The 57671-nt window shown below is 64.7% G+C and carries 31 protein-coding genes (1 of these 31 only partly in view); 18 read left to right on the forward strand and 13 right to left on the reverse strand.

Annotated elements, in window-relative coordinates:
• The first annotated feature begins 438 nt into the window (after positions 1-438).
• Positions 439-1005, forward strand: a complete 567-nt coding sequence (locus tag ABZ293_RS20345; RefSeq protein ID WP_355182717.1) for a hypothetical protein — start codon at positions 439-441, stop codon at positions 1003-1005.
• Between the two features lie 337 nt (positions 1006-1342).
• On the opposite strand, the gene ABZ293_RS20350 is transcribed toward ABZ293_RS20345, so the two are convergent.
• Entirely contained in the window at positions 1343-1633 is a 291-nt protein-coding gene (locus ABZ293_RS20350) for a hypothetical protein (protein ID WP_355182719.1), read from the reverse strand.
• A 715-nt stretch (positions 1634-2348) separates the two neighbouring features.
• Between ABZ293_RS20350 and ABZ293_RS20355 the strand changes: the two genes are divergently transcribed.
• From ABZ293_RS20355 to ABZ293_RS20365, 3 genes are read left to right on the forward strand one after another with little or no spacing between them, the layout of a single operon-like run.
• A complete protein-coding gene (locus ABZ293_RS20355; protein WP_355182721.1) occupies positions 2349-2774 on the forward strand; it encodes a cupin domain-containing protein in 426 nt (141 codons plus the stop codon).
• On the forward strand, positions 2771-3949 hold the full coding sequence (locus ABZ293_RS20360) for a PLP-dependent aminotransferase family protein (RefSeq protein ID WP_355182723.1): 1179 nt from the start codon (positions 2771-2773) through the stop codon (positions 3947-3949). Before ABZ293_RS20355 ends, ABZ293_RS20360 begins: the two co-directional genes overlap by 4 nt.
• Complete coding sequence (locus ABZ293_RS20365; RefSeq protein WP_355182725.1) at positions 3946-4341, forward strand: hypothetical protein; 396 nt, start codon at positions 3946-3948, stop codon at positions 4339-4341. Before ABZ293_RS20360 ends, ABZ293_RS20365 begins: the two co-directional genes overlap by 4 nt.
• Here ABZ293_RS20365 and ABZ293_RS20370 read toward each other — a convergent pair.
• The 3 genes from ABZ293_RS20370 to ABZ293_RS20380 are packed head-to-tail and all read right to left on the reverse strand — an operon-like array spanning position 4330 to position 6568.
• Positions 4330-4752 (reverse strand): threonyl-tRNA synthetase editing domain-containing protein, encoded by a 423-nt coding sequence (locus tag ABZ293_RS20370; RefSeq protein WP_355182727.1) that lies wholly within the window; start codon positions 4750-4752, stop codon positions 4330-4332. The genes ABZ293_RS20365 and ABZ293_RS20370 overlap by 12 nt on opposite strands.
• Positions 4753-4767: 15 nt before the next feature.
• On the reverse strand, positions 4768-5343 hold the full coding sequence (locus ABZ293_RS20375; protein WP_355182729.1) for a threonyl-tRNA synthetase editing domain-containing protein: 576 nt from the start codon (positions 5341-5343) through the stop codon (positions 4768-4770).
• Between the two features lie 19 nt (positions 5344-5362).
• Positions 5363-6568, reverse strand: coding sequence for a phosphotransferase (locus ABZ293_RS20380; protein WP_355182731.1), 1206 nt, complete (start codon positions 6566-6568; stop codon positions 5363-5365).
• A 214-nt stretch (positions 6569-6782) separates the two neighbouring features.
• Between ABZ293_RS20380 and ABZ293_RS20385 the strand changes: the two genes are divergently transcribed.
• Together ABZ293_RS20385 and ABZ293_RS20390 are read left to right on the forward strand one after the other, a co-directional pair.
• A complete protein-coding gene (locus tag ABZ293_RS20385) occupies positions 6783-9560 on the forward strand; it encodes an AAA family ATPase (protein WP_355182733.1) in 2778 nt (925 codons plus the stop codon).
• A gap of 279 nt (positions 9561-9839) precedes the next feature.
• Positions 9840-10742 carry a class I SAM-dependent methyltransferase gene (locus tag ABZ293_RS20390; protein WP_355182735.1) on the forward strand — a complete coding sequence of 301 codons (903 nt, stop codon included), beginning with the start codon at positions 9840-9842 and terminating at the stop codon, positions 10740-10742.
• A gap of 58 nt (positions 10743-10800) precedes the next feature.
• On the opposite strand, the gene ABZ293_RS20395 is transcribed toward ABZ293_RS20390, so the two are convergent.
• Together ABZ293_RS20395 and ABZ293_RS20400 are read right to left on the reverse strand one after the other, a co-directional pair.
• The gene (locus tag ABZ293_RS20395) at positions 10801-10941 is read right to left on the reverse strand and encodes a hypothetical protein (RefSeq protein ID WP_355182737.1); all 141 of its coding nucleotides are present in this window, start codon (positions 10939-10941) and stop codon (positions 10801-10803) included.
• Positions 10942-11019: 78 nt separating this feature from the next.
• Positions 11020-11967, reverse strand: a complete 948-nt coding sequence (locus tag ABZ293_RS20400; RefSeq protein WP_355182739.1) for an MBL fold metallo-hydrolase — start codon at positions 11965-11967, stop codon at positions 11020-11022.
• A 109-nt stretch (positions 11968-12076) separates the two neighbouring features.
• Here ABZ293_RS20400 and ABZ293_RS20405 point away from each other — a divergent pair, with 109 nt between their 5' ends.
• Entirely contained in the window at positions 12077-12439 is a 363-nt protein-coding gene (locus ABZ293_RS20405) for a hypothetical protein (protein ID WP_355182741.1), read from the forward strand.
• 198 nt (positions 12440-12637) lie between these two features.
• Here ABZ293_RS20405 and ABZ293_RS20410 read toward each other — a convergent pair whose 3' ends face one another.
• From ABZ293_RS20410 to ABZ293_RS20420, 3 genes are all read right to left on the reverse strand, one after another.
• The gene (locus ABZ293_RS20410) at positions 12638-13129 is read right to left on the reverse strand and encodes a hypothetical protein (protein WP_355182743.1); all 492 of its coding nucleotides are present in this window, start codon (positions 13127-13129) and stop codon (positions 12638-12640) included.
• Positions 13130-13197: 68 nt separating this feature from the next.
• Entirely contained in the window at positions 13198-13446 is a 249-nt protein-coding gene (locus ABZ293_RS20415; protein WP_355182745.1) for a hypothetical protein, read from the reverse strand.
• Positions 13447-14209: 763 nt separating this feature from the next.
• Positions 14210-15474, reverse strand: a protein-coding gene (locus tag ABZ293_RS20420; RefSeq protein ID WP_355182747.1) for an IS3 family transposase whose coding sequence is annotated in 2 segments (ribosomal slippage) — positions 14210-15195 and positions 15195-15474 — 1266 coding nt in all. Because the reading frame shifts where the segments join, the coding sequence is not laid out codon by codon here.
• Positions 15475-15554: 80 nt separating this feature from the next.
• On the opposite strand from ABZ293_RS20420, the gene ABZ293_RS20425 reads away from it, so the two are divergent.
• The 6 genes from ABZ293_RS20425 (at position 15555) to ABZ293_RS20450 (ending at position 21688) form a co-directional block, all read left to right on the forward strand.
• Positions 15555-16388 (forward strand): helix-turn-helix transcriptional regulator, encoded by an 834-nt coding sequence (locus ABZ293_RS20425; protein ID WP_355182996.1) that lies wholly within the window; start codon positions 15555-15557, stop codon positions 16386-16388.
• Entirely contained in the window at positions 16385-16591 is a 207-nt protein-coding gene (locus ABZ293_RS20430; protein ID WP_355182749.1) for a DUF397 domain-containing protein, read from the forward strand. The genes ABZ293_RS20425 and ABZ293_RS20430 overlap by 4 nt, the downstream gene beginning before the upstream one ends.
• 143 nt (positions 16592-16734) lie before the next feature.
• Positions 16735-16941 carry a DUF397 domain-containing protein gene (locus ABZ293_RS20435; RefSeq protein WP_355182751.1) on the forward strand — a complete coding sequence of 69 codons (207 nt, stop codon included), beginning with the start codon at positions 16735-16737 and terminating at the stop codon, positions 16939-16941.
• Between the two features lie 512 nt (positions 16942-17453).
• Positions 17454-18854 (forward strand): DHA2 family efflux MFS transporter permease subunit, encoded by a 1401-nt coding sequence (locus ABZ293_RS20440; RefSeq protein WP_355182753.1) that lies wholly within the window; start codon positions 17454-17456, stop codon positions 18852-18854.
• Between the two features lie 509 nt (positions 18855-19363).
• Entirely contained in the window at positions 19364-20437 is a 1074-nt protein-coding gene (locus ABZ293_RS20445) for a hypothetical protein (RefSeq protein WP_355182755.1), read from the forward strand.
• A gap of 18 nt (positions 20438-20455) precedes the next feature.
• The gene (locus ABZ293_RS20450; RefSeq protein WP_355182757.1) at positions 20456-21688 is read left to right on the forward strand and encodes an MFS transporter; all 1233 of its coding nucleotides are present in this window, start codon (positions 20456-20458) and stop codon (positions 21686-21688) included.
• Between the two features lie 370 nt (positions 21689-22058).
• On the opposite strand, the gene ABZ293_RS20455 is transcribed toward ABZ293_RS20450, so the two are convergent.
• Positions 22059-22619 (reverse strand): helix-turn-helix domain-containing protein, encoded by a 561-nt coding sequence (locus tag ABZ293_RS20455; RefSeq protein WP_355182759.1) that lies wholly within the window; start codon positions 22617-22619, stop codon positions 22059-22061.
• 37 nt (positions 22620-22656) lie between these two features.
• Between ABZ293_RS20455 and ABZ293_RS20460 the strand changes: the two genes are divergently transcribed.
• The gene (locus tag ABZ293_RS20460) at positions 22657-23697 is read left to right on the forward strand and encodes an epoxide hydrolase family protein (protein WP_355182761.1); all 1041 of its coding nucleotides are present in this window, start codon (positions 22657-22659) and stop codon (positions 23695-23697) included.
• A 50-nt stretch (positions 23698-23747) separates the two neighbouring features.
• Here ABZ293_RS20460 and ABZ293_RS20465 read toward each other — a convergent pair whose 3' ends face one another.
• Entirely contained in the window at positions 23748-24479 is a 732-nt protein-coding gene (locus tag ABZ293_RS20465) for a response regulator transcription factor (RefSeq protein ID WP_355182763.1), read from the reverse strand.
• Positions 24480-24787: 308 nt separating this feature from the next.
• Here ABZ293_RS20465 and ABZ293_RS20470 point away from each other — a divergent pair, with 308 nt between their 5' ends.
• The 4 genes from ABZ293_RS20470 (at position 24788) to ABZ293_RS20485 (ending at position 28903) form a co-directional block, all read left to right on the forward strand.
• On the forward strand, positions 24788-25831 hold the full coding sequence (locus tag ABZ293_RS20470) for a GNAT family N-acetyltransferase (RefSeq protein WP_355182765.1): 1044 nt from the start codon (positions 24788-24790) through the stop codon (positions 25829-25831).
• Positions 25819-27072, forward strand: coding sequence for an MFS transporter (locus ABZ293_RS20475; protein WP_355182767.1), 1254 nt, complete (start codon positions 25819-25821; stop codon positions 27070-27072). Before ABZ293_RS20470 ends, ABZ293_RS20475 begins: the two co-directional genes overlap by 13 nt.
• Positions 27069-28352: a lysine 2,3-aminomutase gene (locus ABZ293_RS20480; protein WP_355182769.1), complete on the forward strand. Its 1284-nt coding sequence runs from the start codon at positions 27069-27071 to the stop codon at positions 28350-28352. The genes ABZ293_RS20475 and ABZ293_RS20480 overlap by 4 nt, the downstream gene beginning before the upstream one ends.
• Positions 28353-28525: 173 nt before the next feature.
• Positions 28526-28903 (forward strand): hypothetical protein, encoded by a 378-nt coding sequence (locus tag ABZ293_RS20485; RefSeq protein ID WP_355182771.1) that lies wholly within the window; start codon positions 28526-28528, stop codon positions 28901-28903.
• A gap of 86 nt (positions 28904-28989) precedes the next feature.
• Here ABZ293_RS20485 and ABZ293_RS20490 read toward each other — a convergent pair whose 3' ends face one another.
• Both ABZ293_RS20490 and ABZ293_RS20495 read right to left on the reverse strand, forming a co-directional pair.
• Entirely contained in the window at positions 28990-29643 is a 654-nt protein-coding gene (locus ABZ293_RS20490; RefSeq protein WP_355182773.1) for a Uma2 family endonuclease, read from the reverse strand.
• Positions 29644-29822: 179 nt separating this feature from the next.
• Positions 29823-57671 carry the 3' portion of an MFS transporter gene (locus ABZ293_RS20495; RefSeq protein ID WP_355182775.1) on the reverse strand. Its footprint extends 14667 nt past the window's final position, so the window shows 27849 of its 42516 coding nt (coding positions 14668-42516); its start codon lies beyond the right edge, outside the window — the gene reads right to left on this strand; it ends in the stop codon at positions 29823-29825.

Here is a 57671-nt window from a genome sequence, read left to right on the forward strand (position 1 = left end):
GCCGTGTCGTGTTGATCTGTGCCGTGTCGTGTTGATCTGTGCCGTGTCGTGTTGATCTGTGCCGTGTCGTGTTGATCTGTGCCGTGTCGTGTTGATCTGTGCCGTGTCGTGTTGATCCGTGCCGTGTCGTGTAGATCCACGCCGTGTCGTGTAGATCCACGCCGTGTCGTGTAGCGCCGTGTCCTGTAGATCCTTCCGCGACCCGTAGTTCCATTCCGTGATCTGTATGCAGATCCAGGGGCGCGATCTGTAGGTCCAGGGGCGTGACCATCGCTTTTCGTGCTCGGCTCCGACTTCTCGTCGCTCAACGTTCCCACGTGTGGTGATACTTGGCCTAACGTGCCGTTGATTAGCGTTACATTATTCAGCGGGATCAGCACCTCCCCTCGGCCCGTATCGACGTCGGCCGACGGGGCGACAATGATTAAGGAGACGTCGATGGTCAACCTCAACGGATGGCGCACTGCGCCGCGAGTTTCGGAATGTAATGCCAAGGGTGGCAGCAAGATTCGAGCGCTCACCCTGCTCACCGCGATCGCGGCGGCGGCCAGCGGCTTCGGTCTGGGCGCCGCGACCCCCGCGGCAAACGCCGATATCGGCGTGCGCTGCCTGTGGGCGGGCGTCGGTCATCCGCAGGGTGTGGCGATCGCCGCGGGTGGCTGGATGTACCGGTGCCAATCGGACTTCTTCGGCTTCGCGCGCTGGTCCCGTGAAGGATTGGCCCCGGGCCGCAGCAGCGTGTACAACCCCGGCACCAATGGCAACCCCGCAGGCCAGTTCAGCCCGGGGGCGCAGCAGCCCGGCACGGACTACATGGACTCCTGCGTCGGCAGCCAGTTGATCGAGGGCCGGGAGGACATCTACGAGGCGGTCGCGGATGGCCGCGGCGGGCTGTACTGGCGTGCGGCCGGGCCGGTCTCGCAGTGGACCTTCGATATGGCCGCGAACCGGCCGGGACCGTCGTGGCGGTCGTCGAGCCTGTGCGTCGATGGCAGCCTGACCTGAGTCGTCCATCGCGAATCTTCCTATCGCCGATGCCCTTTCGGACGGTCGCGCAATTTTATGCGTGCCGTCCGGGAGGGCATCGAGCTGTGTCGAGGGGCAACTGTGCGCTGGCAAAGTAGTCAATTGTGTACCAGCGGAGCGTCATTGGCTGCTGTGTAGGACTTGTGCTTTTGTGGATGCGAGGTCCAGCGGCTGGGTGTATCCACGGTTGAATCTCGGCTGGGTGGGGACGCGCGAAGTTGAGGCGCCATGTCAATTCGGTGCACAGACAAATGCGACCGTCGCCCTTTCGGGGCGACGGTCGCATTCGGAATATGAAGAGCCGCAGGGGAATAGGTCAGCGGCCACCGTCGGAGGGAACCCAGACCCAGCGACCACCGTCGTTGGTGTTCTCGTAGGAGCCTCGGCTCGAGTTGTTGTTGCCGGAGGCGGCGTGATCCTGATCGGCGACGCGGCGGCTGCCGTTCGAGCCGTTGTTGTAGCCGCCGCCGCGGGCACCGCCGCCGTTGCTGTTGCTGTGGCTCCCTGGGGCCGCGAGGGTCGACTGAATCGCCATGGCGGCCGGCGTGATGACCAGCGCACCGGCGACCGCACCGGCAATGACGACCTTCTTCGACTTGAGGTTCATGGTTACCGATATCTCCTTAGTCCTGTGGGTCCCGGACTTGGTCGGTAGGTGTGTGCCGGGTATGCAGGTTGTCTGCTCTCTATTGTGCCGTCAAACAGCGGCACAATCAATAGTGAACCGATAGGAAATTTTCCAACCTACCAACTCTGGCGGTGCGGTTGAGGCTTCCGCTCACCGTGATTCGGATGGCGCACACAGCGTCGCGCGGGTGGCCAGGCCGACTTCGGAGGCAGCTATCAGCACCGACGTCGCCTTTGGTGTGGCATCGGCGACGAACGGTCAGCGCGTCCGTTCGCGTCTCCATATGGGCCGCTGCCCGGCCGCGGCTCGGATCGGGGATGTTCGACCGCCAGCTCGTTCGAGCCGTCGGACATACGATCCTCCTTGTCCAGATGCCTGCGCGCTCGGGGCGGGCCGCACACCGGGCGACACCACGTTGCCACGAGTTCCGGCCCAGGCTTCCCCGTGGTTGGGGATATTCGGCCCAAAGCCCGTATGGTCGATCAGGATTCACTCACTGGCCACGCTCGGGGCGCTTGGGCATCGTCTTATCGTGCGCCGCGATCACCCGAGGTCGAACCACGGATATTCCGGCCCGGTGTGACGGATGTTTCTGGTGTGAGCATGTCCTAGCGTTCTCGACGCTCGGCATTGCCGCATGCTCATTCTCAACTATCTGGGATGTCCGATGGAAAGTGTCTCGAAGACTGTACGAGTGGTTGCCGCTGCCGATGTAGCGGAGGTTGTGGGACCTCAGGAGCAGCACCTGCTGCCGTGTATCACCCAGGAAACCTGTGGGGCCGGCGGTATTTCGGCGGCAATGGTGAATATGGCGCCGGGGAAGGTGGCGCGGGCGCACTATCACGCGCACAGTGAAACAGTCGTGGCGTGTCTGACCGGGCGGGCGGTGACCTTGATCGGCCCCGAATTGACGCCGTACTTCCACGGACCGCGCGAACTTCTGTATATCCCGGAGGGTGTCGTGCATGTCGCGGTGAATCTCAGCGACACCGACGGCCTGACTGCCCTCGACATCCGTACCGATCCGCTCTTCAGCAACGACCTGATATTGACACCGGAATTCGATGCGGCGGCACTGGAGGTCGCCGCGCGCCTGCGGCGCGAACTCGCTCGCGCATGAGCCGCACCAGCATCGCATTCGGCCGGGACACGGCGCCGCGTAGCGGTCCGATCGACGATGCGTTCACCACGCTGGTGCGCCGCCCGGATGTGATCTCCTTCGCGGTCGGCGCGCCGGATCCGGCCCTGTTGCCGGGTGAGCTGATCGCATCGCTGGCGGCCGCGGCGATTGCGAAGTACGGGAACACCGCCGTGCAGTACGGACTCACGCAGGGCTTTCCGCCGCTGCTGGAACAGGCGCGAATGCTATTGTCCGGCCGCGGGATCGGATGTGCGACGAGCCGCTTGCACATCGCGACGGGCGGATCCGGCGCATTGCACAACGTTTGTATGGCACTGCTCGGCCCCGGCAGCGTGGTGCTGGTGGAAACCCCGACCTACGGCCCGGCGGTGAAGGTGTTCCGCAGCCACGGCGCGACGGTCGTCCAGGTCGAATGCGATGCCGATGGCGTCATCCCGGAAGCGTTGGATATCGCACTGGCGCAGTATGACGCGGCGTTCGTCTATCTCCTGCCGACCTTCCAGAACCCGACCGGGCGGACCATGTCCACCGCCCGGCGCGCACGGGTCGCCGAGGTGATCACCTGGCACCGGGCCCTGGTCGTGGAGGACGATGTGTACACCGACCTGCGGTATCGGGGAGAGCCGCTGCCCGCGCTATGGTCCTTCGCCCCGGACAACACCGTCTACATCACCTCGCTGTCGAAAACCCTTGCGCCTGCGCTGCGGATCGGTATCGCGGTATTGCCGGTCGACCTGCTCGAGCCGGTGCTCGCACTCAAACAGGGCATCGATATGCAGACCTCGGCGTTCAGCCAGGCCATTGCCGCCGAATTCCTCGGCACCCCGGCGGGCGACGCGCATCTCGGCCGGCTCGTGGCATCGTATGCGGTCAAGCTGAATACCGTGACGAACGCGCTGGGAAAGTACTTTCCGACCGGATTCAGCTGGTCGGAGCCGGACGGTGGCATGTTCGTATGGGTCGAGGGCCCAACCGATTTCGACGCGGACGCGGTATTGCCTCGGGCGCTGGCAGCGGGCATGGCCTATCTGCCCGGGTCCGCATTCTTCGCCGCACCCGACGCACCGCGCAATGCGATACGGCTGAGCTTTGCCGGTGTGCCGGAGCACCGCATCGACCGCGGTATCGAACTGCTGGCAGGACTGTGCGCATGAGTGTCGTCGGCGTCTGGGAAGTGGTGGCCGATGGCGCGCCGTTCGGATACCACGTGATGACCTTCCACGCGGATGGCACCATGCTCCAGTCGAATCCGGACCACGGCAACCGGGCCACCAGCGACAGCAACGGCATGGGTACCTGGCGGGCCGACGGGTCGAATGTATCGGGCGCCTTCCTGGAATTCACTGTGGACCGTGCGGATCCGTGGCTGGTGCAGAAGGGGATCGTGCGGTTCGACCTGACCGTGCACGGTGACGGATTCACCGGATCGGCGAGCGCGACGTTCTACGATCTCGCGGGCAGACCGTGCCGCGGCCCACTCGCCGCCGACCTGACCGGTCGTAGATTCGGCCCTCCGATGTCGTGCGACGAGGTGTCATCCCGGTAGGTGGACCACTCGCTGTTCCCATTCGCCGTCGAGCACATCGGCCTGCCAGCGCTTGTTCCAGCCGAACGGCATGAGGTGGACGAGGACACCGCGGGCTTCCAGGGATTCGGCGAGACTCGCCAGCACGGTGAGCGCGGTCGGCACATCCGACCGTTCGCCGGGGGTGGCCAGATGGGAGAAGCCGTTGATGACGATATGCGACGCATCGGTTTTGGACGCGATGCGCCGCACGATCTTGATGGCGGCTTTCGACGGGGGTGAATCGCCGCGCTCCACCCCGACCATCAACAGCAGACAGTCGGAAAACGAGTTCGTCACCCCGATCGCCGCCGGTTCGAGCGAGACGGCGACCGGGCTGGCCGTGGTGACGGTGTATTCGAAGGTACGGCAGCGGCTACTGAGGATTTTCATGCTCTGGTTCCGGAATCAGCGTCGGCCACGATCAGGTGATACGCATACGGGCCTGGCGCGAGCGGCCAGTGCCGTATGCGGCAGGGTGTGACAGCGTGATCCGTGCCAACGCATTCCCGGTTCGCACTGTCGGGCGTCGTTGGCCGACATGTGGATGATGTGTTGTGTCCCGGACCCGCCGAGCGGGTCGACGCGACACATCTTGTACCAGCCGAACGGCATGAGATGAACCTGCTCACCGCGTTCCTCTAGCCGTTCGGCCACTTCGGTCAGCACGTCCAGGGCCTCGGCCAGTTCCGCGAGCACATCGAATCCCACTGGAGTGCTGTCTCTTTCACCGGGTCCGGGCAGACACGCGAAGCCGTCGACGACGATCGGCCCCGCATCGGATTCGGTGACAATGCGCTGGACGAGCTGTACGGCGGTGCCCGCCAATGCCCGGTCGCCGCGGTCCACACCGACTGCCAACAGCAGGCAGTCGTGGAAGCGTCTGCGCGCTCCGATTGCCGACGGCTCGAGAGTAGTGGCGCAGGGGCTCGCCGTCGTCACGGTGTATTCCACGGTGCGGCACCGGTTGCTGACAATGCGCATCAACTACCTCCGGGGCCGCTCATCCGGACGCCTCGACGGCGCCGGCGGCATCGAGGTCGAGCACGGCCGTCGCGGTGCGCTCGATAATGCCGAGGCAGACCTCGTCGGGCTGGTACTTGGGCTGGATGGCGCTGTGACCTATGGTCGACAGCCAGATGAAGTACGGATACAGCGCCTGCTGCCGGTAGGCCAGCCAGGCCGTATCGAAATCGGGCGCCGGAGCGCCACAGGCCGCCAGCTGCCCCAGGTAGACGCCGAGCAGGTCGTATTCCCAGGCCCGCCGATCGGCCACCGTCAGACCGGAGCCGACCACATAGGCGAAGTCGTAGGCCCAACTGCCGCGCAGCACGACCTGCCAGTCGGTGAAACCCATCCGGCCGTTGGCGGTGACGTAGGTATTGCCGATATGGCTGTCACCGTGCAGGAAGGTCTGTGGGCCGGTGCTGGCGATCTCGAGTGCGCGTTCCAGTGCGCGGTAGAGCCGATCATGGTGGGCGGGAAGCACTTCGGGCAGTACCGAGGCGGCGCGCCGAGCCCCGACCCGAGCCCGTTTGGACATGCCGATCAAACTGTCGAGATTGGCGAAATGCGCCCTCGGCGGCTTCAGCCACCGATGGTGCAGCAGTTGCTCGGCATCCCAGTAGCGGGCGTGCCAAGTCGCCATGGTGCGCAGCAGATCCTCGATCTGTTCGCGCCCGATCGGCCTTCCCGGCGTGCAGAAGCTGGCGCCCTTGGTGTGGACTATGTCCTCGAGCAGCGAGATCGACCGCCCCGATCGGCTGTCGACCGCGCTGTGATATCCGCGCGGCGCCTCGATATCGAGGTGGGGGCGTAGGTGTTTGAAGAATCCCGGTTCACCGCGCAGAAGTCCGGCCAGGTCGAGGGTGAGCCGCTGTTTGAAACCCGCGGTCGTCTTGGCGAACAGATTTTCCGGTAGGCCCGCCACCTGCCCGGCCTCGTTGTAGGTGACAGTCAATTTCCACCGGGTCGAGGTGCCGCTGGACGGCTTCCCGATATCGAACCCCTTGACCTTGGTGCCCGGATGGCCGTAGCACAGCACAGCGGTCAGCCAATTGGTGGTCAGTTCTCGACCGATCACCGGCACATCGGCCACACGTAGGGCCTGTGGGCGGGTGATCGCTTCCCGCGCGATATGACCACCGATGCGTGTGATTCCGCGCACCACCGCGAGTGCGGGGTGCCGAGTGGGGGCCTCGGACTGCAACGGTTCTCCTCGGCTCTCGTGGCAATTCGAATAGCGTTGTGCCCGGCCGGTTTCGCTGCTGGCGAGCCGCCGTAATCGGCGACACTATGGCAGGCGCGCACCGGGAACATCCGTCATAGCTGGTCGGAACATCCGCATCCCCGGATGCGAATACCGCGCTCACCTGGCGATCGACAGCGGGCATATCTGCATGCGGACGCATAAGATCCCTCGCGTGCCGGACTCCCTCACCTCCGTATTCGTCGGTCGCGATGCCGAGGTCGAGCGTGCGGTGTCGCTGGGTAGGCGCGCCGCCGCCGGGCAGGGGACGGTGCTGCTCGTCGAGGGTGAGCCCGGTATCGGCAAGACCGCGCTGCTCGACGCGGCCGGTGCCCGATATGCCGCTGACGGGTTGTTCGTGCGCCGAGGCGCCGCGAAGGAACTGCAGCGGCAGGTGCCCTTCGCGGCGGTCTGCTCATGGCTGGATGCCGACCGCGGCGCCTCGGATCCGGTGCGTGCGCTGCTGCGCAGCGGGGATCGTGCGGGCGACGGTGCGGCGACGCACGAATTCGCGATCACCGAGGCAATCCTCGATTTGGTCGATACCTGGTGTGCCGCCGGTCCGGTCGCGTTGCTCATCGACGATGTGCACTGGGCGGACCGGCAGAGTCTCACGGTGCTGCACCGGCTCTGTGGTGTCCTCGGTGATTTGCCACTGCTGCTGGTGCTGGCGGCGCGTCCGCTGCCCCGCGACGCCGGATTCGTCGCGTTGACGGCCGAACTCGTGGAACGTCGTGCCCCGATGATCCGGCTCGGCGCGCTTGCTGAACTGGCTGCGGCGGAGCTGGTTCGGCATATGGTCGGTGCGACTCCGGGGCCCGGCCTGATGCGACAGGTGGTCGGAGCGGGCGGAAATCCGCTCTACATAACGGAATTGGTGGCCTCGCTATTGCGCGACGCGGCGATCACGGTGGTCGCGGATACCGCAGATCCAACCGAACTGGTCGATGGTCCATCCGCGTCGCTGGCGGGCGCGATTGCGCAGCGGCTGGAATTCCTGTCGCGGTCGGCGAGGCAAGTACTTCCGATGGCCGCGGCGCTCGGACCGACCGTGTACGTCCCGGAACTGGCCGCGGTGCTGGACAGTCCGATCATGGAAATCTGGAAGGTGGTCACCGAGGCGACCGACGGTGGGCTGCTTACCCGTGCCGACTCCGAGCTGGTCTTCCGGCACGATCTGATCCGCCAGGTCCTCGCCGATCAGTTGCCCGATTCGCTGCGCGCCGGATTGCTGCGGCGGGCCGGACAGATCCTGTTGGCGACCGACGCACCAATCGAGCGGATCGCCTACTACCTGTCCGCAGGGGGGAACGAACTCGATACGCGGACACTCGACTGGCTGGTCGCGGTGGCCGACAAGTTGATCGTGCGCGCGCCCGAAATCGCGGTGCAGCTATTGCGGCGCGCGGCAGCCACGGCGGAGCTCGGCACGCGTTCGATACTGCTGCGACTGCACGCCCAAGCGCTGCTGTGGAACGGTCGCGCGGCCGAGGCCGAAGCCCTGGTGCGCACGGCCCTGCTGAACCGGCCGGAGGACGATATCGAACTGCGGTGGTTGCTGATGCAGGCCTGCCATGCGCGCGGCGATCTGCGTGAAGTCGTTGCCGTTGCCGAAAAGACCCTGGCCACACCGAACCTTACGGACGAGGACGCGGGCCGGTTCCACGGGATGAGCGGTTTGAACAATTTCTACCTCGGCCGGTTCGACGCGGCGGAGGCGGCCGGTGCACAGGCGTTGGCGATCGGGGATGCCACCGAGAACCCCCTCGTGACCGGATATGGGCTGTTGACGGTGGGGGCCGTGCGTTACGTCCAGGGATATCTCGACGAGGCATTGGAACTGAGCAGCCGCATTCTGGCCGTCTTCGAGAACGGATTCGGTTCCGACCAGTTCGATCCCTATGTGCTCTACGCACACTGCTTGATCGAACTCGATCGGTTCGCCGATGCGGAAGTGGTGCTACACAAGGCGATCGGACACAGTCGCCGGATCCACGGCGTCTATCTCAGTGCGAGTGCGGCCGCCAAGGCGCGGCTCTACGTACTGAACGGACGTTGGGACGATGCAATCATCGAATGCACTTCGGGTCGGTCGGTGCCCGATGCCCTCGGCTACACGCCGATCCTGCAGAGCCTGTCCGCGCTGATCGGCATCCACCGCGGCACCTTTCTGCCGGATCCGGACGATATCCCCGCACCGAACGACCAACTCGGCAGCAGTAGTTACGGCCAGTTCTATCCGTGGATCAATGCGCTGCTGCTCGAGACGCGCGGGGATCCGCGTGGCGCACTTGACCTGCTCGTCGACGCGCAGCTACGCCTCGCCGACGGATTGACCTCGCCCACGCTGTATTACATCTACCCAGATATCGCCCGCCTTGCCGCCGATGTCGGTGACGAGAAGGCGGCTCGTTCGGTGGTCATGGCATCCGCCGAGTCCGCTCGGCGCCAACCGACCGCGGCCAGAACCGGCACCGCCATGCTGTGCCGCGGTGTCGCCGAGCGCGATCCCGCCGTGCTGCGCACGGCCGCCGCCGAGTTCCGCCGGGCGGGGCGCCCGTTCTACGAGGCGCAGGCATACGAGAACGCGGCCGTATTGTTCGCCGCGGACGGGGCCGGCTCGGACGCTCGCAGCGCCTTGGATGCTGCTGTCGAGCTCTACAGTGGCCTCGGTGCGTCTTGGGATATCGCTCGTGCGGTCGCGCGCATGCGCCCGTACGGAATTCGCCGCGGCGTCCGCGGACCCCGCAACCGCCCCAAATCCGGACGCGCTGCCTTGACCGATACCGAACGCAAGGTAGCCGCCTTGGTGGCCGAGGGCTTCTCCAACGCCGACATTGCCGCCCAGATGTTCCTGTCGCGCAGGACAATTCAGTCCCACGTATCCAACATCCTGGCCAAACTCGGGGTGGGTTCGCGCCGGGAGATCGCGCCCGAGATCTCAGGTTACTGACGCCATCGGGTACCGCCAACGGGCCGTCCCGGCACTCGCGTGACCAAGGTTTGGCGTGCCGTTCGGAGGCGGGCACAGGGGCAGTGCACAACATTCGCGCAACGCCCGATATCGCCGCGTGCGTGGCACTCGACCGCCGCTGGACAGTGTCACCGGCGGACGCGGGTACGGGCGTTGCCCGGATGTTCTACCCGGGAGGAAAATCGATGGCGTAGATGCGGGGCGTTAACTCCGCTTCAGCAGAGCTCTGATGATCGCTGACACCATGGGGTGATATCTATGCGAATGGACGGAGACAGCTGGGACATCGTGACGAGCGTTGGTCTGACCGCCCTGGGCGTCGCCACGTTTCGCGCACTCGAGACGCTCGATCCCGAGCCGATGATCCACGACGACTATGCGGCGTGGTTCGTCCAGGCGGCGGGTGAACCGCATTTTCTGCGGATGCTGGACGACCCGGCGTCGGTGGGCGCGGTCGGTTTGTTCGGGCGGTTCATGGGGGTCCGGACAAAGTTCTTCGACGAGTTCTTCGCCGCGGCGTGGCAGCGCGGTGTGCGGCAGGCAGTGATCCTGGCATCCGGTCTGGACGCGCGGGCGTATCGGTTGGACTGGCCCGCGGGCACGGTCGTCTTCGAGATCGATCAGCCCCGTGTGCTGGAGTTCAAGAATCGCGTGCTCGCCGATCACGGTGCCGTGGCCAGGGCCGATCTGCGCGCGCTGGCGGTCGATCTGCGCGACGACTGGCCCGCCGCGCTCACCACCGCGGATTTCGATCCGAGGCTCCCGGCGGCGTGGTCGGCCGAGGGGCTGTTGCCGTTCCTTCCGGGTTCGGCACACGACGCCTTGTTCGAACGCATCGACGCCCTGTCCGCGGTCGGCAGCAGCCTGGCCACCGACGACTTCGGCCGCGGGCTGGACCAGCGCCATTTCGATATGGAGGAAAGGTTCTTCGGCGACAACCCGTTCGGCAGCCTGAACGTGCGCGACCTGTGGTACGACGACGACCGCGCCGATCCCGGGGACTGGCTGTCTCAGCACGGCTGGTCGGTCCACCGCGCCACGCCCTTCGACCTGGCCGCCGGCTACGGCCGCCCGATCACCGACCTGCCCGCCGACTTGCCCGTCGAACTGATCGACCGCATGCGGGAGGCGCGCTACATATCCGCCGAGAAGCGCGGGTGAACCCACAGGTCGTCGGGCGGCTGCTCGGCCTCGGCCGGGCGACCGAGCCGGTCGCCGGTCAGCCGGTGGCGACCAGAGCCATGGCCGAATAGCGCGGAAGGCTGCGCGCCCAGTGCCAGTCCTCGTCGAGGGTCATCGCGCCGAGGAAAAGTTCGGATACGCGCAGCCCGATCCGGCGGAGCGGTCGCGACCGCGTCACAGGCTTCGGTCGAAATGGGCTACGGCGCGGTCGATGGCGGGTAGCACGTAAACCGTTCACCTTGTTCGACTTTCGACGTCAGATCGTCGCGGCCTGGTGTTGCTCGGGCAGCCAGCTCTCCGGATGCGCCCACGGCAGCACGTTTCCTAGCTGCCCGGCTGCCGTCCGGAAGAATTCCAGCACCTCATGGTCGGAATGTCGCAGGCTGAAGTGCGTCAGAACGAAGAGCGTCTCCGGGTGCGCCGCGATCACCGGCTCGAGGCGGCTCCACACCGTATGACCGATGCGGTCTGCACGCTCCAGCTCGGAATCATGGAGGAACGTGCACTCGGTGATGATCACCGGGTAGGCGAACAACCACGGATTGCGTACGAAGACGTTTACGTGCGTGTCGCCGAGGAAGGCGAACAGCGGACGCAGAATCTCTCGCTCGACCTGCACCCCTTCCTTGCGTTTCGCGGCCATGAGGCGCCCGAACTCGGCGGCGCGCCCGTCGGCCATCAGGGTGCGTCGCAGCGCCTCGTACTCCGGCAAAAGTTCCTTGCTGCGTTCGGCGAACGCGTAGCCGACGCAGGGCACCTTGTGCTCGCATTCGACGACCCGTACGTGATGTCCTCGGCGCCCGAAGGTGAACTCGTCACCGCCGCATACGCCATGCAGCCGGTACCCTCCACCCAAGTCGGGGTCGTAGGCTGCCCCGTGATTCAGCTCGGCCGAGGCACGCAGGAAGGACTCCGTGTAGGACATTGCCTCGGCCGGAAGGTAGATGTCCACACCGGACTCCTTGGACGCCAAGTAGTCGAGATCCTTCGAATGGTCGTGGTGGGTGTGCGTCAGGAAGACGGTGTCCACCTGCCGCCCCTCACACAGCCCCGCATCGAGGCTGCAGCGAAGTTCAGGCACATGAAAGAACGTCTTGTCGTTGGCCCGCGAATACCCCGTCAAAGTGAGCCGAGTTCCGGGGATCTGCCACGTCTTCCACTGCCGGAATGGGTGCCCACTCTCCAGCCGTTCAGGGTGATCCATAACGGGAGGGTAAGTGAACCGCTTCGGATTGTTAACCGATATTTCGTGAGCGGTCGCCAACACATGATCGTGAGATCTCCACTGCTGGAGGCGAACTACGGTACATATGGTGAAGCTCTTGGAACGTCCGGTCGTCCTTGCGTTGACCTATGTCGTCGGCTCGGTCCTGCTCGGGCCAGCCATTTTCCTGGGTGGTTATGCGCTCTTCACCCGAGGAGTCGCTGATTACTGCGACGCGGTCCATGGTGACCCGGCTTCACGCGATGCGGCATTCACAGCTGCGCAAACCTTCCAGATCACCGGCGCCTGCATCATGCTGGCTTTCGGGCTTGTCCTGTTGGCCGATCTTTGGACCCACCGCCATCAGATCAGCCTAGTGCGAGTCACTTTGAGCAGCTATGGGATTCTCGCCATGATGTGCGGGTTCGGCTTTCTCATCCTGGTGTCCGGCTCTTCAGGTCAGAGCTGCTAGCCGGAATGACACCTCGCACTGTGACAACTCTGTCGGCGACCCGTTGCCGCTCACAGTGCGCTTCCAAAGCGATTGCGGCAAAAGGCCACCGACAACACCAAGCCCGGCTCAGCCACTACCGCCGTCGGTGACACTCCTTCATGCTTCCCAGGATGAATCACAGGATTCTCGCGATCGACGACGCAAACCGGCCGACGATCACGAGTTGTCAGGCGGCGGAAATCGCGCCGAAGTGCGTTTTTCCCGGGCATATCGACGTCGCACCGGTAACCCGAACTCTGTATCACCGGTTTCGACGGGCCGGCCACCCACACCATGCACCGAGTGGCCCGCACCCTCCCAGAACAGCACCCGGTCGAACACAACGTCACCGCCCTCCCGCCGGAAGCCTCTCGCGGTGACCTTGCCGCACGCGACGAAGCCACATCCGAACATGCCGCCCGCCAATTCCAATAACAGCAGGGGCACGGCAGCGCTGTCATCGAGGTCGCCATGGCGAGAAACCGGCGTGAGGGTGAGCCCGCCATTGAACCGCGGGTCCAGTTCCATCCGCTCCACGGCTTCGAAACAGATCTCGGTCTGATACGCGAATGCCCCGAAGTCGTTGCTGCGCAACAACAATTCCTTATGACTGACCGTATACCGGTGAACATGCAGATCGCAGTCGATAGTGAAGGGCAGATTACTCACACATCCACAGTGCCACGGACAGGTTCGGCGACCGCTGTGCTCGGACAGGTGGCGAGGCTTTCCTGCGCTCATGGTTCGAGGTACAAGCGTTCATTCGGTAGGCGAGGGTATGCGCTCGCGTCTCCTAAGTCGACGGTAACCGCGTCGGCATAGTGCTGTGCCTGGTGTTCCTGGATGAACAGCAGCGCAGCGGTGAGGCAGGCTGCGAAGTCGAACCGGATGCCGTGTAGGAACACACTGAGGTGCACGTCCTGTTCGTCGGGGCGCGGAGATCGGCGCGGCGTGCTGTCGCGCCTGCGCGGCTGGATGTCGTCCATGGGTCCTATGCCCCCGTGCGTGACGCCGACCGCGTTCCGCCACGATGCACACATGCCAGAATCGAGTCCATCACTGCGCGGCCCGATGGACGAAATGAGCTCTGCGGCAGTGTGATCCATGTGCGGAATAGCCCACCCCGATCAGCGGGCGATGGCAATGCGATATCGCCTCCGGCGCGGACTACCGACACATTCAGTCGGCGCATCTGCGCATACAGTCGCTCATCATCGGGTAGATCCGGGCGGATCATGAACGACCACCGAGCCGAACGCGGATGCGATATCACCGGCCCGCCACCGAGCCGTCGGCGGTTAAGATCGGCTTGCACCGCCTGACCGAGATCGGCGGGCATCGTAATCGCCCACGCCCGACCGGCTTTGACAATGATGCGCCCCAGCTCGGGTGGGTCGATCACCGCGGGCAGATCGCACACCCGCCGATAGTACTGACACCGGGACATTGCCGTGTCCCCAAAAGCCATGTGGTCCATCGTGTTAGACCTCTGCTCGCGTCTGTGGAATTGGATGTGCGCCCGGCCCCTGAAAAGCTCCTGATGAGGAGAGCTATTCGCTCCGGGTGCACACCCAGCACACCTCAGATACGTGCAAGTCCACAACGTTCCAACAGAAACGTTTCACTAAAAACCCTCGTAGTTTTAGTTCGCGCGGCATTCTGGTTTCAACTGAAACCCCAAGATGGAAGGCGACATCCGTGACAGCCGATTCCACAGTTTGAATCCCCCCGGGTTTCGTGCGCACCCGGTTATCTGTCTCCGACCGGTTGTTCGGTCCGAGCGGCATAGTAGTCGGCCTCGTACTCGACCGGTGGTTTGCGGCCGAGCCGATGCATCAGCCGGGACTCGTTGAACCAGCTGACCCACTCATGGGTGAGTTGCTCGACATCAGCCAGGCGGTGCAGCGGACCACGCCGGAACGGTGAATCGTCCCGGACCGCTTCGGTCTTGTAGAGCCCGATCGTGGTCTCGGCGAGGGCATTGTCGAAGGCATCGCCAACCGATCCAATCGACGGCTTGAGACCTGAAAGCATCAGTGTCTCACCGAATTTCACCGAAGTGTACTGACTTCCCGCATCCGAATGATGGATTGCATCGGTCAGCGGATGACCTTCACGGTTCCGCAGCGCGACGGCTTGCCGGATCGCCGATTCCACGAACGCGGTCAGTTTGCTGGTCGCGCATTCCCAGCCCAGGATCCGGCCCGCGTACGCATCGATGACGAACGCCGTGTACACGAACGCACCCGTCGCCAGCCGCACATAGGTGAAGTCCGCCACGACCAGTAGGTTCGGTGCCGGCACCCGGAACTGCCGATCCACCAGATCCGCCGCCCGCACCGCAGCCGGATCGGCCTCGGTGGTACGAATCGTCTTGCGCCGCAACACACCCCGCCACCCGTTGGCCCGCATCAACCGTTCCACGGTGCACCGGGCGGCCGGGATGCCTTGACGCTGCAGGTGCGCCCACATCTTTTCCGCCCCGTACAGGCATTCGGGCTGACGTCTGCCGTTCTCGTCGGGCTCGTAGCAGCCGGCCAGGATCTCGGTGAGGGTGATATCCCACAAGGCTCGTTTCGACGGCGCACGTTTCGCCCAGGCATGGAACGTTCGAGGGGAGATCTTCACCCCGCGAGCGGTCAGCGCCCGGCACATCGCCGCTATCGGGAACCGAGCCTTGTGTTCGGCGATGAACTCACACACTAAGGGTGTCGCGGGTGTTTGTCCCGCGCGAAAAAAGACGTTGCCGCAGAAAGGATTTCGATCGTCTGCTCCAACTCGGCGATCTTCCGTTTCTGCTCACGGATGATCCTCGCCGACTCCGTCGAGGTCCCCTCGGCCTCACCTCGATCGACCGCGGCCTGCCGGATCCATTTCCGCAGCGTCTCCGCCGTCATCCCCAGCCGGGCCGACACCGCCTTGATCGCTGCCCACTCGCTGTCGTAGTCGTCACGGTGATCGACGACCAGCCGGACGGCCTTGGCCTTGGTCGCTTCGTCGTACTTCGCAGGCATCTCTCGCCCATCCTCTCAAGAAAGAGAGTGGGCACGAAACACGGGGGGATTCAGTTGCCCGGCGGCTCCTCGGTATCCAACTGGAGGCGCTTCGCGAGAAGTCCGGCATCACCATGGCCGACGCTGCCGCTTCGATCTCCATTGGCAAGTCGACCCTGTGGAAGATCGAGACGGGCCAGCCGGTTCGCCTCAACCCGGTCCTGCTGAACCACCTGTGTCAGCTGTACGGCGCAACGCCGAAATCGACCAAGGCGCTGCTCGGCCTGGTGGATGAAACCAAGACACGTGGCTGGTGGCACGCTTTCACCGACCAGATCCCGAAGGACTTCGGGCTGTTCGTCAGTCTGGAGGACGCCGCCACCCATATGACGTCGTACCAGACCACGTTCTTGCCCGGTCTCCTGCACACGCGCGACTATCGCCGCGCGCTGAGCTGGACGGAGTTCCCGCACAAGCCTTCTGACGAGACCGAGCGGCTGCTCGATGTCGGGATGAAGCGACAGGCCCGCCTGACCAGTGCACGCAATCCGATCACACTGAACGTGCTCATCGACGAGTCGATTCTCCGACGCATGACTGGTAGCACCGAGGTAATGGCAGCTCAGCTGCGCCACCTAATCGACTGTGGCCAGCTGCCGAACGTGTCTATCCGCGTGGTTCCGTCGAAGGTCGGCACCTACCGTGGTCTGATTGTCGGCTCGTTCGTGCTGTTGGAGTTCCCGCCGCATCCCAAGGCGGATCTGACTATGTCCCCCGTCGTGTACATCCAGGGCTTCACCGGCGATCTGTACCTGGAAAAGCCTGTGGAAGTCGACCACTATCGTGGAGCCTGCGCGGATATCGAGCGATTGGCGTTGGACGAGAACGCGAGCCGCGCCTTGCTGCTCGACATTGCGAAGGAGTATGCCCGGTGAACATCGACCTATCTGGTGCGAAGTGGTTCAAGAGCCGCCGGAGCACCGCATCAAAGGATTGCGTGGAGGTCGCACACCTGGACGGCGGCTTGGTCGGAGTGCGCGACTCCAAGAACCCGACCGGCCCGGTGTTGGTCTTCACGTCTGGTGAGTGGGACGCCTTCACCGCGGGCGTAGCCGATGGCGACTTCGAACGGCCGTAACGGACCTCCGGGCCGGCCTGTATCCCGAGAAGCCGGAAGAGGTTCGGCAGTATCGTGAAGCTTGTGTCGACATCAACAGGTTGGCGCTGGGTGAGGCGGATAGTCGTGCTCTCATCGGCCCGGATTGCAGAGGAGTATGCCCAGTGAACATCGACCTGTCCGGCGCTGTCTGGTTCAAGAGCACTCGCAGCACCGGGTCGAAGGATTGTGTACAAGTGGCGCACCTCGACCGGGGCATGGTCGGCGTGCGCGACTCCAAGAACCCGACTGGCCCGGTGTTGGTCTTCATGCCCAGCGAGTGGGACGCCTTCACCGCTGACGTTGCGGGTGGCGAGTTCGAGCGGCCGTAGCCAGATATCCCGAAAGCCCCCGCACTCCGATCGCAGCGGTCGAGTTACGGGGCTTCGCGGTAAGGGGCCATGCCGGATGTGGGTGCCGCACTCCAGGTTTCAGAATGCCCAGCTTGACAGTGGTACCGAGCGCAACCAGTTGAGGAGATCATCCTCGCTGTGGTCCCGAATCGTGCGAGCGGGCTGAATGCGGACCGCACCCGATCGCTTCCGGTGCTGAGGTACCAGTAGATGACGGCCCGCCGATCGTGTGAGCAGTCGATGCGCGGTACCGAAGCGAATCTCGCACCTCGTCGGTGGGCGGAGTCCGTGCGGTGCTAGGCGGTCGGCGAGGTCGGGCCGGTGTCGCCGACCGCCATGTCCCTCGGTCTGCCCGAATTCGGCATCCACTCACGGCGGGTCGGCGGAGCTCCCATGCCTGAACTGGTCGGTCGACTGCCAAACTTAAGCCGATGTAAATGTGCGGGTCGCCGGTTGGCGGGGGTGCGGCGGGCGAGTCGAGAATTTCCATCGTGAGCGATCTTGTTGCTCCGAACCGGGCCGCGCCCGCACCGCCGCGACTGAGTTCGGTTACCGGGCGGTGGGTCGTGACCGCCGCGGTGCTCGGGTCGGCGGTGGTCCTGCTGGATGCGCCGGTCGTCAATGTCGCTGTGCCGCGGATCGGTTCGAGTATGGGTGCGGACCTGGCCGACTTGCAGTGGGTCGTCGGCGGCTACACGCTGGCGCTGGCATCGCTGATCCTGGTGGGCGGGGGACTGGGCGACCGGGTGGGGCAGCGCGCGGTATTCGTTTGGGGCAGTGGCGGTTTCGCGGTGGCCTCGGTGCTGTGCAGCGTCGCGCCCACCATGGAAATGCTGATCGTGGCGCGGGTTGTGCAGGGGATCGCGGGTGCGTTGCTCACCCCGGGCAGCCTGGCGTTGATCACGGCCTCGATCGATCGTCGTGATCACGGTGCGGCAATCGGGTTGTGGGCCGGACTTGTCGGGGTCGTCGAGGCGGCCGGACCCGTGGTCGGTGGTTGGCTGACCGAGTTGGCCGGGTGGCGCTCGGTATTTCTCATCGCCGTTCCGTTCGCGGTGGCGGTGACCGTCGTATCGGTGCGCTACCTTCCGGAGTCGCGGGATGTGCATGCGCGACCGCTCGATCTGTCGGGTGCGGCCACCGCCGTGGCCGGGTTGGGTGCGCTCACCTATGGGTTCATCGGCGCACGCGGGTGGCTGTCATTGCTCGGCGCGGCGCTGCTCGGGATGTTCGCTCTCATCCAGTTGCGCGGGGAACATCCGCTGCTGCCGCCATCACTCTTCCGCTCGCGGGTGTTCACCGCGGCCAATATGGTGACCGCTGCCGTCTACGCGGGCCTGGGTGGCGTCTACTTCCTGCTGCCACTCCAATTGCAGGTGGTCGCGGGATATTCGCCATTGGCGGCGGGCCTGGCGACGGTGCCGATCACCGCGATCATGCTGGTGTCGTCCCCGGCCGCGGGCCGGTGGGCGCAGCGGCACGGTGCACGGATCCCGATGACACTCGGCTCGGCACTTGCCGCGTGCGGTGCCGTACTGCTGACGGAGATCGGCACGCGCGCAACCTATCTGAGCGATGTGCTGCCGGGGACCGTCGTGCTCGGTGCGGGGCTGGCCGTCTTCGTTGCCCCGCTGACCGGTGCCGTATTCGCCGCGGTGTCGGTATCGGATGCCGGAATCGCGTCGGGGGTGAACAATGCGGTCGCCCGGACCGCGCAACTGCTGGCCGTCGCCGCGCTGCCGGGGCTCGTGGGTATCTCGGGCGCGCCGCTCACCGATGCCATCGGCTTCGGCAGCGGTTTCCATGACGCGCTGTGGATCTGCGGTGCGCTACTTTTCGCCGGTGCCGTGCTCACCGCGACTCTCATGCCGCGCACGCCGCAACCCCCTTGATGTGACCGGCCGTGGCCCTGCGGCATTCCGATAACCGTACCCGTGGATGGTCGTGTATCCGCGGAAATTTCACTGCGATTGCCCTATTGCGTGGTCGGCACAATTGATAAGCATCGCTGTGTCGAAATATTCCACACCTCTGATCCGCATTTCTGCTGAAAGGATTCTCAGCGAGCGTCGGGACTGAAATGCTGTGCGGCGCCTATGTGATATGGATCACAAAGACAAGTCCGTCGATCGGCAGTAGGTTCTCCGTACCGCTGCCGCATGTTGGCGAATGTGTTACTTCAGCTTAATTTTCGCTACTAAATTCAACTGTGTCAGCCTGGCTTCGAGCGGAGGAATCTGTGCAATCACACGTGACTGTCATACATAGAGTGCGCGGTGTCGACGTCCCGTATCTCGAGCGTATCGATCACGTTTCGAATTCCGTAACCTATGTTTGCCCGCGCAGCGTGCTGGATGGTATACCGGTGCATGCCGCGGCCGCGGTGACGATTCTCGATGATATGGCTCTCGTGCCAGCGGCGGTGCGTGATCTCGCGACCCGGTTCGGTACGCCGGAACGCATTGTTGCGCTCCATGAATTCGACCTGCTCACGGCCGCCGAACTGCGTGCGGAATTCGATCTGCCGGGCGATCGGCCGGAATATGCGGTACGGTTTCGCGATAAGCTGTCGATGGGCGAAACCGTTCGTGAGCATGGTGTTTCGGTACCTGCATTCCGGGCCGCTCCCGATGTGGCCGCCGTTCGGGAATTCGCCTCCGAGCACAGGTTTCCGTTGATCGTCAAGCCGCGGCTCGGTGCGGGGAGTCGAGATGTGGTCAAGCTGGATTCCGCTGAAGATTTATCCATCTTGCCCGACCTGAGTGCCGAACCCTTTCTCGTGCAGGAATTCTGCCCGGACGAAGTGGGCGCGATAGATGGCGTATGGACCGGCAGTGGGCTCGGTCCCTGGCGTGCATCGAAATACCTGGGTACTTGTCTAGAGTTCGCCGACAACGGAACCAGCCTGGGCTATATAGAGATCGACGACCCTGTCCTTATCGGCCCGCTCGCCACCTTTGCCGAATCCGTACTTTCCGCGCTGAGCGCCGGTGTCCCCACCGTCTTCCATCTCGAATTCTTCGTCGGCTATGCCTTCGGTATACCGCACATCCGGTTCCTCGAGGTGGCGGCGCGCGCCGCCGGTGGCGAGACCACCCACATGTGGCGGGAAGTGCACGGCTACGACCTCCTCGGCGCCGCGGTCGATATTCAGCTCGGTCGTACGCCGGTCAGCGCTTCGCTCGCCGATTCGGAGGTGGTCGCCGAATTGCTGATCCACCCGCCGGTCACCCCGCCTTGCACGGTGCTGGACGTGCAATTGGATATTTCGCGCGCATACGCCCCGTATCACTATTCGGTGCCGCCGGTGGGGACGATGATCACCGAAACATTCGGTTACGCCGAGATCGGTGCGGCCTTCCGCTTCCGCGGACGTTCCAATAGGGAAGTGGTCGAGGCGGTGCAGCGCACCATCGCCGGATTCCGGATGGATTGCGTCGCACTCGATTCGCCGACCGACGCGGCCGTCGCCTGAATCGCCCGGACTGTTCTCGTGTCTTGGTTTCGCGCTTTGCTGCCGTCGGCCGGACCGCAGCGCATGCTGACGCTGATCACGGTTGCGGCGGCCGTCTCCAGCGGTATCTATTTGTCCACCGTCGTCCTCTACTTCACCAGGATCGTGCGGATCTCGCCGATGCAGGTCGGCGTGGGACTCAGCGTCGCCGGGGCCGCCTGCGTGGTCAGCAATATTCTGGTCGGCCGGATCTCGGATCGACGTGGCCCGCTCGGTGTGCTGCGCGCCAGCCTGCTCGTCGGGGCTGTCGCGACCGTCGGCTTTCTCGCGGTCGACGGATTCGCGATGTATCTGGTCGTCATTCCGGCGGCGGCCGCGGCGCAGGCCTGCGTCCAGCTGCTGATCTCGGCAATGATTCCGCGGCTTGTCACCAGTCGCGCCAATGAGTTTCGTGCCTACATCCGCTCGGTGCTCAATGTTGGTATCGCTATCGGCATCGGACTGGCCGCGGTGGCCGTGCAATTGGATTCCGCGCTGGTCTACCGGGTGGCCATCATTATCGCCGCCGGTTTCCTGACCGCGGCGATACCGCTGGTCGCCCGACTGCCCGCGATGGGGCCAGCGGCGGCGACCCCCGAACACCACGGTGAGCGCTGGCTCGCCCTGCGGGACCGGCCATATCTGGCACTGACCGCAGTGGACGGCGTGTTGTCGTTGCAATACCGAATCCAGTCGGTCGCCATACCGCTGTGGATCATCGGTGCCACGGCCGCGCCGCGCTGGTCGATCGCCGCGATAGACATGGTGAACATCGCCATCGTGGTCCTGTTCCAGGTCCGAGCCAGCCGACGGGTCGTCGATGCCACCGCCGCGGGGGTCGCGCTGCGCCGCAGCGGTTGGGCGTTTCTCATCGCATGTGTGCTGCTGGCAACCGCGCACGGACGCGGCGGCTGGGTTGCCCTGCTGATCCTCGGGGTCGGTGCCGCCGTGCTGAGCGTGGGCGAACTGTGGCAGACGGCAGGCGGATTCGAGGCATCCAATGTGCTGGCACCGCCCCAGGACCTCGGTCTGTATCTGGGTGTTTTCGGCATCGGATTGCGCATGGCCGATGCGGTCGGCCCGGCATTGCTGACGTGGTTGTGCATCGGCTTGGGCGTAACCGGCTGGTACATAGCGGGATTCATCCTGCTGGCGACCGGGCTGCTCGCGCCGGTGGTCATCAGGTGGGCCACGTCGACACGCGATCGGTACGTGCTCGTTCCGACGCTGTGAATACGGGTATCTGGGAAGACGGGTATCTGGGCCGCGGAGGGCACCAGTGGATCTGATTTCTTTTGCACGCGGCGATTCTCGGGGCGATGCTGCCGGGTCCCGATTTCGCGTTGGTCACACGCCATTCGTCGATCAGGGTCTGCGGACAGGTATCGCCGCGGCGTTGGGGATCCGTCGGTATGGCGGTGAACACCACCACCGCCGCTGTGCTGGGCATGGGTGCGGCGATCGCCGCGACGCGGGGAGCCTTCACCGCTATACGCGTGGTCGGTGCCGGATATCGCCGTGATCGCGATGGTCGGCAGACGTCGATGACCGGACCACAGGTGCACACCGGAAGCGGAGTTTCGGTACTTCTTGTTGTCGTGTATCACCCGTCGGCGAGGCGTTGGATGGTGGCGCTCAGCCAGGCCTGGAGATCAGCGGGGTCGCCGAGTTCGGAACGCAGCACCCGGCGGCGGGTCGAGACGCCGAGCACGAACGCGTCGATCGCTGCGGCTCGGCTGCGGGCGTCCGCGTCGTCCAGGCCACTGTCGCGCAGGTATCGGTGCAGCGGCTCCAGCGAGTTGGTGTCGAGAAAGGCGGCCAGCGCCTCCGCCGCCTCCGGGCGTTCACCGGACGCGCGTTGCAGCACGAGCAGCGGATCCTGCCCGGGTGCACCGAACCAGCGTTGGACGATGCTCGCCGCGAGGCGCGCACCCAGGGCGGAACGGTCGCCGTCGAAGGAGTTCGAGACCGGGATCTCCACTTGGGTCGCCGCCAGGAAAAGGCCATCCTTGCCGCCGAAATAGCGCGTGATGAGGTTGGGCGACACGCCGGCCGCGTCGGCCACGCCTTTGACCGTGATCGCTGCGTACCCGTGCTGGGCGAACTGGCGTTGCGCGTGCTCCAGGATCCGCTGCCGGGTGGCGGCCGCGTTACGCAAGGTCATGTGTATCAGCATACACATCATGTGTACGCTGATACACATGAGCGACGAGATGCGGGAACGACTCCAGCGCACGCGGCGTGTCACGACCCCGTGGAGTGCGGACGGGGCGCGCGGCATCACCGGCACCCGCCTCGACGAACTGCTCGAACGCTGGGCTAGCGGGTATGACTGGGGCGTGCACGAGCGCCGCATCGGCGAGTTCCCTTGGGTGACGGTGCGGGCAGGCGACACCGACCTGCGTGTGATCCACCAGCGGTCCGCGGCTCCCGGTGCCCCGGTTGTCGTGCTGCTGCATGGCTGGCCGGACTCGGTGCTGCGGTTCGAGCGCGTCCTGCCCTTGCTCGCGGACATGCATGTGGTGGTTCCCGCGCTGCCGGGCTTCCCGTTCGCGGCCCCGCTCACCGTTCCCGGCATGTCGGTCAACCGGATCGCGGGGATCGTCGCGGACGCTCTGGATGAGCTCGGTTACTCGCGGTACACGGTGTCCGGCGGCGACGTGGGTGGCACCGTCGCGGAAATCCTCGCGGCTGAGTACCCCGACCGGGTAGCGGCACTGCACCTCACGAACATTGCCCCGCGGCGTGCGCTCACGGCGGACCCGGCGAAGCTCGCGCCCGACGCGGCGGCCTACCTCGACCGGGCGGCGCAGTGGTTCCGGACCGAGGGCGGTTACATCGGGGAGCAGTCGACGCGGCCGAACACGCTCGCCGTCGCCCTCGGTGACTCACCCGCCGGCCTCGCGGCGTGGATCGTCGAGAAACTGGAGTCCTGGTCCGACGAGTCGGCCTTCACCGCGGACGAGCTTCTCACCTGGGTCACCGCCTACTGGGTCACCGGCACGATCGGCACCTCCTTCGCCACCTATGTCGAACCGGTCACCCTTCCCGACCGGATCGACACGCCGACCGTGCTGTCGGTGTTCCCGCGCGACATCAAACCGGAGCCGCGCAGCTACGCCGAGGTGTTCCTGAACGTTTGCGATTATGTGGAACACCGTGCCGGCGGCCACTTCGCAGCCTGGGAACAGCCCGAGGCGTACACCGGCGACATCCACCGTGCGGTCGAGCTGGGCGGCTGAAACGATCGAACCTACATCAGCAGGCATCGCGGATCGTTGGTTGAAGCGCTTCAGCGCGACCCTGATGTCGCGAGCGCCGGAAGCGCCGCTGGTATGACCGCGCCCGGTGCCGCGGCCTCCGGATTCCACCGGTAGCCATAGCTGTGGATGGTCGTGATCAGGCCGGGGCGGTTCAATTTTGTCCGCAGCCTGGTGATGTGCACGTACAGCGCGTGCGACACCCCGACGAACGCATCGCCCCAGATGCGGTCCAGCAATTGCTGACGGCTGACCGCCGCACCGGGGCGCTCGACCAGCTCGCGCAGCAGTTCGAACTCGACCGGGGTCAGCTGCACCGGTCGCCCGGCGACCTCGACCATCCCGGCCAGCAGATCCACCCGAACGTCCCCAGCGACGACCGTTTTTGTCGGCGTGAGGTTTTGGTGGGCCGCCGGAGCACGTCGGGCGATCGCGTGCAGGCGGGCCGCCAACTCGCCGATGCGGGGCGGCTTCACCAGGTAGTCATCGGCTCCGCTGCGTAGCGCGCGTACCACCGAGCGCTCGTCGGAGTCCGCGGTGAGCACGAGTACCGACATCGAACTGACTTCGCGCAGCTTGCGCAGCGCCTCCAGCCCTGGCATATCCGGCAACTCGAGGTCGAGGATGGCGGCGTGATAGCGATGGTGCGCGACCAACAGGTCCGCAGCTCTGCGTTTGTGATCCGCCTGATGGCCCCGGCGGCGCAGCCGGTGCACCAGCGCTTCGGCCTCATCGAGATTGTCATTGACCACGATCACCCGCATACCAGACACCCCTGCCTTCGAATGCTCTGTGCCCGGCCGATTTCGGTTCGGACGGTAGCGATTCGGACACTAGGGCAGCCGCGCGGCGAGATCATCCGCCATTCCGGGTGGGAATATCCGCATTGATGCGCGGCGGATCGCCAGGTCAGCGGCGATGGAGTTCGCGTTCCCACATGCGGGGACAATTCTATATCGAAGCCTAACGCGCCGCTTAATATGGTGTCGTCAAGTGACGGCACGTTCGATCGGGTGAATTCGCGGCATCAGCGCCGATCCCGCTCACTCATCGGGAAATCTGCGGGTGAGCGATGCGCGTTGAGCTGAGAACGTCAGAGATCCGCCCCACGGAATGGGGCGTGCTCGCGGCCGCGACCGCGGATTTCGCCGTATCGGATCGTTGGTTGGAAACGATGGGGCCGCTATTGCCGGGCGAGCCGCGCTGGTTGGTGGCCTATGTCGACGGACGACCGCAAGTCGGGCTGTACACCCGTTTGCTGAAATCCGCACCGGCGGAACCACGTTACGACATCGCCGCCATCTTGCGCGGGGAGATCCCATCGCCCGAACCGCGATCGCCACTGGTGTCCGCGCCCGATACCGCATCGCTGTATCCGGCGGTGCTGGCACTGCAGCCCGGCTACACTTGCGTTCCCGCCGGCCCCGGAGCAACCGACCCGGTTGTCCTCGGCCACACAGTCCGGGCCGTACACGCCTGGGCCGAGCAGCAGGGTGCCCGGTCGGTGTCGTACCTGTATGTCCCTGAGCGGCAACACATCTTGCACAGCGTGCTGGAAGACTTTGGCGCACAGCCGGTCCGGCTGTATCCGACGTGCGTCATGCCGGTCGATTTCGGAGATATCGACGGGTATCTGGCACAGTTGCCGCGCGAACGGCGGCGGGATCTGCGACGGCTGTTGCGCCGGATCGACGAGAGCGGAGCGGAACTGGGCGAAGCCGATCTCAGCGAGGTCCGCGACGAGGTGTTGGAACTGCGGATGGAGTTGCTGCGCAAGTACAACTCCATCGGCGACCGTGCCGCCCAAGCGGCGACGTTGGACCGGATGATCCGGCACTACCCGCCCGAGGATCGAGTGGTGACCACGGTCCGGCAGGGTGATCGGGTAGTCGGCTTCTCGCTGTCGCTGCGGCACGGGAATGCGTTGCGAGCGCTGTGGTGTGGGCAGCGGCCGCAGGCATACGGCGCGTATTTCGTGATGCTGTTCTACGGATTGGTGGCGGCCGCATTGCGCCGGGGGTGCACCAGCATCGACTACGGAACCCTCAAGTGGCAGGAGAAGGTTTCCTACGGCTGCCGACTGGAGCAGTTGGCGGGTCACACATGGCTATTGTGAACGGCCACAGCGGAACTCGGCTGTTCATTCCGGGCCAAATCGTCTCCCTGCTCGGTGACGGGTTGGCCGTGCTGGCCATTCCCCTGCTGGTGTTGGAGTTGACCCATAATCCCGTCGCGGCGGCATTGGCCGCCACACCGCGCACGGTCGGCTACCTGGTCGCCGGCCTACCGGCCGGGCCGGTGGTGGATCGCGCCGATCCCTGGCAGGTGCTCATCATCGCCGATCTGGTGCGGGCGGCGATCTTCGTCGTGCTCTTCGTGCTGACCGCCGTGCGAGTCGGTTCGGTGGGTGTCATCCTGGCGCTCGCCTTCGGTGCCGGGGTTGCCGGAGTCTTCTTCGAGACGGCATTGGCGGTTGCGGTGCGGGATATCTATCGTGATCGAGCATTGGTGCGCACCAATGCAATTCTGGAAACGGCGAGCCAGACTTCGATACTGCTCGGGCCACCGATAGTTGGATTGCTCGCCGCCGCAGTCGGATTGGGTGCCGCGCTGCTGGTGGAGGCGGCGACATTCGTGGTATCACTTGCGACGCTATGGGGAACCTACCGTCGCCAACCGAAATCCATCGATCGCCGAGATCCGGTGTCGTGGCGACAGTTCGGAGCCGAATTCCGTACCGGATTGCGCTTTCTCACGGCGTCCTCGGCCATCGGCGCATTGGCCGTGCTGCAAGTGATAACCAACCTGTGTCTGGCGGTCCAGACTTTGATCGTGTTCTTCGCGCATGACTATCTCGGCATGTCGGCGGGGCTGGTCGGCGTAGTGGTGGCCGCCGGTGGCATCGGCGGAATCCTGGGTGCCGCAACCGCTCCCGCGTTCATGACGCGGTTCCGTCCGGTACCGCTGTGTGTGGCCGCCATCCTGTTGATCGGCATCGCCTTGGGCACAGTGGGTTTCGCGCCGAACATTTGGTGGTTCGCGCTCGGCAATGCCGTATTGATCTGGGCCGATGTGCTGGCCAGCATCGTGGTCCGCACACTGCGCCAGCAGCTCGTGCCGCGCGAGCTGCTCGGCCGGGTCACCAGCGCCATGCGGACGGTGGTGCTGGCGGCCGCACCGGTCGGTGCGGTGCTCGCGGGCCTGCTCACGCACCTCTACGGCAATAACCCGCGTCCGGTCTTCCTAGCGGCCGCGGTACTCATCGGGCTGTGTTCCCCGATCGTCTGGATTTTTGGCCTGCGACGCCATCGCGACATTCCCCTGCTCCGCCGCGACGAAGAGATGGTGCCCGTATGAAGCTCTACACCGGCGAACGCCTGGCCGAATTGGCCCTGGCGCGTGGCCTTTCCGAGGAATACCTGCGTGATCTGCGGATCGTGTCCGCGGTGTTGCCGTTCCGGGTGAACGACTATGTCGATCGCGAGTTGATCGACTGGACGGCAGCGCCCGACGACCCGATCTTCCGGCTCACCTTCCCGCACCGAGATATGCTGCCGCCCACGGTATTCAGCAGTATTGCCGAGTTGTACGACGCCGACGCCTCGCGGGAAGTGTTGGCCAAGGCGGGCGCGCAGGCACGTCGGCTGCTCAACCCACATCCCGGTGGCCAACTCGACGCGAATATTCCTGTTCTGCAGGGGAAGCCGCTACTCGGACTGCAGCACAAGTATCGCGAGACCGTGCTGGTGTTCCCGTCGCAGGGACAGACCTGTCATGCCTACTGCGGCTACTGCTTCCGTTGGGCCCAGTTCGTCGGAACCGAGACCCGCCAGGCGATTTCGGATCCCACCGTAGTGACCGCCTATCTGCGCGAGCATCCTGAGGTCACCGATGCGCTGTTCACCGGCGGCGACCCGATGATCATGCGGACCGCGGTGCTGCGCCGCTGGGTCGATCCACTGCTGGAGCCGGGCCTGGAACATATCCGCACACTGCGTTTCGGCACCAAGGCACTGTCCTACTGGCCGACCCGATTCACCGACGACGCGGATGCGGATGACCTGCTGCGCCTGTTCGAACGGTGTGTGGCCGCAGGGCGGCACGTCGCCGTCATGGCGCACTTCTCGCATCCGCGGGAGCTGTCCACCGCCGCGGTCCGCAAGGCCATCGCCCGCATCCGGGACACCGGTGCGGTGATTCGGGCGCAGGCGCCGCTGATCGCGCACGTCAACGACGATGCCGATGTCTGGGCGCGGATGTGGCAGTCGCTGGTCGAGTCCGGTGTGATCCCGTACTACATGTTCGTCGAACGAGACACCGGCGCTCGCAGCTATTTCGAGGTCCCGCTGGCACGGGCACTGGAGATCTACACCGATGCCATTCGACAGGTTTCCGGCCTGGCCCGCAGCGCCAGCGGCCCGGTCATGTCCACCCATATCGGCAAGGTTGTAATCGACGGCGCCCCAACCATCTTGGGTACCAAGGTCTTTGCGCTGCGCCTGCTCCAGTCCCGCGACCCCCGCGACACCGGCAACCAGTTCTTCGCGCGCTATGACCCTGGCGCACATTGGCTCGACGATCTGACACCCGCCCTCGGCACGACTATTCCCGAGCGACCTCGGAGTGTGGTCGGTTAGTCGTCCAGAAAATTTCGGCTTTGTGCCGGGCTTTTCTAGTAATCGGCAGGGGTTCCCGTTTTCGGCTTCCGGGATGCCCGCAATGGGTGTGTCCTAGTCGTGGCGGTCGGCCGGACCCCTCGGGTCGACCGCCACCATCGACCACCGACACCCCAAAGCGAAGGTCCGCAATGATGACGAACATCCAAGCGGGACAGCCGGATACAGTCGGCTTGTGGGGTCGGCCGGGCCGCGATGACACTCGCACACACAATGCGGTCGGCTTGGTGCGGACCGGCGTGTCCGTGGACACCATCCACCGAACCGAAGCCGATGGCCTGCAAGCCACCTGGCAGCTGAACCAGGAGCATGAGATCGGAATCATGTTCGTACACAAAACATCCGACGCAACGCGGGTCGCATCATTCGATCCCAACGGCTATCCCGATCTCGTCCAGGCGCGCGAAAGGCTACCGAAACTCGCGAAGCTCTGGGACGCCGTCCGCCACCACTTCTGGACCGAAGCCATTCCGGCGCACCGCCGTTCGCATCCATCCGAAACGCGGAAGTGAGTCGGATGCCGATCAGGACAGGCGCTGCGGGTTTCCGAGTTCACGACGCCGGGGAATCTTGTTCCCTGAAGAAGACTTGATCTTGGTCAGTACTCGAGTTCGGTCCAGGGGATGGCGATGGGGAACGGGAAGTCGATGGTGATGCCGTCCGGGTTCTCGTGGGTCCATTCGCCAGCGAGAATGTAGTTGGCGGGGCGCAACGGATGGATGCCATCCGGCAATTGGGCGTGCCCGATGTCGAGGCCGTAGGCGCGGACTGTTGCGATGGCGCTAGCTTCACGGTCCAAGGTCACTTCCCAGTACCACGGAATACCGGAGCCTGCGTAGCGGCCTTTCTTGGCCTCGATATCGGTTTGCGTGTTGGAAGGCGACAAGACCTCTCCGACCAGCACGACGTCAGCACTTCGAAGATCCTGGTACGGGGATTCGAGGCATCGGTGTACGAGAAAGTCGGGTGTCAAGAAATCGGACTTGCCGTTGCCGCCGAGGAAGACGTTTGTCTCGGTGGTGACCCGCCAACAGCGCTCAGGATGCGCCGAAATGGTCTTTCGCGCGCAGCGTTCGATTGTGCTCCAGAGACGGTTCGAGAAGGTCTGATGTTCGGCAGGGCCGCGGCGCACCCACACCACGCGTCCGTTCCACAGCTCGATCTGCTGGGCGATCTCCTCGGGGAGTTGCTCCAGCTCCTCCCAGGTCATGTACTCGGGGAGATCCGGACGCTCGATGCGTGGCAGGGACATGGCGCAATGGTAGTCGTCGGGGGGCCGGTCCTATTCGCGATCGCAGCGCGCCAAATCGCGCAGGCCGGGACGCTAGGGCGAGGTCGGGCAGGTTGTCGGTCGCGGTGATCGGGGCGACAGTCACTTCATTGAGCTGCTGCGCGAGGCACGCGCAGTTTGTCCCGACAACTTCTATGCGCTCAATCGACTCTTCCGGAATGCGTGGGCTCGCCGTTCGGTGGGTTGCCCGCCCGGCGCAGCAGCGCCAGCGTCTGTTCGATCGCCTCCTGGGTTTGTGTGTTTGTCAGGAGTCGATCGAGTGTGACCTCGCACATCTTCTCTGCGCGCCGATAGACCGGCAGGTCTTCGTAGAGTTCCGCAAGTTCGATGTGTAGCTGGTGTATTGCGTTCGAGGCATCCTGCGGTGCCGGGTGGGAGGTCAGGCGGGTAGCGACCTCGGCCAGCGCTTCATCGGCTTGGCGAATGAGGTCGAGCCCGGCCGTGCAGTTGCTGGTATTGACAAGGTAGTACGTTGCGGTTTGGAGCAGGCCCGACAGGTATGGCTCGGCCGCGGTGGTGAAATCTCGGGTCGACCCGGGCTGTGCGCGGACGAACGCCGCCGAATGGTGGGGCAGAGACCGCAAGGCGCGGACCAGCTCGGGGGCAAAGCCATTCCTCGATCGCGTAAGTAGGTAGCCGTCGATAACGTCCGTCCAGTCCCCGATCTCCCTCCACACCCAGTCCGATGCCACTCTTTCGTGGGCGACAGCCATTGGTCCCCGATGCGTTTCCGCCGGATCGGAATCTGCGGGCAAGGTGGATTCTTCGCTCCATGGGACAGCCGCCAATGCCCGCTCGACGAAGTGAGCATTCCACCCGAGTAGTGAAGGAACTGTGTGCAGTCTGGTCACATAGCGAGAATCCGTGGGATGCGGGACCATGGCCCCGACACTGTCCCGCACCGCATTCGCGCTGGCGGCGAGCTCTTTTGCCGTCGGCAGTTGATCCACGAGGTACCGCGCTGCCTCGAAAAGCGAGGCATAGTCGGAAACCTGGTCGGGAGCATTCCGGGCGAGCCGACGAGTCAATTCGGCGACCAGCATGTTCAGCGCACGCGCCGCGCCTGCCAACTCTTCGGCTGTGGACTGCGGCTCGCCACCGTCGAATGCCGCTAGGTCGGCGATGATTCTTGTACGCAGATCAGTCATCAACTGCCGGGCCTGATCATCGGAAAGGCGACGAGCCCAGGATTCGAGTTTCGGGAATGCGGCACTGAGATCGGGTATCGCGATCTCGACTGTCGACGGCGTGGTGGGAACGACTCGTGCTGCCGGTGTGGTGGTCGGCGCTGGAGCCGCGTGTTTTGTAGAGGAAAACGCAGCGCCGGTGGTCTCCGACTCGGCGGTCGCCGGTTGGGCGCGGCCTGCTGTCTTCGCCGGTTGAACAGTTGGGACGGTCCACTGCGCCGGAGGCGGGTCGTATACGCCGATCGCAAGACCGATCGGCCTGTCGGGCAGACCTTGCCAGTATCCCCATACTGGCCGTGCCGCCATGAAAGCCTGCTTCAACTTGGTACTGGCGAAGTGAATCTGTTCTGGCGTGAGGAGGCCGAAGGCCGCCGCGCGCGTCAGTCGGATGACGTCGTGAATGATCCGCTGGATCTGCAGAAGGATGGCGTAGATGATGCCGCCGGCAGGGCCAACACCTTCCAGGTGGTAGAGGCGGGCCCAGTCGTAGGCCGTGGGCCCCGGTCTGGCCAGCTCCCAGTCCAAGACGGTTATGCGGGCATTCTCTACGGTGAGGAAAATTCTTTCGAAATGGGAGAAAAGTAGGTTCCCGAAATGCAGGTCCGTATGGAGTAAACGATTCCGTACCAAATCGAGGAACCACGACATTCTGACGACGGGTTCGAACGGGTGCTGCGGTACTTCCAAATCAGCGAGGATGGCGCCGAACTCGGGGAGTGCATCTTCGAGGATTTTCATCTGCTCGTCCACCAGTTGGCGTATGAATTCTCCAGGATCATCCTGAGGTTCTGATTCTGCCGTGCCGCCGGACCCCACTGGGATAGCACGCATTTGTCTGTGTAGTTCCTGGATGGCGGCAACCAACTGCTCGACCGGAGCGTCCGCCACATCGGCGAACCGTTCGGCATTGTCCACAAATCCTTGGATCTGGACTCCATCGATTCGGCTGCCATCGGGCATTTCGACCCCGTGGAGCACCTTGAATACCCGTGGTACGTACACCTGTGGCCCGCCGCCGACACCATATCGGGCGAGCAGTTCGAGCACCCGCCACTCCTCCGGCTCGACTCGGGTGTCGAGGCCATCGCCCCCGGACTTGGCGAAGCGCACCATGAATTGGCCGACTCGAATGTTGAGATTGTAGTTTCCACTCATGGCCGAGGCGAGTGATGGCAACGCTTTCTCGATAATGGCCAAGGCGACGTCGTCAGGCATGTCCACGCCTGCTGTCCCACCGAGATACCGATACTGCTCGATCGGCAGGAGGCCCGGCACAGGGTTCGCGCTTGCGTCCTCGGGCCCCTCGGGGGAGTCGGTGTCTGCACTGGTGGAAGACCTGTCGGCGGCGAGAAACGTCGCCAATCTGCGGATCGTGTCGGTCGTCAGTTGCTGTGGACGCCCCGTGAGGTCCAGGGTGTCCGCTGCTGCGACATCAGGAAGCCCTTCCCAGAACTGCAGCAGCAGGTATTCGCGCTCATGGGGCTCGAGAGCGTCGAAACCACGATCCCACTTCTGCCTATCCGCTCCCGCCAGCGCTCGGACCAGTGGGTTCGACGCGTCATTGCTGGGGGACATGAAGTCCCACAGGATCGCCTGCCTGAACCGTGCGTGCCGCACGTGGTCGACTGCCAGCTTCCGGGCAACGGTGAGCAGTGCTGCCGGATCGTGATCGCCCGCCTGCGCGCCCGCCTCGGCGGCGATGCCGTGGGCGACCTGGTCCGTACCCACCAGGCGCAGCACTTCGCGAAACACCGTGTCCGAGAGCGCCTCCGGGGACTCGCCGTCAGTCGGCTCGTGCGGCAGGTGCGCTGGCGACTCGGGATTGCCGGCCGCGCGGGAGTCGAGCTCAGACTCGGAATCGGTGGTGTCGGCTGCCATCAGGTTCGCGGAACGGGTCAGCGACTCGACCAACCCGATAAGCGAGTTGCGCAGCACGTCGTGCAGCATCGCGTCGCTCAAACCGAGCGACTGTGCTGTCCGATCCACTGTCTCCCCCTGCACGAACAGTCGTGCAATGCTGATTCGCCCGGACCGACTGCGCTCCACCAGCGCCTGTGCCATCGCTTTTCTGTCCGCTTGCGCCACAACCGTTCGCAGGCGATCGGAATCCTCGAACCCCCCGCCGGCCAGCAACGCGGTGCACAGCCGTTCGCCGATACCTGTCCCGGAATCCCACCCCGCCGCGATGACGTTCTTCATTGCCGCCCAGTCCTCGAGTAGCGGATGTTCCCCTGCCGCGAGGCGACTTACTACCGTCGTTGCGCCGTTGTCGATCGTCAGATACCCCTCGTCGCGCAACTGTCCGAATACCCGTGACACGGTCATCGCCGACGATCCGAGCTCTGCGGCAACCTCCCGAGTCGAGGGGAGCCGCCAGCCAACGCGCAGCATGCGCGAGCGGATCGCCTTCCGCAACGCGCGAAGCAGATCCGCGCCACTCGGCGCGGGACCTGCCGCTTCGAGCGACCGATCCCCGAGTAGCCGCCGCAGTCCCGCCGACGAGACTTGCCCGCCCGCAACGAAGTCGGGACCGATTGTCACCCAGGTTCTGCGTGGGGTACCCATACGTCCCTCGGTCGCCAAACGCCCCTCGTCTCGCAACAACCCATAGGCGTACTCAACGCTGACCGAATTCAGCCCGAGCGCTGCGGCAAGGTCGTGAGTCGAAGGCAGCAGCCCGCCCACCGGGACCCTGCCGTCGAGGATCGCCGCACGCAAGCCTTCGACGAGGATCGTGACGCGCGGACCGATTCGTTCCGGCAGTGTCCTCGAAGACCCGTCCAGGAGTATCTCCACCAGATCGGCCACACCGACCACCGTGCGCGCACCGAGATCCAGATCATCGCCAGGCTCGTGATCGTCGGACCATCTGCCGGAATCCGCCACCACAATTCCGATGTCAGGGCGGATCAGCACATACCGCTCGTCCCGCAGCAGGTCGTACGCCCTCATCACCGATTCCACGGACAACCCGAGATGCTCAGCGAGGTCGCGATCTGGCAGCAGCGACTGCCCGGGAGGCAACTTGCCGTCGATGATCCCGTCGCGCAAGGCATCCGCCAGTGCTAAGAAGTCCGGGAGGCCAGCCGCCGTCAACTCGCTGAACGACCAGTCCTCGAGTAGCCGCTGCATGTCCGTCGAGTCGCCTAGGTGGCGCAAGATCATATTTGAATAGTTCGCTGGCGCAACGCTATCCGTCCATCTGTCGGCGTCTGTCACGATTTCTGTGACACCGCTGCCGGCACGCGACAGCAACTGCGTCGGGCCGGTTCGCGCTCGGCCGACCACCTGCGGTTCATCACCGTTCGCCACAACGGCGCCCGCACCGTGGCGGATCGCCATCAACCCCTCGTCGCGCAACCGTTGATATGCCTTTGCCACAGTCGATTTCGATACTCCGAGGGCAGGTGCGAGGTCCGCGGTCGCAGGCATTCTCCAGTTCACCAGCAGTTCTTCGGAGAGGATCGCCGCACGCAATCCTTCGACGAGGAGCGCGACATTCCACGTATCAACCGCTGGCTCGGCACTGCGCGACCAATCCTCGAGCGTCTCTAATACACGCGCTGAATCGACCACCCCCTGCACAGTGAAATCCGAATTGCCGCCGGGCTCATGGCTGTCCGTCTGCTCGCCGGTAAACGCCACCACAGTCCCGGATCCGTGGCGGCCGACCAATAGCTGTTGGTTCTTCAATTGCTTATAGACCATCCCGACCGTCGCCTGCGACAAACCGAAGTGCTCGGCGAATCTCGCCGCCGACGGCAGCGGCTGCCCCGGGGCCAGCCGACCGGACCGAATCGCCGTGCTCAGCGCGTCTACCAAGGTCGCAGTTGGGGGGAAGCCCGCCTCCAGTTTCGCGCGCAACAATCGATCGTCGAGTACCCACAGCAGCTCTGCATCGATGCGAGACCCCCGGGATTCGTGGCGCGCGGCACCGGCCGGTTCGACGATCTCGCCGAGTTCGGGTTCCGTCTGCTCCCCGGAACCGACCCGAGGCGAGGACCCGTCACCCGGCTGGTCACCGATTGGATCGGATACCGACGCATGTGCCCGCTCTGGTGTCGTTTCGGGGACTGGTGCCGGTTGACCGGGCTGGTCCGGGTGTGCGTCCTCGCCGGGGGTGGCCTGAACTGGAGGTTGTGTTGCAGGTTCGGCAGGTTCCCACTCCTGGCCGGTATCGGGGTTGCGGTCGAAAACGACTCCGCCGTAGGGAATCCCGGCGAATCCGGGCCCGCCCACGCGCGGTCGGCGCTGCCCGCGTCGGGCGGTCAGATCGAGTGCGTCGTGGATGTCGAACTCGTGGAATGGAACCGATGGCCCCGGCAGGTTGGCACGGCCACCGCCGTGAGGCGTCGTGGGTGGCTGCTGCTGCCCGGCTCCCGTAGCGGCCGATGCGCTGTGCTGAGTGGTCCCAGCCACGGGATCGGTGGAATCGGAGTTGCCCGGTTCGAGCGGCGGCTGGTGTGGAGTTTCGGGGTATTTCTGGTCGGTCGCTGCCTTCTCTGGTGGCGTCGGTGGTTCGGGCGGTTGGTCGGGTGGGACGAATGCGTGACCCTCGGGCGGCGTGGAGTTATCGGGCTCGGCGTCCGTCGTCGGCGCCGGGTATACGCGGTCCGCCGCCCAGACCGTCGCGGCGCGCATTGTGCTTGCGATCCTGCCGGTGATGCCCCCGAAGATGTGCTGTCCGGTCTTCAGGAGCAGCTGCCCGGATCGTCCGGGCAGCAGACCGGCGACGCTTTTCACGATGTCGTTCGCGGCGCCCAACACGAATTCCGTGTTTTCCCGCAGGACGGTGCTGAGCAGGTACCTGTCGGTCACTGCCATCAGGTATTCCTCGGCTCGGCGAGAGCCGATTCTCGACCAGATGAAGGCGCAGTCGACCCGAGCCCGCAGATAGTCGTCGCTCTGCGCCTCGAGCCACCGGCAGCCGGGGTAGAACGCCGCCGACCACAGGTCGTCCTTCAGGTGCCGCTTCCAGAACGCGTTCTCATCATCGGTGATCACTCCGCGTCTGCAGGCGTCGTCCATCAGCTCGATGTCGTCGTCCAGCATCGGCCTGCCGGAGAAGTACTGCATGATGCCGGCCGCGATCAGCAGCAGTTGCGGGAGTTCATCATTCGAAGTGGCGCGCTGCCAGCTGGCCCACCTGGTCTCGTCGGTCGAATCCCGGCGGCTGGCCCGTTCGGGGGTGCCTACCGGCTTCGTCCGGAACTTCCAGACCGGGATGGTCTCGCGGCCCTTCGTGATCTTCTCCTGCGTGAAGAACAATGTGCGCCAGTCGATCTTGTGCTCATGGACCAGTTGATCGATCGACGAGCCGGTCACGTTGATCAACGCGAGTGTCATGTATACGGGGAAGCGCTGGATGAACCGGGCCAGTTCCAGGAGATCCTTCTCGGTGAGCTCAACATCCCGCAGCGTGTCGATGTCTTCCTTGAACAGTGCGTGGAACCAGTCCCGCCGATTGCTGACCCAGTCGGCCCCGAATGGTGCCCCGTCTCGGGGCATCGGCATCTTCAATAGGTATCCGAATCCCTCAGGGTCGATCGCCACCACTCTCTTGATCGCGTCCTGAACCGGGCGCCAATACTCGGGTCCGGGAGCGACGTTCTCGGCGCCGGGGTCCATGATCGTCAGCTGGGCACGGGTTGATCCAGGGTTCGGCCCGTCGCTGTCTTCGTCGTGCTGTGCACCCGGCTCGGTGGTAGATGGATCGTCGGTGGTGTCCAGCGCCGTCGGCTGTTCCGGAAGAGGCTGGGTGCCAAGGTCGTTCGACGGAACAACTGGTGTTACGTCGTTCGGTGGCCGAGGTGGTTCGTCGCCATTGCCGGCGCCACCGGGCGGTGCGGGTGGCGCAGTCCGAACCTCGAACCACGTGACCCGTTGGGCCGTATCAGCAGATGCGACGGTTGCCTGCACGTCCGCCTGTGTGGAGTTCTTTGCGGGAGCGTAGTCCGTTTCTGACTCGGCCACCTCGGCAGCGTGGGCACCGCTGGGAATGTGTTGCGGGGTTTGCGCGGCCTGTTTGTCCTTGTCGGCGCGGTCGGCGGGGGGCGTTTTGCGATGTCCGCCGCTCCCAGCGCCCCCACCGTCGTTGTTGAATTGGTCGATTCGGGCGATCCGGCGGCGGTCCATCCCGATGACGATGTTTTCGCCGAAGGGGTCGTCGAGATTGCCCATCCCGATCATGGGGTGACCGCCCGGATCGGGTTGCGGCGAAGTCTTCGGTGTGCCCGTGGCCGGTGTGGGCGCGACGATGGGTTGCGGGGTCGGTTCGTCGTGAACTGCGCGGTTCGTCGTGCGCTGGATCTCTTGGTCGAACCGCGCGTCCCAGGCTGCGTCGGACTCGGCGTCCGGGTGCGCGGACTGTGCGGCCGCCTCGAGATCGGCCAGTCGGAGTGCCAGACTATCCAGATAGACGTCAGTGAGTGCCTCCAACTCGGCTAGTCGGAGTGCCAGACCGTCGAGATAGGCGTCGGTCAGTGCCGCCCCCGTGCCGTCGCTGTCCGCGACGTGGACCCGCGTGTCGTTCAGGTCGGCGGCGGTGACCTCCTGCATCTGGGCGTGCAGGAGCAGCTTGGTCAGCCTGTCGAGGGTATCGAGGTCCAGGTTCATATAGTCGGCGGCCGGATCGGCCGCGAGGAACCGGCGCACTCTCTCGCGTTTACGCACGATGATGTCCCGCCAGTCGCGTGGCGTCAGTTCGTCGTAGGGGCGCGGAAGATCGTTCGAGCCCGGAATGTTGAGTCGTTCGGCAAGGAGGTCGCGAAGTGCTACCAGAGTCCCGATTGCCTCGGTTTGATCAACACGGTTGTTGTACCAGGCACTACCTTCGATCTGGGTGAGGTTGTCGATCACACCCTGAAACCAGTCGGTTCGATTGCGCTGGTCGTATGCCGATTTCGAGGTGAGGACACCTTCTCGGACGGCCGCGAGTCTCTCGCGCGGAAGGTAATGTTTCTTCCATTCGATCTTGCCGTTGTGAAGTTTGACGAAGTGCAAGGCGAACCCCTCGGGTGGGAATCGCTTCTGATACGAGTTGCCGTTGTCGAGCGGCCAGACCATGAAGCCGAGCTCGAGCCGCCAGTTCGTGCTCTGCGGCTCGTGCCGGTCCCAGGGCCAGATCAGCGAGGCGCCGAGCCCGAGGCTCTGCCCTGCCCAAGTGTGGAAGAAATCCCTCCAGGCATCGTCGCCGAACGCACCGTATATCTTGCTCGCGTCGACTCCAGGCACATACGCCATGAACAACACCAGTTCGCTGGCACCGGGGACGAGTTCATCGGCGACCACCACATCGGCCGACCGCGAGCCGGCATCCGCGAGTGTGACGGGCGCCAGCTTCTCGGCGTCGCGCTGATCGATATCGCGAACGGTCTTTATGATGTGCCGAAAACCATTTCCGTATCCCACAAGGTCGACTCCCAAGGACATAGTCGGGTCACCCGTATCCTCTTTGAGCTGGATGCGCCAAGCCTCACCGGAGGCAAAGGCTGCCACGCATTTCTCGGCGAAGGTCCGTTCGTCGACCAGGTCGTTACACCACCAGATGAAATCGCGATCACGGTAGTACTGATTCATGGGCTCCGGCTCGTGGTGCACGCCGGATATCGGTTCGACGGTGAGCCGGCCACGCTCGTCGATCCGAACGTGCCAGTAGTCGATCGCTATGCCTCGTTCCGCAGCCTGTTCACGAAATCCCGGAACCTGCATATCCAGCAGCGCTTGTTGGTCTCGCAGCGGAGACGCGACCACCACTCTGTCCGGTCCGAACCCGATCCCCGCGACAGTCTTCCCGTCGTCATGGACAAAGGGGGTGACTTCTGCGGCCGCAAATACCTGCGGAACCGCCATTATCGCGAGCGCTGCGCGAACTACGTCCACGTACGCTCGGGCGGATTCGAGATGACGCGGCAGTGCGCGGATGCGACTCTCGAGTTCGGAAACCGCATCTTGGTAGTCGAGCAGCTCGTTCAGCGCATCGTCGGCGACGAGCCGGCGCAGCATCGCCTCGAATTGTTGGCGTTGTCGTAGCTGTAGCGCTTGGACCGTTCGCTGGATCTCCTCGGGTTCCTTCTGCTGCAGATTCGCCGTATCCAGACCGAGCGCCTGCGCCGGCTGTAGCGCGTAGGTGATTGTGTCCTGCACGGCGTTTTCGGCTGTCTCCAGCACCCGACGGAAGATGGGTGGAAGTTCAATGGGGGCAGGGAGATTCGGGTTCGAAGGGGCGTTGTCGGCAGCGGATGCGGCGGGTTCGGCAGGATCCGCTGTGGCTTCCCGATGCCCGTCCTGGCCCCACGGTTGGCCGTTCTCGTCGTGGTGGAAGCCGAGGTGTGCGTCGGGGTGGATGATCGCGGATCGGCGCCAGCCGGGGCGGTGTTTGTGGCGTTCGGGGGCGAGACCCGCTGCTTCGGCCGGGTCGGTGTGGGGATTGAAATGCGGTTCCGGCCCGCGTGTTCCATCGGCTGGAGATTGCTGTATGGAATTCTCCGGGTCGGCTGCGCGAGTGCGGACGGGGGCAGCTGAGGGGTTGTGGCCTGGGTGGTGGCGGGCCGTCTCGGCACTGGTTGATCCAGGGTTCGGCCCGTCGCTGTCTTCGTCGTGCTGTGCACCCGGCTCGGTGGTAGATGGATCGTCAGTGGTGTCCAGCGCCGTCGGCTGTTCCGGAAGAGGCTGGGTGCCAAGGTCGTTCGACGGAACAACTGGTGTTACGTCGTTCGGTGGCCGAGGTGGTTCGTCGCCATTGCCGGCGCCACCGGGCGGTGCGGGTGGCGCAGTCCGAACCTCGAACCACGTGACCCGTTGGGCCGTATCATCGAGAAGGTATGTGCCGCTGTCGTCGACGTCGATTGATCCGGTCAGGTCCAGATCCAGGTCCCGGTCGGCGGCGTCGATCACTTCCACCCGCACCGGATCGTGTGCTCCGGCGACCGCCGCAATGATCTGTACCTCCGCGTCGCTGTGCTGCAGCGGCTCCAGCACAACCGTGCCGAGCGCGGAGGCCGCACGCGATACTCCAGCGGCGGTTCCCCATCCGAATTCGCTCAACCGGTCGACCAACCACTCCACCGCGTTCTCGGCGTCACGCATCCGAGCGGCCAGCGAGGATGTGGTTTGTCCGATACTCAGGTCGGCTTGCCAACCACTATCGGTCCATCGCCAATACGCCTGTCGCGACGTCGTCCGTTTGACAACACGCGCAGCCGTGTCCGCGTCCGCCTCGTATGTTTCGGTGATCGACACCTCCGAGCTGGAGCTGCGCTCGAGGAGAGCCGTGTCGATCGCGGCACGTATCAGACGGAAATCGTTGCCGGGCAAGGCAGCGTGGTTGTACATCACGTAAGCGTCGATCGACCCGTTGTCGAGGACGACATATCTGATCCGGCATTCCGCTGTCACGTTGCCGGCCCGTAGCTGGAGGTAGGGCAGCTCCAGGGCTTCTTCCACCTCGTCGTGCCATGCGGGTGTTTCGAGCGTGTGCAGAGACAGCGACGTCCGCGGACGCCCGTCGGAGCCGATCCGCACTGGAAGGGTTGTCGATACCGTCGTCGCCGTGCCGACCGCGAAGACGACGCCGGAAAGCTCGCCCTCCGGACGTCCAGGCTCCAGATCGGCCAGCTCGTCGAATTCGTCCACACCATGCACTACGACCGCGCCTGTCGGCTCGGGTGGAGCTTGATGCGGCACCTCCGGCTGCGCATCGGTGTCCGGTGCTCCGGATTTCCGGGTGCCCCGAGGCCAGCTCCCGTCGGTGCCGTGGGGTTGGGCGAGCGCTTCGACGGCGCTTTCCTGCGCATCGTGCCCGGCGGGTTCTGGGTCGTGCTCGACGCGCCATACGTTCACTACCGAGCTGCGCTCGTTGTCGATGGTGTCGGCGGTGTGCACCTCGAGGGGCGGTATGTTCCGGATCAAGCCCGCGTCCGCCGTGGTCGAGTCCGTCTCCGCTTCTCGCGCCGGGTCGGAGACATCTGGATCACTCGTTCGAGTGGCGGTGGCATTGGCGGTGTCCGAGGCGGTTTCCGGGTTGGGCGAAGGTCGTTCGGCAGCTCGGGCGTTGGCATCCGTCGCGGCCGACGCCGGGATCAGTTGGCGTGGCGCGTCGCTCTGATCGGTATAGCCGTAGTCGTAGAACTCATAGACGGTTACCGTTTCGTCGCGGAAATGGTTCTGCAGTGCGGCGTCGATGGTTTGGCGCATAATGTCGAATTCGGGATTGTCGACGTCGGGCATGCCGTAGGTGATGTAAGCGATGGGGCCGTCCGCCACCGAACGGTAGAGCGCGATTTCGCAAGGTACCGTCAGATCGTTACTGGTGATCTCGATGCCGGGCGGCGGTGGCAGCTCGAGCGCATCTCGGATCTGGTGGTGGCTGACTCCCGCTGCTTGGACTACGTGCAGGGTCAGCGTCCGGCGGTTGCCCCTCGCGCTAGGCTCTTCGGGGATATCCGTTGCCGAGCTCAGCATTTCGGCTGAGGTAACCAGACCTGATGTCCAATCGCTCGACGCGTCCGCGATCTCCTGAAGGCGAGGCGGTGTGTCGAGCACGACGACGACGCCGTTTACCTCGGGAGCCGTAGCGAGGACGGCATTGTGATCGAAGACCGGTACCGCATAACCGTAGTGGTCGACCGCAATGACCTCCGCGATGCCGCTGATCAGCGGTTGTTGCCGCAGGCGCGCGCCGAGGTCTGCTGGGGTGAAGGGTACCTCGGAAAGATCTGCCACGATCCGGTCGGCCTGTTGTGCGGCAGCGAGTTCCGCGAGTCCGGCGACGAACGTATCGACGTCGCCGCTGCCCGCTACATAGTAGTGAAACGATCTTCCATCGATGAGATAGTCGGGGCCCACATCGCCGTCGGCCTTCTGCATCAGCTCGATCTCGAACTGATGACCCGCCACGGTGAGCAACCCGGTCGCTTCGATCCTTGCCCTCGCATCCTCGGGTTCGTCGATGTCATCAATCTCGACGGCTTCGCTCGTCCCGGGGGTGGCTGCCTTATCGAAGGAATCTACGGGGGCCAAGGATGATTCGTTGTTCGGCGAAGTCGACAGGCTGGCTGCTACCTGCTGTTCGGCGCGTACGAGCCCGACCAGCGAGTCGGCGCCCTCGTCGCGTGCGGATGTGGCGGTTCTGCTGCCCCAGCGTGGGAGCCGGTCGTGTTGGTCGACCTGATTCGCGGGCCACGGTGGCGGCGGCAGACCGGGCCGCCAGAGCGCGCGTTGTGGCGGTGGGCCTTCCGACTGACGTGCGAGGGGCTTTCCAAGGGGTAGGGGCCGCCCGGACTCGGGTTCCCATCCGGTCGTGTCGAGCGTCGCGCGCCATTCGAGATCCGGGCTGAATGTCGACGTCCAGCCGCTGATCGGGGTCGTGACATGTTTGCCATAGGCGCAGCCCGACAGCTGCGGCCGAGCCTCGGTGGTCGATCGGTAGAGCTCGACCTCTTCGAGTTTGCCCGCGTCGGACAGCTTCGAAAGATCCGGGCCGCGAACCGATCCCATCGATAGCTCCGCCATCGGACGTGAGCGCTCGACGATCGTGGCCAGTTCGTCGCCGCCGAGTTTGTAACCGAACGGCTGGTGCTGGTCGCCTCCCCGACGAGTCGACGGAAGCGTGGCAATTGGCGGCCCGGTCCAGGCATCAGGGGTCACCTCGACGATCGCCACTGGCATAACCGGGCGGTCGGTGACATAGAACTGTGGCGCGTGCGCCCGCCGGAATTGGTCCGCGGGGAAGATCAGTACATATCCGCGATGCCCCGGGGCACTTGCGGTCTCGCGGTCGGTCCGGCCGAGCACGAACGTCTCGATGATCGCCGTTTTGTCCGGTGTCCAGTGCTGGCATCCACCGGAACTGTTGCCCGGCCACACGCACAACGCAAAGAACATCGCGCGGTCGATATTCGACGTGGCGAACGCCATCGCATCCGGTTCCGATTTGCCGACCCAGGTCGCGAACTGGGCCGGAAGTTGAGGTGCCAGCAGTGTGAACGGGCGGTAGCTGCCATGCGCGACATAGCCTTCGGCGAGGAAGCTCGCCACGACACCCCGGTTGCCGTCGGGCCGCGACCCGGCGTGGATCAGGCGCGGTGCGGAGCCGGTCTCATGCGCACTTGCGACATAGAGCCCGGTGGACTGTGGGTTGGGCACGGAGAAGCCAGCGGTGAGCAACCCGGTCGCTTCGATCCTTGCCCTGGCATCCACGGGTTCGTCGATGTTATCGATCTCGACGGCTTCGCTCGTTTCGGCGGTGGCTGCGTGATCGAACGACGCCATGGCGGCAAGGATTTCGGTGTCCGTCATGCCCGCGGCCACCAAGCGCAGCACCTCGGCCTCGCGTGCGGGTGGTACCGCAGGTTCAGGCGCGGGGGTAGGCGGGTGCGCAACGGTATCGGAGCCGACCGGCTCTGTCATGGTTTCCGACTTCGACTCGGCTTCGGAATCTACTGGGGCCGAGGATGATTCGCTGTTCGGCGAAGTCGACAGGCTGGCTGCTGCCTGCTGTTCGGCGCGAAGGAGCGCGGCGTGGTGGGCAAAGAGGTTGTCGACCGTGTCGACGAACGATGCGATCCGCGGTGAGTCGGTCTCGTTGGCGATCCGGCGCAGTTCGGCCAGCGGATCCTTGGGGGAGGGGTTGCCGAGGTGACCCGGTCTCGATACTCCGAGGAGTGCCGCCAGGTCGTTCTCCAGAGTCAGGTTTCGTTGCAACAACCTGTTGCGCCGGGACTGCACCTGCTCCTGGACCCGAAGGTCTGTCGGTTTGCCTTTGAACGCATCAAGGGTTGCCCGCTCGGTATCTCGGTGCAGCTCGAGCCGGAATCTGATCCATTCGACGAGTTCATCGAGCCGTCCGGTTGCGGCGATCGCCGCCAGGGCTCCTTCCCGCGCGAGCACAGGACGCAGCCACGCGGCGACGATGCCCACCGCTTGGCGCAGCTGTCCCGGTACCACCAGATCCGGCGTTCCTCCGAGCAGTTCGGCCAGTTCGGCCTGCGCCGCCTCCAGTCCTGCAAGCGCGTCGTGCCGTGCCGTATCGGCTTCCGTTGTGGTCGAGCCATTTTCGCTGGCAACCTCATCGACAGGTGCAGTCGGCGACTCGCCTGGTGCGCCGCTCGGTCCGAGTCGATGACGACCGCCCGGTGGTTCGTGCGGAGTCGTCGGATCGTCTTCCGGTTGGTGCCCGGCGTCGCTGGGTGCTGTCGAGTCGTGGGTGTTCGGGTATGGTCGGCCGTCTGGGTCTTCGGCGTGGTGGTGGTAGACGGTGCCGCCGATTTCGTTGCCGTGTAGCCCTGTTCCGGATTTGAGCGGTCGGTGGTTCTTGCGTAGCGGTGGGAGGCCGCGTGCTGCCCGGTCGATGTCGAAGTCGTGGACGTATGTGACCGGGCCTGGGGTTGGTCCGTCGGTTGCGGATCCGCCTGGGATGTGCGGGGGTTCGGCGGCGGGTTGATCGATGGGATCGGTTCCGGGTTCCGTGCGCCGCTCGGTCTCGGCGGTTGGTTCCGTCGCCGGAGTATCGATAAAGGGCACCGTGGCCGCAGCGGACTCCGGGGTTGAGGACGGTTGTGCGCTCGTCGTGGGGTTGAACTTGGGGATGACGGTGGCGGTGTGGATTCGGCCGTCCGCAATAGTGAAGCGGCCGAACAGGTCGGTCAGTGTCCAGCCGGATTCGGTGGTGACGGGCGCCTCCAGGCGGATATGGAACGTTCCGGCAGCCGGGTCGACGGCGGTGTGCATGGCGCCGAAACCGAGTCGGCGTCCGGTCAGGGGGAGGGCCGCTTCATTGGCACTCTTTTTGGCGGACCACAGCATTCGGTCCCAGTGCACCCCGCCGCGGGTGCCGATCTCGCGCAGCCAGGTCTGCTCCGCATGCTGTGCGACGTTGTTCAGCAGGCGGCTGGGCAGTGGGGCGTTCGGCTCCGCATTGATTCCGATCGAGGTCACCTTGTCCGCATCGATGACCGCCGCGGCGGCGTAGTCATCGTCGACGGTCGTGGTTGTGCCGATCACGCCGGTCGGCCATACCGCAGTGCCGTCCGGACCAGTGAGTATCAGGGCGTCCGGGTGGCCGAGTTCGGCGAGAGCTTGTTGGGCGGCGACCCGCTCGTTGGCGATCCCGCGCACGCGTGTCGCCGTTTCCTCGGGAAATGGTGTCGACGCACGGTTCTCCGACAGCGCGGCCGACCCGCGTCCGATCACCTCCGCTGTGCTGGCCTCCGGCAGTATCTGGCTGAAGGCAGCACCCGGCTGCGTGCCCCCGTCCCGCTCCTGCCTGTTGTCAGGGTTTTCGTGGAATTCCGCCGTGCTAGCACGGAGCCCAGCAGATCCGCCTGCGCGTCGCGGGTGGCGCTCTTGCTCGGGGGGATCGTTGGCCGCGGCACCTGGCCCTGCGGTCTGCGGCGCACCCGCGTTGGCCTCGCTCGACAATGTGATTCCAGCGGTGGCCTGTGGGAGACCGCTGCGTAGCAGCGTCAGCGCGTCGTCAAGCGAGGCTGCGCCGGGAGTGGCGCTGCCGAGTTGGCGCAGTGTGAGTACCCGCATCCGTGCCGATCGGCGGCGCAAGGATGCGGGCTCGGCATGAAGCGCCGTAAGGCGTTCCTGTAGTTGCTGAATCACGCCGCGAGCATCTTGCAGGGTTTGCTGAGCGGGCAGCCGGGCAATGACCGTTGCCAGTACTTCGTCGACACGGCGAATCTCTCCGAGTCCGAAGGCGGAACTGCGAGTGGCGGTCAGGTAGTACAGCGCACTCCTGACCAGGCCCTGGAGGTAATCCGCTGCGGCGGAGGCGAATACCTGGTCGCTGTCTGCTCGGGCACGAGCAAATGTCTTTGCTTGTTCGGGCAGGTCTCGAAGCACGTGGGCGAGTTCAGGGTCGATCTCGCGCCCCACCGCCGCGTCCATCTCGCGCTCCAGGAGAGATTCATCCGGTGTGGGAGCCAGCAATGCGGACAGTCGGTCTGCCGCGCGCTCCGCGGCCGAGGGAGCGAGGAACGCCCCCAGTTTGGCTGCCGCGCGGTCGATTTCTGGGTCGGGCGTAATGTCGTTCTCATCGGGCTGCGCGGGATCCGTCGAGGCGCGACCGATCTGGCCGACCTCCTCGTTGGTACCGCCAGATGCCACACTGATCCCGAGCTTCTCCGCGAGGCGATTGCGATGGGTCCACACCGTAGGAACGGAAACGCCGAGCGCTTTCGCCATCGACTGGATCGTGCGGCCCTGCGCGATCAGATTGAGCACCTGGATCTCACGATTGGACAGCGCGCGGCCCCGGCGAGCTGTCGCCGTCGGCGAGATCGACAGTTGTGGGTACACGCCACGTATTGCCGCGATCGTGATGACCAGTTGCGCGACCGGCACATTTTCCTCGCCGCGCGTTATCGGCCAAAGTACGCGGCTACGCTGCTGCTGACCAGAAGTGGCCAGAGCGTCGAGGGCGCGCAGCAGTTCGGACTTATTTGCGCGCCCCACCGCGGCGATTTCCGGCTGGAATTGGTCGACGTCGACACTGGCGGCGAACTCTGCCAAGATCCGATTCCGGAAATCCAGGAGCCAGCGCTGTTCGGCCGAACGCTGGTTGGCGCTTGCCTGGGGGCGACGGTCGGTCGTGGTCGGTCCGCCGTTGTCCTGTGCAGCATCGACTGTCGTCGCATCCGCTCGGTCGGGTTGTAGAGTTGTCGGCTCCTCGGGCTCGGGCTCGGGTGCGGGCTTGGGGCTGCCGCGCTGCGCGCCACCGCGGACGATGGGTCGGTTGAGGGCGGGTTTTCTGATGTGGGGTGCGCCGTGTTGGAATCCGGTGTATTGGTCGTCGGTTCGAATGAAGTAGGCCTCGAGTGTCGGCTGGTGGGCGCCGCCTTGGCGTTGGGGTGGTGTGAGTCGGGCACCGGCTGCGCGCATATTGGTGGTGGCGTCGTTGCCTTGCTGTCCGTTGAGGTAGCGGATGGTGCCGTGCTCGTTGACGACGTTGACCGCGTGTCCTGTGGGGTGGTTGTTCTCGTCGAGCTGGGTGTGGTCGTAGTAGACGAGGATGCCGCGAGCGAGGTGGTCGCTGTTGGTGAGTTCGTGTTCGAGGTCGGTGAGGTTGTGGATGGTTCGGAATGTTGTCTGGTAATGGGTTTCGATGAAGGGCAGGTGGTATCGGCTGTCGGTGTCGTGATCACCGGTTCGGCCGGTTTCTGACGGTGCGGCGACCATGTTGGTGCGGCCGCCGATTCTGAGGTCGGTGACGATCGCGCATTCGGCGCAGTTGTTCTCGTTGCCCAACGGATTCACATCACTGATCAGCTCGACCAACGGATCGGTACCGTCTGCCCGGGTGGAGTCGGGATGGGCACCGCTGCTTTCCGTCTCGGTTACCGGCAGGGTTTCGGATTCGCGCTGGCGCAGGCCGAACAGGCGTCTGATCAACTGGTGCGCGGCGCCACCGATGGCTGCGGCGTGGTGCGCGGCGACGCCGACGGCGCCCGCACCGATGATGCCAGCCGCTATCCAGCCCGGGACGAAGATTCCCTGTGCCGAAAGCAGGGCGCCGCCCAGCAGCGGACCGGCGGCCGCTCCGGAGTACAAGACCAGATCCCTCGCGCTGGTCGCCCGGTTGTAGAGCTCCTCGGGAACGGTCTGCTGTAGGTGTCCTGCCACCCGGACATTTAGGCCGACACCGATTATCGAGGTGCCGAGTGCACCAGCGGCCACGACGAAGGGGTTGGGGGTTGCGGCTTGGAGTGCGGCGACTCCGGTGAAGCCGAACAGCGCGGTCGGGTACAGGAGCTCGACTTTGGTCTTGCTGATCAACTTCTTCGGCAGCAGCCCGCCGATTACGCCACCGATAGCGCCGGCACTGACGACCGCCGCGCTGGCCGCATCGTGCATGTGGGCCTGGTCGATGATGGCGGCCGTGCGCAGGTTCAAAATCCCGAACGCCGCATTGGTGGCGACCGTGACCAGGGAGTATTCGCGAAGAAATGGCTCATCAAAGACCGCCCGCACGCCGTCGCCGATATCGGTGAATATGTCGCGGAATGCGTGGCGGTCCTTCGGGACATGCGGCGGGAGAGACTCTCGCAGGCGAGACAGCGCCCTCAGGATCCACAGAGATGAGGCGCCGTTCGCCGCGAAGGGCAGCGAGTTCGCCACATTCAGCACGATAGGTCCGAGCGCGCGCCCACCGGTACCGGCGACATACCGATCGATTTCCGCCATGCGGTTCGCTGCCATCAGCTGCTCGGGGGTGACCAGATCTCGAACCGTCCCCAGGAGACTGCGCAGGTAAAACGTCGAAAAGAACGCCTCGACCAAGGTTGTCCCGGCGAGTACCGGGCCGATATTCGGGACCCCGAGGGCCACCGCGCTACCGGCGACGGTAGCGGCCGTGACAGTTCCCCACTGCGCGATCTGCATTGTCTTGACGCGGTCTTGCAAGTCGGCGACATAGCCCGCCAGGGGCTCGGCCATGGCCTTCGCTGCCAAGGGCGCGAATGAGGTGAGGCCCGCCGCCATCGGCGAACCTGTCAGTTTCAGCATCAACAGTGGCAGGGCCGACTCCTGAATGCTGAAACCTATGTTGGAGAGGGCATTCGGAATGTACAACTGGTCGCGATACACCTTGTTGGTGATAAGCAACTGCTTCGGTGAGACCGACTCTTCGGGCGTTTCGGGTTCCTTGGTCGGGCCGGCGGGCGATGCCGGTGCCGATTCGGCGGCCGGCGTCTGTCCGGGTTCGGCGGCCGCGCTGGCAGCCGCTTGTTGCCTCCGCTTACCGGGCAGCCAGAATGCACGGCCTTCCGGATTCCGGCCGAACCCATCGAGCACCGGGTCGAACAGACCTGGCTCGCGCCGCAGCGGCGGATCCGGTTCCAGCCCCTCGGCGCGGCCACCGGTGATGTCACCTATCGCGCTGATCCCGAACCTTGCGGCGTCCGCATTTCGATTCTCTGCCACCGCGCCGTCGCCGCTGGGCGGTAGTTGTGGGCTCGGTTCGACTCCGGTGTTCGGTTGCGGCTCGGGTTCGCCGGACTTGTTGCTCTCAGGCGGTGTGGGAGCAGCAGTTTCCGATTCGGTACGCGCCGGGGGCTCGGTGGTTTCGGTTGCTGGTTTGGTGAACAACACCCTGACGTGGGAATACTCACCCGGAGGACCAATCAGTCCCTCGATCGTGGCTTCGGTGAATCCGTACGGGGCGGCGATCTTCGCGGTATGCGTGCCCAGCGCCGCATCCTCCGTCGACAACCACAGATCCTGAATCAGCGAATTGAAGGTATCGAGGTTATCGCGTTCCCCGTGACCGACCTCCCAGAAATCACGGATGCTCCGCACGTGATGGCCGATGGCGTCCATCAGGTGGCCGAACATCTCCGTCCCGCTCGGCGTGCGTTCGGTTGCATAGATGTTCAATTCCAGCACCCCGTTGGAGTCGACCTCCCCCTCGATTCCTTCGGGAGGATGGAATTCATCGACGGGAGTGACCAAGCCGTACCTGTTGAGGTACCTGTCCAGCGGGGCATCCAGCGCGGCCCGGCGCATCTGCTCTATGACCTGGTCATGGAATTCGCCTGAACCCCCGCTCAGTATGGCGAACTGCTCCTGGTACACCTCGATTTGCGGTCGCGTCAGACCTTCGGCGTCGAATTCGGCACCACCGCGGCCATCGAGGCGCAAACGCCTCGAGATCTGGTCGAGCACCTGCCGCAAGTCCGAGCCCGCGCCCGTGGTAGACGGCTGGTTCTCGGACGTCTCCGAAGTGCCCGGGTTGTTTCGATCACGTGAGTGGTGATCGGCGCTACCCCACGGCATTCCGTCGCGCGGATTGACATTGAATCCCATGGCCACCAGCGGCACATCGCCGGGAACATGCGCATTCGGGCCGCGTTGTGGCCTGCCCGCGTCGACCAACTCGGCCGGATCGACTTCTTGATAGAAGGACTCCGCCGCACCGCGAGGCTGGCCACCAGTCGGACGCCCGCCCGCGGACCGCTTGGGCTGCTCGGGGTCGTTCAGGTCCGCCAGGTCGGAGACGGCGTTGCGGCGTTGCGGGGCCTGGTCGACCCCCGAAGAGTCGAGGGCTGCACGCTGGTCGAAGCCATGGACCTGCGGCCCCGGGGGAGAGGCGGTCGGTGCTGCGGAGGTTGATGGGCGCGGGCCGATTTCGCGTTGTGGGCCACGCAACACACGGTCGGGATTCCGTCTGCTCTCGCCGAAGTTGTACTCCTCGTCGACCTGTATCACTCTGCCAGGGAAGCGATTCAACAGAGCGTCATCGATTCCGTCGCGCAGGTTGTTGAAGTCGGGGTTGTCAAGATCGGGGTTGAGGAACAGGACCCACGCGAAGGGGCCGGTGTCGGGATAGTCGCGATAGTCGATATGGACGTGCACCGTGATCGAGTTGTATGTGATCGGGATCAGGTCCGGAGTAAGGGACTTCTTTCGCAGGTCCCCGTGGCTCGGTCCCTCCGCCTCAACCGCCTGCAACACAAGCGAATTCGAGCCATCTGCCACAGTTCCGGCGCTCACCACTCCACCCAGCGAGCGGTTATCGCCGTATACGCCCTCGAGTTTTCGGACGACGATGGTGCCCGAAATCGGCTGTGGGGGACCGGCTTCGGTGCGTTGCTCAGCGGATTCGGGTGCTGCGGCAGTTACACGCAGCCGTTCGGCGACTCTGCCTACAGCGCGGTATTCGCGTATCGCAAAAGCATTGATGCCCAAGCCGATCTCGGCTGCGGCTGCGTCCTGCGTCAGGCCGCGCAGGTATCGCAATGTTAGGCACTCCTGATGGCTGGGGTTGGTCAGCTCACCGATGGCGTCCCGGAGTGTTTCCTTGGGGGTTCCTCTGACCAATTGCAGGTCCGGGCCCGCACCGGCTCGTGCCTCGGCGTCACCGAGCAGGAGCGCCGAAAGCCGCTGGATGCCACGGTAATAGGTGTTTCTGTGGTTCGGTCCCAGCGCTTGAGCGATGGCTTTGATGGGCTGTGGCTGGATCAGCCGCATCTCTATGCTCAGGCGCTGCTTGGCGCTCAGCATGGCGAAACAGCGTTCGAAGGCATCCGAATCGTCGTCGGTCAATGCCTCCTTGACCACCTTCAATGGCTCGTTGCCCGCCGTCGCCTCCAGCAGCTTCGCGAGCCGGACGAAGATGGCCCGCTGCATCGTCCGGATGGCGGCTGAGCTGCGGCCCAATACTTTTGCTGTCGGCTCGGGCATCAATTTGCGCCGGAATCGGAGGTTGAGGACCTGGCGCTGCAGCGGGGTGAGTTGTTCGATGCCTTCCTGTAGTGCCTGCGGGTTGTTGTCGAGCGCCTCCCGAACCACCGTCGGCATGCGCTTGACAATCGCGTCGCCGCTCAGAGCCGTGACTATTGCCGCGGCGGGCACCTCGGGTCGCGGGTGTGTCGCGAGGTCGGCGGCGACGGCGTCGGCCAGGTTGCCCGCACCGGTCCGCGCCAGATTATTCACATCGCGTGGTGTCAGCCCGGTCCGGCGGGCCACTTCGGCCAAAGATGCATCCTCGGCAAATCGCAGCATTACCACTCGCTGCTCCGCGGGAATCAGTCTGCGGAGAGCGCGCCGCAAGGCCGCTTCGTTCGCGCCCACCAAGCTCTCACTACGAGAGCCAGTCGTTGTGGCGACCCCGTCGGCGAGTGCCGCCCGTACACCGGAGCGCAGTCGGTCGAATCTCGTGTCGTGATCGGCGAGTACCTCACCCGCGATCGCGTGCAATCTCGCCTCCTCCGCGGCGGCGTCCGGTATCGGCTGCAACCGAGCCGCGCGCGCATGCACCTGCGCGGTCAGTTCCTCCGCCACCCACGGATCGGACACGGTGTCCAGCATCCGCCGGAAGATGATCTGTGACGCGGGATGCGTTGCAGGGTCAAGTGCTTCGTCGGTTGGCGGGGCGTCAGGGCGTGTTGCCTCGGCTTTCGTCGCATCCCGGCCGTTGGTATCCAATGTGTGCGCGGCGCGGCTGAGATGGTGCTGATCGTGGTGCAGCTGTGAGTCGTCGGTGGAAGTCGGCGACTCGCCATCCACCGCTGCGGGGTCAGGTTGATGCTGGCCTTCTTTTCCGAAGCCGCCGCCGTCGATATGGACTTGCATCAGCTCTTGCATCTGCTTCCATCGCGGCTGCCGCTTCTTCTCGTCTCCGTCCCAGGGGTCGCCGACACCCCAGTTGCCGATCAGGTTGTTGCCCTTTGGTTTTCGACCTTGTGCTGGGTGATCGCTGGTTTGCGGGGTGGTGTCGGTAGCGGTGGTGTGGGCTGCTGCGGACTCCGGCTCGTGGCGATCCGGGTCCGCGGGCTCGGTTGCCGCAGTGGCAGATCGGTGAGTGCTCCATGGCGTCGGCGACGTTGTGCTGTTCCTCGGCTGAGCCTCGGGTATGCCTGCGGTCGAGTTGTCTTGGGCGCGTGGGTGCCCAGGTTGCGCGGCAGGTGGCCGTTGCGGAGGAGGGCTCGGATCGACGACGGTCCACGGGGTGCGCACCGTCGTCGGTTGGTCTGCGGTTGCGGACCGGTCCGTAAGGGGCTCGTGATATTCGGTGCCGGGATCCTCGCCAACTGGCTGCTGCCGACCGCCGGTGTCGGGCTCGCCGAGCGGGGCGGCCGGGGCGTCGTGGACGGTCCGCGGAGCCGGGGTGAGTACCGCTGCTGTGCCCTCCGCCCACGTGAAGCCCGAAGCGCCCAGCCATTCGGTCAACACGCCGTGCACGGTGCGGAAAGCCGGATAGGTTCGTTCGGGTTCCGGTCCGGGATCGAAATTTAGATATCGCGCCGTCGCCGTTCGGCTCGCCGGACTAGCGTCGATCGTTGCTCGGGCGGGTTCGCCGAGCACCGGATGGATGATCGCATCGAACGACAGCCCACCGCCGGACAGGACCCGGACGTCTTCGACTTCGAACCAGAAGTCGTCACCGCCGCCGCGGAGGTGTTCGGCCAGCAATTTGGCGATAGCGTATCGGTTTCTGAGCGAACCGGGTTCCGGGATCAATTCCGCCGCCGAGTGCGAGCCACTGTTTTGCGGCGGGTCCAACCATGCTGTGCCAATATTCTCGTGATCGAATTCGAAGTAGATCGTCGACAGGTCGAACCGCTGGCTCAGGCGGTAGCGCACTTGTGCCCAGAATTTGGGGCTCTGCTTCGCATGGTCGAGGATCAAGCCGCTGAAGACACCGACCAATTCCGGCTTCCCCTTGGTTATCCGCCAGTATCCGGCTCCGGCAATGATGCTCGGGCCGTGCGGATTCTCGCTTTCACGGCGCTCGTTCTCATCGGCGTGCTGGGCCAGATAGGACATGTACAGGAGCCGGTGCTCGCCGATTGGATTCGGAGTAGTGATGAACTTACCGTTGCGGAGCAATAGAAAATAATCGCCTTTGGGGACCTTTGTGTTGTATGGCTTCTCGTCCGGCCCGATGAAACCAACCTTTTTGTCCTCTCGTAGGACGATGACCTCGACCTGCCGATCCGGGTCGAACTCGGGACGGAAATTCATCTCTGCCCCGTCCAGCTGGGTTCGGCTCGGCACAGGACCTGCGGCGTGCCCGGCCGTCGACTCGTTGGACGCCGTGTCCGCCACTGTGCTGGTGGACGTGGCTGCCTCTGCGCGCAGTGTGCGGACTGTCTGTGCGAGCAATTCGGGGAACTTCGTGTCGTCCACGAGGTAGGTGAACGCGTGTCCGCGCATCATCATCGGATCCTGAAAATCCGAGCGCGGCTTTCGGCGCTCGGCAATCGCATTGTGGACCAGCTTTATCAGTTGGGCTGCGTCGTGCAACGGTTGCCGACCGGGCAGGCGAGTGACGCTGGCCGCGAAGGCGCGACTCGCTTGCTGGAGGAGATTGAATGCAGTCGCGGGCTGGCGAGATCGGGCCAGATAATATTGGGCGACCGTGACGATATCCGGCAGGAATGGTGCCGCGGCTTCGGCGAAGGTTCGGTCCGATCCGGTTTGTGCGGCAGCGAAGGCGTCCGCTGCTGAATGGAGTGCGCCGATGGCGTTGGCGATCTCGGTGTCGAAGCCACTGACCAGTCTGGCCCGCAGATAACTGTCGATATGTTCGGACCAATCCGTCCTTCGTACTGCGAAATGTTTGTTCAGCTCGTTTATTTGTACAATCGCCGAGTTGAGATACTCGGTGCGCTCTGCGTTCGGCCGGGAATTCCTGGGGAACGACCACTTATTCCCCCCGGGGATCGATTCGACGGCCGAGGTCATATTCTCGACTACGCGTCCGAGGTGGGCCGGAAGGCTGTCCAGAAAATTCAGCTCTTCAGCTGGATTGTCGAATCTGCGGGGTGTGCCTTCGGGTGCTTCGAGGGCCAGCGCACCGGCGAGGCCGAATACCGCATTCGCGGCGGCGTACAGCGCCCGAGCCGCGGGCAGGCGATCCCTGAGGTCTCGGCCGAGGTCGAAAAGCGTTGCGTAGTCGGGGATGTCTTCCGCAAGGGGATTCGCCTGGAATCGGTAGCACTGCTCCCGCACCGCGACATTGAGCAACAGCGTCGCGCCCACCGCGGCGTTAGCGGGAGGTGGCGTACCACGGCGGAATGCCTCGAGATGAGCGGCAACTTCGTCCGTCGCATGCGCGAGCAGCCGTTGCACCTCAGCATTGGACAGTGTTTGGGCCCAGTCCAGCAGCTCTCGATAGGAAGAAGCGAGCGCGTCCGGGAGTTGTGGGGGATCGGGGTTCGGCGCTCCCGATTCCGTTGCATCAATCGGTCGTGGCGCCGCATCATTTTCGTCCGCCGATAGGGGACGTTGCGGCAGGATGGGTACAGGGGACGGCCCTTCGGGCAGCGGATTCGGTTGCGCACCTTGGCGGTTCGCCCGCGCATCGTCGTCGACGCCCGGCGCGTCGGCGAAGCCGAGCCACCGGTCGTCGACGCCGCCGCGCCGCATCGGAATCGGCGCACCGGCCGCGTCCCGCGCGCGCTTGGGGTGCAGGTCGAATGCCTCGGCCGGATCGAAATTGCGGTCGAAGGCTAGCCCTGCACCAGGGGGCTGGGCAATGGGGGAGGGACGGCCCCCGCCGCCAGGTTTGCTGTGCGCCGGGGAGTCCTTTGGCGGTACGGGCCGAGGGGCGGCACCATCGGCTGCCGCATGGGCAGGAGCCGCACCACCGGATTCCGGAGAAGTACGAAAACCTACCATTTGCGCCTGCTGTGGCGGGGCGGGTTTTATGGCAGTGATCTCGTACCAGTCATCCAGTCGCTCGTCCGCGAACAGGTTTTCTTTTCCGATCCGGAATTCGATCTGCTCGAATCCGGCCTCTTCGAGTCGTTGTATGGTGACGCTGCGGGCATGGGCCGGAATTACTTCCTCGATACCCGGACTGATCAGCAGTTTGCCGCCTGGTTTCAGGACGCGGTGGAGTTCGGCCATCGAGTTCGGCGATTCAACGAATAGCACCAGCGGTGTTCGCTCGAGGTAGACCACGTCGAATACATTGTTCGGCAGCGCAGACAGATCGCGGATATCGGCGAGCAGGTCCGGCTGAGCCCGCTCGGCGATATTGACGAACACCTCTCCGGGTTCGGCCGCGCGGTAGAGATGTCCGGATCCGACTACGAGACGTGCTTCGACCCCGGACCGGCCGATCTCCGCAATGAGAGCTGGAAGATCGGTCGTCGGTGCGGTCCGAAGCGGATGCGGTTTGTTCGCGGACTTGGAAACGGCGCGATCGGACGCTTGCGGCATGCGGCCGCCGCGGCGGCGTTTGTTCATCGCATCGATCTGACGCATTTCCCGAGCACGCTCGGCACGCAGATCTTCGGACGCATGAGCGCCTTCCGGCGGCAACCCGGCGTGCTCCCGCACCATCTGCACAAGTCGCTCTTCGGGAGTATTACGCGGGGTGGGGTAGCTCCGGTACGGCTGCTGAAGGCCCACACCGGCCTTGGCCAGTCGTTCGAGGGCATCGGCGCGGAATGCGGCGAAGTCGGCACCGGCTTGCATTGCGGCCTGCAACGCGTCGAATATGATCCATGCCCGATGCTGGCCGAAACTCCCGCCCCTGAGCGGTTCGGCGCCGATGCTCACGCCCTCCATCACCTGCAGTGACATGGGCGGTACCGACCATTTGAACGCGTCGGGATGCTGTTCGCGATAGTTTCGCAGCCATTCGACGACTCGGTAGGCATCGTCGAGTTCGCGCACGTAGATAACAACGCGGTCGTCCCGGTTCTGCACGGGACCTGCGGCTTTGGCGCCGCGAACACCGGGGAAAATATCGGGTTGGTCGACGATTTCGTGCACGATGCCCTGCATCAGGTCCGGGATCGCGTCTCCATGCGGATTCACATAGACGCGGAATTTGCCGCGCGGACCCGCATTGGCGCGCATGAAGCGGAGGAAATGCATCATGTGGGGGCGAATCCCGAGGTCGGCATTGCGAGGGCGGACATCCATGGACCCGGACGAGGATTGCATGGCGGCAACCTGCTGATCGGGTGCCCGCTGTGTGAGAATGCCGATCATTTGCCGCACATAGGCCTCGGGATCGGTGACCACACTGGCCTCGCGCTCCGCTGTGTACTCCTGGTAGACATCGTCCTGATCTCTCATGGAAGCTCGGTGCTCCCAGACACGGCGAAGGAACGCCTCGAGGCTTTCCAGCGACAGGTCCGGCGGTTCGAGGCCATTGCTCAGGAAGGTCAGCGCCCGCAATTCGACGAGGTCGTCGAACGATGTGCCCGGAGGCAGTTGGAGCCACAGTTCGTCGAGCTCGCGCGGCTGATCGAATATCGTGGGGAATACCGCGATCGCCGCCTGAATCGGATCGCGTTCTGCCGCGGCGTCGGGTGTGTGGTGCTGCTGGGCTGCGCCCAATGCTTCGCCGAGCGCATGGACGCGCTCGTCGGCCGCTCGAAAACGGTCGGCTGCGGCCACCGCCTGCGCAACCCGCTCGCGGACGGTCGGATGCACCTGTCCGACCGGCTCGTTATCCGCGATGACGGCAGGTACAACGGCGATGGCATTGTTCGCGTTCAGCAGGGCAGGCACCCACTCCCTGACCGCGTTGAAATGTTTGACCAGCAATCGGATTCGTTCCGAGGTGACCGCATCCGGTGCGGCGAGCGCGGATAGCAGCTCGTCCAGCAGCGCGCGCATATCCCACAACCTCGCCAGCCGCCGTACATCTGTCCGCAGCACCACCACACTGGCCGGATCGGATGCCGCGGCGGCATCGTATTCGGCCGCGATGTCGGCGCGCACCCGCCGCACGTCGTTGGCGTCGAGCTGTGCCAACAGGCTGAGATCGAGATCGCTCGGCGGTGTGCTCGACTGTGGAGCGGTTGCGGCATTGTGGAGCTGGCGAACCCGATCATCGATCATTCGGTAGTGGTCGACGGCCTCCATTGCCCGCTGTACCTGCTGGCGGACGGTCGGCTGAACCTGCCCGATCGAATCGTTGTCGGCGAGGTCATCGGGCAACATGGTGGCGGCGTTGTTCGCGTTCATCAGGGCCGCCAACCACGCTGCCGCGGTGTAGAAGTGCGATATCAGCAACCCGAGCCGTTCGGGTGTGACCGTCGGGGCCGTACCGTTCACAGCGGCCGCCAGCTCATCCAGCAGCCCGGTCATGTTGTTCAGCTGCTGCGCGCGTGCGGCGTCCGCGTTACTCGAATCCGCTACCGCGGCATCGCGTTCCGCCGCAATTCCGGCGCGCACGAGGGCCAACTGTTCGGTATCGACCGCCATTGTCGGATCCGTGGCAGCAGGGGGGCCGGGTTCGCTGTTGGCGGCAGGTGTGGGGCTGTTCTGAGTGTCGGGTGCCGACGCTTTGTCGGGGTTTTCGGGTGGTTGGTTGCCGTCGAGGGTGTGGTT

The sequence above is a fragment of the Nocardia sp. NPDC005998 genome (assembly GCF_040614395.1).
Classification (GTDB): domain Bacteria; phylum Actinomycetota; class Actinomycetes; order Mycobacteriales; family Mycobacteriaceae; genus Nocardia.

What these genes read in the sequence shown, in the direction of transcription:
- ABZ293_RS20400 (WP_355182739.1), bottom strand. Translation starts at nt 11,967, where the DNA reads ATGGATCACCCTGAACGGCTGGAGAGTGGGCACCCATTCCGGCAGTGG.
- ABZ293_RS20465 (WP_355182763.1), bottom strand. Translation starts at nt 24,479, where the DNA reads ATGCGGGTGATCGTGGTCAATGACAATCTCGATGAGGCCGAAGCGCTG.
- ABZ293_RS20475 (WP_355182767.1), top strand. Translation starts at nt 25,819, where the DNA reads ATGGCTATTGTGAACGGCCACAGCGGAACTCGGCTGTTCATTCCGGGC.
- ABZ293_RS20470 (WP_355182765.1), top strand. Translation starts at nt 24,788, where the DNA reads ATGCGCGTTGAGCTGAGAACGTCAGAGATCCGCCCCACGGAATGGGGC.
- ABZ293_RS20480 (WP_355182769.1), top strand. Translation starts at nt 27,069, where the DNA reads ATGAAGCTCTACACCGGCGAACGCCTGGCCGAATTGGCCCTGGCGCGT.
- ABZ293_RS20460 (WP_355182761.1), top strand. Translation starts at nt 22,657, where the DNA reads ATGAGCGACGAGATGCGGGAACGACTCCAGCGCACGCGGCGTGTCACG.
- ABZ293_RS20455 (WP_355182759.1), bottom strand. Translation starts at nt 22,619, where the DNA reads ATGACCTTGCGTAACGCGGCCGCCACCCGGCAGCGGATCCTGGAGCAC.
- ABZ293_RS20390 (WP_355182735.1), top strand. Translation starts at nt 9,840, where the DNA reads ATGCGAATGGACGGAGACAGCTGGGACATCGTGACGAGCGTTGGTCTG.
- ABZ293_RS20415 (WP_355182745.1), bottom strand. Translation starts at nt 13,446, where the DNA reads ATGGACGACATCCAGCCGCGCAGGCGCGACAGCACGCCGCGCCGATCT.
- ABZ293_RS20445 (WP_355182755.1), top strand. Translation starts at nt 19,364, where the DNA reads ATGGCTCTCGTGCCAGCGGCGGTGCGTGATCTCGCGACCCGGTTCGGT.
- ABZ293_RS20350 (WP_355182719.1), bottom strand. Translation starts at nt 1,633, where the DNA reads ATGAACCTCAAGTCGAAGAAGGTCGTCATTGCCGGTGCGGTCGCCGGT.
- ABZ293_RS20370 (WP_355182727.1), bottom strand. Translation starts at nt 4,752, where the DNA reads ATGAAAATCCTCAGTAGCCGCTGCCGTACCTTCGAATACACCGTCACC.
- ABZ293_RS20365 (WP_355182725.1), top strand. Translation starts at nt 3,946, where the DNA reads ATGAGTGTCGTCGGCGTCTGGGAAGTGGTGGCCGATGGCGCGCCGTTC.
- ABZ293_RS20360 (WP_355182723.1), top strand. Translation starts at nt 2,771, where the DNA reads ATGAGCCGCACCAGCATCGCATTCGGCCGGGACACGGCGCCGCGTAGC.
- ABZ293_RS20490 (WP_355182773.1), bottom strand. Translation starts at nt 29,643, where the DNA reads ATGTCCCTGCCACGCATCGAGCGTCCGGATCTCCCCGAGTACATGACC.
- ABZ293_RS20375 (WP_355182729.1), bottom strand. Translation starts at nt 5,343, where the DNA reads ATGCGCATTGTCAGCAACCGGTGCCGCACCGTGGAATACACCGTGACG.
- ABZ293_RS20345 (WP_355182717.1), top strand. Translation starts at nt 439, where the DNA reads ATGGTCAACCTCAACGGATGGCGCACTGCGCCGCGAGTTTCGGAATGT.
- ABZ293_RS20485 (WP_355182771.1), top strand. Translation starts at nt 28,526, where the DNA reads ATGACGAACATCCAAGCGGGACAGCCGGATACAGTCGGCTTGTGGGGT.